A 42,132-nucleotide genomic window follows, 5' to 3' on the forward strand; every position below is an offset into this window, starting at 1 on the left:
GGTCGCCCTGGCGGCGAAGGTCCTCGTGATGGACCTCGACGACGCGGGCGACTCCGCGCGTTTCCCGATCCGCGACCGCGACGGGAGGTTCCCCGCCCCGTTCGACACCATCCTCGCCGACGCGGACGTCCCGCCGGCGGCGACGATCCACCACCCCGGACAAGGCGGCGAACCAGAACCGGTCAGCGGGCTCGTAGCGGACCGGACCCGCCAGCTGCCGTCGACGTACCGCGTTCTCGTGCCGCAGCACGAACAACTCGCCATCCTTGGCCGTCTCGCTGCGCAGCACCGCCGACGGGACGCACTTCCGAGCGGTAGGAGCACGGCCCGCGGGCACCACAGCGGCGACGCTCTAATGCTCGCCTCAGGTTGGTCGGGGACGATGACCGGCAAAAGCATCGACCGGAGGAGGCGGGCAGGCGTGCGGATCATGATCGCGGATGACGAGGCGGCCATCCGCGAGTCGCTGGAGCGGGTGCTCCAGGTCGAGGGTTACGACACCAGCACCGTCGCCAACGGTCTCGCCGTGCTCGACAAGCTCGGTGACGACGCGCCGGATCTGCTGATCCTCGACGTGATGATGCCCCGCCTCGGCGGGTTGGAGACCTGCCGGCGGTTGCGGGCGGCGGGTCGGGACCTGCCGGTGCTGATGCTGACCGCCCGTGATCAGGTCTCCGACCGGGTGGCGGGGCTGGACGCGGGCGCCGACGACTACCTGCCCAAGCCGTTCGCCATCGAAGAGTTGCTGGCCAGGGTCCGGGCCCTGCTGCGCCGCCGCGCACCGGGCGACGACGAGTCGCAGGTCCTGACGTTCGCCGACGTCCGGGTCGATCCCGACAGGTTCGAGGCGTGGCGGGGCGGGCGGCCGCTCCGCCTGACCAGGACCGAGTTCTCCCTGCTGGAGGTCCTCGTGAGCAACGCGACCCGCGTGTTGACCAGGGGCGCGCTGTTCGAGGCGATCTGGGGCTTCGACATGAGCGTCACCGCCAACAACCTCCAGGTGTACGTGAGTTACCTGCGCCGCAAGATGGAGGCCGGGGGTGAGCCGAGGTTGATCTACACGCTGCGCGGCCTGGGGTACACGTTGCGGGAGACTCCTCCGTGAGCAGGCCCGCAGGCCGGGGCCCGCGCGGGCTGACCCGTTGGTGGCGCAGGCGGTCCCTGCGGAGCAGGCTGACGGTGATCGCGGCGACGGCCATCGCGGTCAGCGTGTTCATGGCCTTCCAGGTGGCCAGCGAGCTGCTGGACTGGGAGTTGCGGAACAGCGCGGAGGATCAGCTGCGCGCCGACTCCCGCGTCCTGGCGACGAACGCGGAGCGCGCGGGTCTGGCGCAGGTCCAGCTACCGCCGTATCCCGGATCCGGTCGGCTGGTGCGGGTCATCCTGGCCGACGGCTCGATCCGGACGCCGGACGGCCAACCGGCGCTGCCCCCGGTCAGCGAGCCCGCCGGGCGCGTGGCGCAGGGCGCGTCGGCCGACCTGGTGGAGGCGGACGACAGCGACGACGACGGCTACCTCATCTACACGCTGCGGGCGACCGGCGGCGCGATCCAGGTGGCCCGCGCCGCCGACGACAGCCCGATCAACCAGTTCGGGTTCGGCATGCTGCTGATCGGGCTGCTCTGCGCGGTCAGCGGCGGACTTGTCGGGCGGGCCGTGGCGCGGACCGGGCTGGCACCGATCGACCGGCTGACCGCCGCCGCGGTCCGCGTCGCGCACACCAGGGATCTCGACGCCGACATCCCGGACGAGGGCGGTGGGGAGATCCGGCGGCTGATCCAGTCGATCAACGACATGCTCGCCGCGCTCCGGGACTCCCGGCGGGCTCAGCGGCTGCTCGCCGAGGACGCCGCCCACGAGCTCAAGACCCCGCTCACCAGCCTGCGCCTCAACATCGAACTGCTGATCCGGCTCGATCGGCGCGGCGCCCTGGACAGCGCCCTGCCTGCGGAGAGCCGGACCCGGCTGCTCAACGACCTCGGCGCCCAGGTGGCCGAGTTGAGCACCCTCGCGGCGGAGCTGACCGACTTGGCGCGCGGTGACGTCAGCGACGAGAGCACCGAACTGCTCGACTTCGCCGACGTGGTGGTGGCCGCCGCGACCCAGGTGCGTTCCCGCGTTCCCGACATCGAGATCGCGCTCGACGTGACCCCCGTGCGGGTGAGCGGGCGGCCCGCCGCGCTCCAGCGGGCGGTGCTCAACCTCATCGACAACGCGGGCAAGTGGTCCCCCGCGGACCAGCCGGTGCAGGTCCGGCTCCGCGCCCAGGGCGCGTCGGCGGTGCTCGAGGTCGACGACGCCGGGCCGGGCATCGACGCCGCCGACGTACCGCGGGTGTTCGACCGGTTCTACCGCGCCGACAGCGCCCGTGCGTTGCCGGGATCCGGTCTGGGGCTGTCGATCGTGCAGCGGGTCGTCGACGCCCACGGCGGCCGGGTCACCGTCGCCCGCTCCCCACGCGGTGGCGCACTGCTCCGGGTCGACCTTCCGACCGCCCCGATCGCGCAGCGCGCCGCAGGACCGCAGGGCCTGTGAAAAAGATCCGGGACGGGCCTGGGGCCCGTCCCGGATCTCGTTCGTGCCGCCGCGCTCACCGTTGCAGCGCGGGCTCCTCATCGTCCACGAGCGGCCGTCGACCGTCCGGCAGCTCCACCGGCCGGGACAGCCTGCTCGGCCACCACATCCGCCTGCCGATCAGCAGGGTGAGGGCGGGCACCAGGACCGACCGCACCAGCAGCGCGTCGAGCAGCACGCCGAAGGCGACCAGGAACCCGACCTCGATCAGCATCACCAGCGGGAGCGTGGCGAGGACCGCGAACGTGGCCGCCAGGACCAGGCCCGCCGAGGTGATGACGCCACCGGTGGCGGAGAGGGCTTTGAGCATGCCCTCCCTGGTGCCCAGGCGCACGGCCTCCTCCCTGGCCCGGCTGGCCAGGAAGATGTTGTAGTCGACGCCGAGCGCCACCAGGAACAGGAACGCCAGCAGTGGCACCGAGTAGTCGACGCCCTTGAACCCGAGGATCGTGTCGAAGACGAACACGCTGCCGCCGAAGGCCGCCGCGAACGAGACGACCACGGTGGCCATCAGGACCAGCGGGGCCACGACCGCTCGGAGCAGCAGCCCGAGGACGAGCAGGACGACGGCCAGCACCAACGGGATCACCAGCTTCTCGTCGCGGCTGGTGGTCACCTCGGTGTCGAGGTTCTCCGCGCTCGGCCCGCCGACGATCGCCTCCGCCCCGCTCACCGCGTGCACGGCGGTGCGCACCCGCTTGATCGTGTCGTACTCCGCGTCGGTGTCCGGCGCGTCCGTCGGGAACACGGAGATGTCGGCCCAGCCACCGCTGGTCTGCCCTGGCACGGCCATCGCCACACCGGGAGTGCCCTTGACGACGTCGAGCACCCGGTCCTGGTGCGCCGGTCGCGTGAAGACCGTCATCGGCTGGCCGCCGAGCTCCGGGAAGTGCTGGCGGAGAACGGTGAAGCCGGTGACCGACTCCGGCGCGGACACGAACTGGTCCTGCTCCCGCAGAGCGCTGGTGTTGCCCGTCAGCCCGATGGCGAGCACGCCCAGGACCGCGAGCGAGCTGAGCGTCGCCACCCACCGACGGCGGCTGATGGCGGCGCCGAGCCGCACCCACAGTCCCGGCTTCTCCTGCACGGCCGTGCCGAGCCGCGGGATGGCAGGCCAGAAGATCCGCCTGCCGAGCACCACCAGCAGCGCCGGGAACAGCGTCAGCATGGCCACCAGGGCGCACAGGATTCCAGCAGCACCGACCGGGCCCAACCCACTGGTGCTGTTCAGGTCCGCGACGAGCAGGCAGAGCAGGCCTGCGATCACGGTGGCCGCGGACGCGACGATGGCGGGCGCCGCGCCGCGCAGGGCGTGGACCATCGCGACCCGGACGTTCTCGTGGTGGTGCAGTGCTTCCCGGTACCGGGCGATGAGCAACAGCGCGTAGTCCGTGCCGACGCCGAACACCAGGATCGTCAGCAGCGCCGAGTTCTGGTCGTTGATCACGATGCCGAAACCCTTGACGAGCAGGTAGACGGTCGCCATCGAGGTCAGTGCGGCCGCGCCCACGGCCACGAGCGGGATGAGCCACAACACCGGGCTGCGGTAGGTGAGGATCAGCAGGAGCGTGACGACGAGGACGGTGGTGAGGAGGACCTGGAGGTCGATGCCGTCGAAGACGGCGTCCATGTCACCGTCGATCGCGGCCGGGCCGGTCACGTCGAGTTCCAGGCCGGCGGGGCGGTCCTCCGCGGCGTCGCGCAGCGGGCCGACGATGGCCTCCGGGGCGCCGTAGGCCGTGCTCACGTCGAGGGTGAACATCATGGCCTTGCGGTCGGTGGAGGGTGTCGTCCGTGGACCCTCGTCGTCCTCGCCCGCCGGGGCCGCCACCTTCGGCGGGTACCGCTTGGCCAAGGTGTCGTAGTGGCGCTCGACCGTCGCGCGGTCGGCGTCGGTCATCTCGCCTGCGCGGTGGTACACGAAGACGAACGTGTTGTCCTCCCCGCCGGGGAGACTGTCCTCCAGCACCGCGACCTTGGTGGACTCGGCGTTGGCAGGCAGGGTGTCCACGGCGCTGTCGGTGGTGACCGAACTCAAATTCCCGCTCAGCGGCACCATGATCACCGACAGCGCGACCCACAAGCCGATCACCAACCACGGCACCCACCGGCCTGCCAACCGACCGGCCGGCGCTTTCCCGGGCGGCGCTGCGTTGACTGCCATCACTAGCCTCCTACACAAGGGTTACATCGCTTGTCCGACGCCGACTTCCTACCGAGCGAATCTGAGAGGACCGTTAATGCGGCGCTCAGACCGGTTGCCCGAACCAGGTGTCGCGAGCGCCGGCGTGGTGTCGAGGTTCTGCCCGCGCATCGCCGTAGCGGCAGCCATTTGTCGAATGGCGCTCCGGGAAGACGTACCGTGGTACCACCTTCCTCCCGAAGATGACGACCGCGGTACGACGAAACGGGACGGAATTCGGCCTAGCGTTCAGGCCATGAAGAAACCTGATAGTCCACCGTGGAGGTTCGGGGCGGCCACCACGGTGCTGGCGATGGCGTTCACTGTGGTCGCCGCCTGCGGGACGGACACCGGAAACGAGGCGGCGCCCGCCGCGGCGGGCTCGCACAGCGCGCACGCGGGCGAGCCGTCGGGTCCACCGCAGCCGCTGCGCGCGGGCGAGCGGTTCCTCGACCTGAGGATGACCGAGGCCTACACGCCCGCGCCGCCGGAGGGCGGCACGGACGAGTACCGGTGCCAGGTGATCGATCCGGGCCTGACCAAGACGGCGTTCCTGACCGGGACCCAGGTCGTGCCGGAGAACATCGCCATCGCGCACCACGCCGTCGTGTACGCGGTGCGGCCGGACGTCGCCGCCTTGGTGCGCGAGCAGGACGAGAAGACCCCCGGCCTCGGCTGGCGGTGCTTCGGCGGGACCGGCGTGCCCGGCGCCGACGTGGAAGAAGAGGAGGGGAACGCGGCGTGGGTGGACACCTGGACGCCGAACGCCACGGAGACGCTGTTCGCCGATGACGCCGGCTTCAAGCTGGAGGCGGGCAGCCTGATCATCCTCCAACTCCACTACAACCTGCTCGTGACCGATGGCAAGTCGGCTGGGTCGGATCGCACGGCGGTGCGGCTGCGGCTGACGGACGGCACGCCGCAGACCCGTGAATTCGTCACGTGGCCGCTCGACGCGCCGACCGACCTGCCCTGCACCGCCGACGAGTCGGGTCCGCTCTGCGACCGGGCGGCCTCGATCGCGGACGTGACGAAGCGGTTCGGGGAGGAGGTCGGCAGCACCGCGGACGAGCAGCTGGAGGAGTGCGGCCAGAGCGCGCCGAAGCCCGGCAACACGCAGACCTGCGACCACGCGGTGCCCGCGCCGATGACGCTGTTCGGCGGTTTCGGCCACATGCACCTGCTCGGGCGGGCCATCAAGGTCGAACTCAACCCCGGCACGCCGAACGCCGAGGTCGTGCTGGACGTGCCGCGGTTCGACTTCGACGACCAGCGGCTGATCAAACTGCCGTCGCCGGTGGACATCGGTCCGGGTGACACGCTGCGGGTGACGTGCACGCACGACGCGGGGCTGCGCAAACTGCTGCCGCAGCTGAGCAAGCTGCCGCCGCGCTACGTGGTGTGGGGCGACGGCACCAGCGACGAGATGTGCACGGGCATCATGACGGTCTCCCTTCGCGAGTCCTGACGAAGCGTCGAACGTGTGACCTCACCGAGGTCGACAAGCGAAAACACCACTGTTCGCGCTCAGGAGGCACCGTCTTGCCAGATCCAACACGCCGCACGGTCGTCTGCGGCCTGCTAGCCGGTCTGGTCGCACCGATTTCGCTGACCGCCTGCTCCTCCGGGACACCCGCCGCCAACCCGCCCGCCGGAGGAACCCCCGGCTCCGGTGGCGCGCCGTTGGCCGAGCTGGCCGACGTCCCGGTCGGCAGCGGGGCGATCGTGGACGGACCGTCAGGCAAAGTCCTGATCGTCCGGCCATCGGAGAACGAGGTCAAGGGGCTCAACCCGGTCTGCCCGCACGCGGGCGTCATCGTTTCCAAACCGGTGGGCGGCACCATCACGTGCCCCGGCCACGGCAGCGTCTTCGACGCCGCGACCGGCGACAAGAAGAAGGGGCCGGCGAACACCGGCCTGACCCCGATCCCGGTGAAGATCAGCGGCGACTCGGTCGTGACCGCCTAGAAAGGTGTCGAACGGCCTGCGGGAACTCGGCGGGCCGTTCGACATGGGGGCAGTGGCCGCTGTCTCGCCGGAGAGATCGGCGCTGCCTCGGAACGCGGCAACAGCTTTGTCGACGACCCGCTCCGGGTACTGCGTCGCGCGCCCGGTGCGGGCAGCGGAGCGGATCGGCTGGGAACTTCATCCCGTGCACCCGACGGACGCACGCTGAACCGGCCGGGTGAGCCTCAGGTCGTAGGCGAGGATGACGGCCTGGATCCGGTCCCGTGCGCCGATCTTGGCGAGCACCCGCCCGACGTGGGTCTTCACCGTCGACTCCGCCAGCGTGAACCGCTGCGCGATCTCGCCGTTGGTGAGGCCGTGGCCGATGGCGACGAGGATCTCGCGCTCGCGGCCGGTCAGGGAGGCCAGCCGGGGATCTTCCCGCGCTGGCCCGCAGAGGTCATCGCCGAGCCGGTCGACGAACGCGTCGAGCAGCCGCCGGGTCAGCGCGGGCGCGATCACCGCGTCCCCGGCGGCGACGGCCCGGATGCCGGCGAGCAGCTCCTCGGGGCGGATGTCCTTCAGCAGGAAACCGCTTGCCCCGGCCCGCAGCGCGGCGAGCGCGTACCGGTCCACGTCGAGCGTCGTCAGCACCAGGATCCGCGAACCGGCGGCGACGATGCGCCGGGTGGCCTCGATCCCGTTGACGCCCGGCATGCGGATGTCCATCAGCACCACGTCGGGACGCAGCTCGGTGGTCCACCGAACGGCCTCGGCGCCGTTCTCGGCCTCACCGACGATCTCGGTGTCGGGGGTGCTCTCCAGCAGCATGCGAAACCCGAAGCGCTGAAGCGGCTGGGCGTCCACCACGAGCACAGAGATCATGAATGGCTGCCTTCCAGGGTCGCGTGGACGGTGCGGCCGCCGTCCGACGCGAGGGCTGCGCTGACCGTCCCGCCTTCGAGCGCGGCGCGTTCGGCCACGCAGGCGAGGCCGAGACCCGCGTCGTCCGGCGATGCCCACTTCGTACCGAACGAACCTGAGACGATCGTTAGAACGGCGCTCAGGGCGGTTGGCCACCGGCAATCCGCGCTTCGCGAACGGTTCCGGTGTCCTGCCCGCCACGGGCAGGACACCGGTCCGCAGGACCAGCCGGGGTTCCTGCTCGACTACAACGGCACCGAGCACGCGCGGCCGCACCGGATGCTCACCGGAGCCTTCACCCTCAAGCGGGTGCGGTCGCTCCAGCCCTACGTCGAACAGGTCGTGACCGAACAGGTCGACCAACTGGAGGGGGCGGGCCCCGGCGCGGATCCGCTGCCGGAGGTCGCGCTGCCGGTGCCGTCGAAGGTGATCTGCGAACTGCTCGGGCGTGCCCTACGCGGAGCGGGAGGAGTTCCAGTTCCGCACCGAGGCATCACCAACGCACGACCGCTGCACGCGCTCCCACCACCGATCACCGACCTCTACGCCCGTCGACGGCAACGGTCGAACGGCACGACGACGCCCTCCCCCGCGTTCGTGTCGATCCTCTCCGTGTCGACCGGACTCACGCCGTCAGCCGAACAGCGCCGGACTGCTCGACTACTTGGTTTCCCCCACGGCGTGCTTGCGCAAGGTCTCCAGGACGGCGATCACCGCGAACGCGACGGCTCCCGCGGCTACGGCGGCGACGTAGCACCACGGTGCGGGGAGGTAGTTGGCCGCCACGAGCGCGTTCGGGCCCTTGTCGGTGAAGGCCCGAAAGATGATGGCGATCGGCCCTTCCCAGACTCCCACGATCAGCGTGAGAAGCAGTGCCAGCCGGTACCAGCCGTCGTCCACGAGCCACCTCCATCAGGATACGAACGTATCAACCTCATCACTCACAATTGGCTATATCAAGGCACAATGAGTCAATACGTCACGGTATTGACGTCAAGTATCGTGAGGATGTGCGTGACGAAATGAGCTGCCGCGTCTGCCGTGGCCCGGTGCGGCCGGCTTCGCGCGGCCGTCGCCCTGTCTACTGCTCCCGCGCCTGCCGGGCTCGGGCGTACCGGTCGCGCAAGAACCCGCCGGTCCCGGTGGTCGTCGACGAGCCGACCGCGCGTCAGCGCCGGATCGTCGAGGCGGTCTGGCGCATCGCCGCCGAGCGCGGCCTGGACATGGCCACCGTCCGGGAGATCGCCGTCGAGGCGGGCGTGTCGGCGCGGGTGGTCCAGTACCACTTCAAGGGCAAGCACGACCTGCTGGTCGTGGCGCTGCGGTTGCTGCACCGCGACAACGAGCGTCGGGCTCGAGACCGGATCGCCGCACTGCGCGACGCGTCGAATCCCAGGGTGCTGCTGCGTGCCGCGCTCGAAGAACTGCTCCCGCTCGACGATCAGCGCCGCACCAGCCTGCGGGTGATGACCGCCTACTACACGCGGAGTCTGATCGATCCCGCGCTGGCATCGGTCTTCCTGCACGACGGGAGTCCTTTGGAGAACATGGTCACGGCCCTGATCTCGGCGGCCGGGCCCCGGCACTCGATCGACGCGGCCCGCGAGGCCGACCTGCTCGTCGCCGGGGTGACCGGGCTCGGCCTTGACCTGCTGCACCAGCGCCGCACCCGAGCAGACGTGCGGCGCACCCTGGACTACCACCTGGACCGAATCCTGCAAGCTCAACCATGACCGCGCCCTACCCCGCTTCGCTGTCCAGCGCCGAGACCGCCCCGTCGATCGTGCATCCGGCGGAGACGGTGCAGCCGCCATCGGCACGCGAGCCGATCAGCGGTCCGAGACGTCCGATGGTGTGGAGCACCGTCAGGGCTTGTCGCGGGGACGGCCATCACGACGTGGCGGTCCCCGCTCCCGGCAAGCGGTTGGCCGAACCGGGGTGCCCTCGGCCAGTCCCACCAGCACGACGTTCGTGATCTTCCCGGTGAACGCGTTTCCGCCGCCGTCGTGTGAAGAGCCGTGCCAGGCCGTGGTTCGCAGCCGCCTGCTCCGCTTCCCTCATGCGCTGCCGGACGATGACCGGATCGTGGCTGTGGTGCGAGTGCATCGCGGCACCTCCCGGTGGTGGTCGACGCGGTGGCCCACCCCTCTGAAGGACCACCGCACCACCGACGGTGGGCGCTGTGCGTTGAGCAGCCGTCGACGAAACGTTGAATTCCCTCGTCAACAGCGGTACGAAGGGCGGAGGGGGAATGTGGTGGACGTGGAGTTCCGGGTCCTCGACGGTGTCGAGGCCCGTGTGGGCGGCAGGCGGCTGCCCTTGGGGCACGCGCGCCAGCGGTGCGTGCTGGTCGCCCTGCTGGTGGACGTGAACCGGGCGGTCACGGTCGACCGCCTGCTGGAGCGGGTGTGGGACGAGAAGCCGCCCCTTCGAGCGCGGTCCGTGCTGCGCACCTACGTGTCGCGGCTGCGGAAGGCGCTCGCCGACACCGGGGCGACCATCACCCGGCGGGACGGTGGCTACTCGCTCAACGTCGCGCCCGACACCGTCGACCTGTGCCTGGCGTGGACCGTCCACCGCGCCGAGGGCCCCGAAGCGGCGCTCGACCACTACCAGGAGGCCGTCGACCTCGCTCTGCGCACCGACTACCGCGTCGAGGAGGCCCGCGCCCACGAGGGCATGGCGGAGGCGCTGCGGGAACTCGGCCGCGTCGAGGAGAGCAGGAGCCACGCCGGAAGGGCGCGAGCCATCCGCACCTGGCAGTGCGACAAGACGACGCGCCACCAGCCGGGGTGAAGGAGGAGCCTCACCCCAAGGCCGCGTAGCTGTTGCCGCGCAAGGAAAATGAGGCGTGGTCAGTCTGAGGCGCAGCGGTGTCGTGCTTGCCGGAAATGTCGTCCGCGCTGGTCAGACGGCCTGGTGGCACTCGTTGTAGGACGATGGCCGGCCATGCTGCTGCGGCTGGTCTGCGATTCTCCCGCTGATCAGGCGTTCCTCGCGGCATCGCTGCACCGGCATCACGTCGCCGCGCGACGGCCGTCTCGCCTCGTCCGGAGCCACGGGTCGAGACCCGTGGCTCCGCGGTGTTGGCGCACGGGCCCAGGCGACGCCATGCCATCCGATTGGACGCCGCCGATCGGATGGGTGTTTCGCAACCCGTCACCCCTGGATCCTCTGGCCCCTACGGTGATTGCCGCACCGGGGGGTTCGAGTGTTCGTCTGGAACACGATGCACGGGCGACACCGAACGCCCACGTTCGTCGGGGAACAGGGGGGAGAAACAGCAATGCGATTACGCAACCGGTCGCTGCTGGCGGCCTCGTTCGTCGTGCTGATCGGCGCGGCGACGGCTCAGCCCGCGGTAGCGGGGCGAAAACCGGCCGAAGGGGAGATCGTCGGCGTCGCGCGGTTCCTGACAGGAGCGCGGCACTTCGACGAGGCGGGGGTACCGCTCGCGGAGTTCCGGGCCAAGGAGACCAGCGACACCGTGCGGGTGGAGGACCTGCCGAAGTCGGAGCCGAACCAGCAGGTCCGACCGACCAGTGAGGAGCAGGCGAGGGAGCTGGCGCTGCGGCACGACGCCACCTACGGCACAGCCGGCGAGACGGTCGAGCAGCAGCTGATCGACGACATCACCCCGGAGGAGTGCCGGGCCAACCCCGAGAAGTCCTCGCGCCCGGAGGGCTGGATCAAGAACCACTTCTCGTACTGCCAGTTGGGCCTGCTCTCATTCGACCAGTTCCGCCGTGTGGGACCGTTCCTCGTCCCCGTCGGCGGGTTCTCCGCGCGGGTCACGAACATGGGGTACGCCTACAACGGTCTGCGCGACACGGACTGGGGCATCCGGGTCGACGAGATCGACAGCTGGGGGGTCAGCAACCTCGGCATCCTGCGGGTCGAGGCCGACTGCGCCGCCGACCCCGCGGGAAGTTGCCGCACCGCCAACAACGGGGTGAGCAAGCTGGTGCCGGACTGGGAGAACGACGAGCTCGGGAAGATCTTCTACAACTCCCCCGGTGACCCGCCGGACCCCGCGAGGGGGGAGCAGCGGGCGACGGGGACGTTCCAGATCGAGTACGAGTTCCGGAGTGTGATCACCCAGGACCGCGATGGCCCCGAGACCAGCGTGCGGTTCGACTCGGCGTGGTACCTGCCGAACAAGCAGGGCTCCATCTTCAACCGCGTCGACCCGTACCTGACCCTGTCCACCGGTGATCCCGAGGTGACGCAGAGCGCGTTCCACATCAAGGACGCGCAAGAGCAGCCGGGGTCGACCTATCCGAGGATCGAGGGGAAGACGATCCCCGGTGCGTCGGCGCAGGACCCGCTGCACCGGCTGTACCACGACGCGGAACGGCGGCGGCAGAACCGCGAGGACTTCGCCGTCCCGGTCTGCAAGCAGCAGTGGCCCGGCTACGAGGAACTCGGGCAGCAGTGTGACGAGTACCCGCACGCCTCCACGTACGAGGGAGCGGCACGGCACCTGTACCAACCCGAGCCGTACGGGCGGTTCTCGGTCAGGCCGATCAACGGCTACGACAACGAGAACTCCGGACGTCGACTGGGCACCTGGTACGGCAACGACCGCATCCTCGACGGCGACGCGTTCTTCATCAAGATCGTGTCCTGACCCGTCACCTGACCGGGCCGGATTCCCCCTGCCCGGTCAGACCGGCCAGAACTGCAACAGGTAGCGCTCGGTGTAGTCCGGAACGAGGTCCTGTCGCATGGCCGCTTCGTGCCCTTCGCACGACACGCGCAGGTTGTAGGTGCCAGTGGGTCCGACCTCGAACTCCCGGCCGGGCCCACTGGTCACCGACCACAGTTGCACGGTGCCGGAGGTCAACTCGACGGTCACTTCGTCGTCGATCTCCCGGTCCGTGACGGGCTTCGACGACCACGACTCGAGCCGCACCGCGACGAGGTGGTCCCGCGCCGCGCTCGCGATGTCCACCCGGTTGCGGATGGTCTCCACCGCGGCACCCGGTTCCATCGAACCTTCCGGCCACGGGCGCGGACACCCGTCCACGTCGAGATCCATCAGCCCGAACACGCCGTGCTCCACGAGCACCTCGTCATCGAGGCTGCGCACAAGCCCACCTCCCGCACTCGGTGACCTGCTTCCCGGACGGTGGGCCGGAACAGGTGAACGCCTGTTTGGTCGTGGTCAACCACCGAACGACCGGCTCCACGTCCGCGGAGCCCACGGCGAGACTACGGGCGCGGGCGCACCCACCTCCAGGTAGCGGCAAGGCCGTGGTGCGGCCGTTCACGGAAGGGGACTTCACCCCCGGGTGTTGAACACGGGGTTTTGCGGCGTGCCGCACGCGCAGCCGGTGTTGGCAGCAGGCTGTTCTCGTGGTGCACCTTCGCCACACAGAAGTGTGTCGCCCGAGAGGACCGCAGAACCGCACACACCTCAAGCCAGGTACACGATCGAGTGATTTTTTCGACCTCGGCAGGCCGATGTATCGACAAGGCGGTATCTGCCGAATGGGTGGCGGCAGTCATCCGAGAGTTCGCGCACTCCGCATTTTTGCCCTTTCACGTGGCCGTCCCCGTGTTGTTGACGTGCATGAACACCGGTTCGAGGCGGTCACCCGGCCGTGCACCGGCAGATGCACGATCATCCGCCTCGGGATGTTGATCTTGCATGGTCACAATTGACCAGTTGCAGTGTTTTGGTCGGATGGCCCACTCTTCCGCCATGAGTTCCCCATCGGCACCCCACGGCGAGTGGGTCGAGGCGTCGGACAGCGACGACCTGCCTGAGGCACTGCACGGGATGCGGGCCTACGTGCCGCGCCCGCTGCCGTCCGACCTCATTGTGCCCACCGAGACCCATCGCGTGCTGGCGATGGCCGAGTACACCCTGGGTGAATTGAACGAGAGCACCCGCCGCCTGCCCCACGGCGAGATGTTCGCGTTGTGCACACGGTTGCGAGAAGCGCAGAACACGGCGCAACTGGCGGGGATGAGCCTGGACCTGTCGGAAACGTGGTTGACCGAACTGCTGTTGGCGCGGGCCGCCGGGGATTCCGCGCAGCAGGCGGTGCTGCGGCGCCATCCGGTCGGTCGGGTGATCCTCGCCTTCGAGCACGGCACGGCCAGGGTGGCGGGCGGGGCGGTCGTCGATGCCGATCTGCTCGGCGAGATCAACCAGAGGCTGACCGATACCGTCACCGGGCCGCTGGAGTCGGGACTGCGGACTCGTCAAGGGTGGCTGCGGGGCAGGTCGCCGCAGCAGGTTCCCATCCTCACCACGCCACCGGGGGCGATGCTGCACAGCGCGTTCGCCCAGTGGTCGACCTGGGTGCGCGCGCCGCATCCGCTGCCACGGATCGGCAAGATCGCCATGGGCCACCTGAACCTGGCCCTGCTGGATCCGTTTCCCGACACCGGCGCCTACCTGACGAGCATCTGCAGCTCCTTGGAGATGGTGCGCTCGAAATTGTTGCGCCGCCACGTCCTACCACTGTCGTCGTGGCTGGACGAGCACGCCGGGGAGTACCACGATCGGATCCGCGCGGTGGTCGACGGCGGTCCGATCGAGCAGTGGATCGACTTCTTCGCCCGCGGAGTGCGAACCCAGGCACACGCCCAACTGCGGTTGATCGAGGAGTTGGACGGGTTGCGCGTGGCGCTGCTCGAGCGGGTGAACGGCTCCCCCACCGTGCAGCGCGTGGTGGCAGGGTTGATGACCGCCCCGGTGACGAGCAATCGCGCGCTGGAGGCGATGTACGGCATGGCCGATCGCACCGCCACCCAGGTCTCCCGCAAACTGGTGGACCACGGCGTCCTGGAGAACATCGGCGGCAAGTCCTACAACAAGATCTTCGTCTGCCGGCAGGTGCTGGATGTGTACGCGTTGCAGAGTCCGCAGGCCCCCGAGTCGGACAGGGCCGTCTTCTCCCCTCCCGCGAACTGACCCGTTCCCCGATTCCGAAAGCAGCGACCGATCGTGTCCTCCTGTGACCGTCCCGAACCGCGCCGCCCTGCCCGTCTCGGCCGCCACCACCGGCGGCACCGTCGTCTGCCTCGCCCGGTTCGCCGCCGGGTGGTGACCGCGCTCAAACCGCTGATCACGCTGATCCAGGTGGCCGTCGCGTTGGTGCATCTATGGCGGGACTGACCGACTGGCGTTGCCGGGAAGGGGGTGGTTCTCGGGCGTGGCCAGCAGGGTGCGGATGCGGTGCGCCACCTGCTCGTCCACATCCACCAGCAGTCGCAGCGCGTCGCTGAAATGCCGCCGGGCCGTGCCGGTGGCACCGATGCTCCAGCAGGCGCGGCCCATCGTTTCGAGCAGACCGGCGAGTTCGACGGGTGGCACCCCCGGCAGGTCGTCGGGGTCCTCGACCAGTCGAGCGGCGTCGCGCAGTTGCTCGGCCGCGTCGCGGGCCCGCCCGGTGGCGGCCAGGGTGACACCGCGGGCGGTCTGGGCGCGTGCCAGACCGAATCGGTCCCCGGTGTGCCGGTAGAGCGACAGCAGACGCTGGTAGCAGTCCAACTCGCGATTGCCGCGTCCGGCCTGGCGGTAGATCACCGCCCGCCGCCAGAGGGTGTCGATCATGCCGGTGGTGTCGTCGAGTTCCTTCCACACCACCCATTCCCGCACTCCGTGGGCTTCGGCGGTGACGAAATCGCCCTGCGTGGCGAACCAGCGAGCGCTCAAGCGCAGCAGTCCGGCAAGGGTGTGCGGTTGCCGGTCGTCGATCGCCGCGCGGGTACCCGCTTCGACGAGATCCACGGCCCAGTGTCGCGGCGCGTCCGTCGGTGCGCAGGCCCACAGACGGGCCGTGAGCGCGGTGGCCAGCGACCGCAAGCGCGCAGTGCCGCCGGCGCGCACGGTGGCCAGCGTGAGGGACAGGTGCCGGCGCACCCAGGACGTGGCCTGTGGCGCGTCGGAGAACCGCATCGGCGGCAGGAATGGTGTGTTGACCGGGTAGGCGAACCCGGTGACCGGGCGTCCCAGTCGGTCGCACGCGGCATCGAGGGTGGTGAGCAGGTCTTCACCGAGACGGCGGGTCACCAGCCGGGCGGGCTCGGTCCACGGTCGGTGCAGGGCGGGGACGTCGGGGCGCCAGCCGAACAGGTCCTCGTCGAGGCGGACCACGCCCGCGGGTGCCTGGTCGTGTCGTGTCGAGAGCCGGTCGAGTTCGCCGGGGTCACGCTTCGCACCGGCGGCCAGAGTGCGGGCGGGCAGCGTGGGGCTGTCGAGCACTTGGAAGCAGAGGAGCAGTTCGGCGTCGTTCGACAGTGTGTCCCGCGCCCGACTCACCAGCAACAACTCCTCGATCGACCTCGACTCGCCGCCTCTGTCGGTGTGGCTTCCGCTCTGCCCCGCTCCGGTGGTCCCTCCCCCGATCATGCTGCCTCGACCGCCGGAGCGGGGTCCATGTCGCCCGTTCAACCCAGCGCCGCACGAATCGAATGGATGAATACATACCGACCGGAGCACGTGAAGTTCTTTCATACATGATCAACAATGTCAACCAATTGGGTGAAAGATCACCTTTCCCCAAAACGGCCGTGAGCGCGTTTCTACTCGAAAACACGCCTACTCCATATCAGCGACCGACACTCGATCACCGCGGCCCGCAAGCTTCTTCCTTTCCGGCGCAACTCCGCGCACAGGACCTCCAGAAGTCGTTATCGGCGAAGCAACGTCGAACGTTTCACTCGCACCGCTTCCCGACGGGCGCGGGGATACGGCCGCCTCGTCCACACCCGTGGAGCACCGGGCCCGCAGCACCGGGTGATCAAGTCCATCCACAGTGGATCGCGTACCTCTGCCCGTGGAGACGACAACTTTCGCACTCGTGCACCGGGAGATTTACCTCACGAGGCCAAAAGGGGATAGCGAGCGAAGGCGTGGGCCTAGCGGATGCCAGACGTAGGACCCGTCCGGTCGGCGTCAGTCGTTTTTGCGGTTGAACCGCATCACGTCGACGTGGTCGTCCATCGCCCGGTTCGCGCGGTGGTTGCCGTACCGCGTGCTCGACCGGCCGTACCGGGAAGCCGTGGGGTCGTGCCAGCCGGTCGCACGAGTCGCGGTCCTGAGCGCTCGACCCGCGAAGCCGGAAATCCTCACCCGAATCCGACGAGTGACCTCGGTACCTTCCTCGCGGGGGGTGGTCGCGTGGACTTTCGCGTGCTCGGACCGTTGCAGGTGTGGACCGGGGAGGGAAGGCTCGCACTGCCGGGCAGCAGGCACCAGCGGGTGCTGGCCGCGCTGCTGCTGACACCGAACGCCGTGGTGACGATCGGCAGGCTGGTCGAGGTGACCTGGGACGGCGAACCGCCCGCGACCGCCACGAAGCAGGTCCAGAACTGCGTCTCCGCGCTGCGCGACCGCCTCGGCGACACCGAACAGCGGATCATCGTGACCGATGGTCCCGGCTACCGCGTCGCCGTCGGCGAGAACGACCTCGACCTGTTGCGCTTCACCAGGATGGTGGCGCAGGCGCGGCAGACGGGTGAGCGCGGTGCGCTGCACGAGGCTGTCACCGAGATCCGGGCCGCCTTGCGGCTGTGGCGCGGACCGGTGCTCAGCGGGCTGGGCGCGAGCGCGCTGGACGGCCGGGCGGCTCGGCTGGACGAGCAGCGGCTGCACGCCTTCGAGTGCTGCGTCGACTGGCAGCTCGCGCTGGGACAGCACCGGGACCTCGTCGACGAGCTGGCCGAGGTCGCCACCGAGAATCCGTTGCGGGAGCGGGTGCACGGGCAGTTGATGCTCGCCCTCGACCGCTGCGAACGGCGGGCGGACGCGTTGCAGGTGTTCGAGAGGCTGCGGACGACCCTGGCCGAGGAACTCGGCCTCGATCCCGGTCAGGAGATCCGGGACCTGCACGAGCGCGTGCTGCGCGGCGAGACGAGAACACCCGGCGGGCCCGCGGACATCGACGCGTTCGCCCGGCACGACGAACTCGACCGGGCGGTGCGCGAGCTGGCGGCGGCGATCGGCAGGCAGTGGACGGCCGAGGTCGAACTGCGGTCGCTGGACCGGCTGCGGCCCGTGCCGCTGACGTGGTCCAGCACCGAACGCAACGTGGCGGCCGCGGCCTCGTCGGTGCTGGGCGCGCGGCCCGGCGAGGTGCCCGAACGGCTGGCGTTGAGTGGTGACCTCAGCGACGTCGTCGAGTCGTTGCGCAAGATACCGGCACGTCAGCTCGTGGTGCTCGGCGAACCGGGGGCGGGCAAGTCGGTGCTGGCGATCCTCCTGACGCTCGGTCTGCTCGCGGACCCCCTGCCGGGCGAGCCGGTGCCGGTGCTGCTGTCGCCGGCGTCGTGGAACCCGCACACCGAACACCTGCACTCGTGGCTGGCCCGCCGGTTGGTCGAGGAGTACCCGGGGCTCGGCAACACCGGTACGTACGGCCGGGACGCAGCGCTGCGGCTGGTGCTCGAAGGGCGGGTCATGCCGGTGCTCGACGGCCTCGACGAGACACCGCCGGGCCTGCACACAGCCGCGATCGATGCCATCAACAGGGCCGTCACCGGCGATCGGCCGCTCGTGCTGACCTGCCGGGGCGACGAGTACGAGGCGGCGGTGCGGCAGGAGGGGGCGTTCCTGGTCCGCGCCGCCGTGGTGGAGATCGGGCCGGTGCGGGTGCAGGACGCGATCGACTTCCTCACCGCGCGCCGCCGGACCGGCGAGACGCGGTGGCAGCCGGTGGTGCGCGCGCTGCGGCAGGAACCGGACGGAGCGCTCGCACGGGCGTTGCGCACGCCGTTGATGGTCGACCTGGCCCAGACCGCCTACCGCGACCCCGCGACCGATCCCCGCGAACTCTGCGACACCACGCGGTTCCCCGATCAGGCGGCGGTCGAACGGCACCTGCTCGACGCGTACCTCCCCGCCGTCTACAGCGATCGTCCGGCTCCGCCCGGCAGCGCCACCAGGGCACGCCACTACGAACTGGCCGAGGCACGGCGCTGGCTCGGTTTCCTCGCCCGCCACCTGGGCGGCTCCCACGACTTCGCCTGGTGGCAGCTCGAACGCGCAGTGCCGAGCACGATCGCGGGCCTTCTGCTGGGGCTGCCGCCCGCGGTGCTGTTCACTCTCACCGGCTGGTTCGCCGCAGGTCCCGCGATCGGGATCGTCTACGGTGTCGCGTTCGGCGCCGCCGGGTTCGTCACGCACCGGGCGATGCGCAGGCCGGGTCCGCTGCGGGTGGAGGCGAGGTTCGCGGGCACCGCGGCCGGCTTCGCCCAGCGGTTCACCATCGGTGCGGTGATCGGTGTCTGCCTCGGGTTCGGCTGGTCGCTCCCGGTGTGGGCGACGTGCCTGCTCTCGGTGGTGTTCGGCCTGGCCATCGGAGTGCACGTCTGGCTCGACACCCCGCTGGACGCGAACCGCGTCTCCAGCCCCGGCACCGTGCTGCGCGACGACCGCAGGGCGGCGCTCGCCCTGACCGCCTCGTTCGTGGTGTCGCTGAGCCTGTTCTTCACGCTGGCGCTGCTGCTCACCCCGGACGACCCCACGACCGAGATCCTGAACGGCCGCTTCGACGTGGTCCTGGGTGTGGCGGGCGGGGTGGCCGCGGGTCTGCTGGGCCGGTTGCTCGTCCCCCGTCCCGGCGGTCTCGCCTACGCGGCGGCGGGCGCGGTCATCGGCGGGCAGATCTTCGAACCCACCCGGAGCGTCGCGCAGGCGTGCCTCGCGGGTGGGCTGTTCGGCCTCTCGGTGGGGCTCAGCGTGTGGCTGGCCCGTGCCTCCGGCGCACTGGGTCCCGTGGTCGTCTGGCTGGCCGCCCGAGGCCGCGTCCCCTGGCGTTTCCTGACGTTCCTCGACGACGCCCACCGTCGTGGCGTGTTGCGGCAGGTTGGTGGGGTCTACCAGTTCCGGCACGGTCGTCTGCAGGAACGCCTCGCCCACGCGCAGGTCAGCGGCGGTGAGGACGGAACGAGGACGAACCGGTGACGGCGGCTGCGGTCATGGAAACCGGTCGGCAGGGAGTCGGCCAGTCGAAGGGAACTTCTCTGATGCGCAGCCTGAAACGAGCCGGACTCGCCCTGGGGACCATGGCGTTGCTCGCCACCACGACCGCGGGAACGGCCAACGCCGCCCCGTCCTCGTTCGACGTGGTGGTGCAGCACAGCTCCGGCGTGATCGTCGGTCACATCCAGGGGAACTTGGCCTGGTCGTCCTCCGGGCGGACCGTCACCTTCACGAACCAGACGCTGGCGGTGAAGACGGACGAGTGCGTCAACGTCGGCTACGCCGGATACCAGGGCAACACGCTGGTGGCCGGCCCGGTCGGCCTGGACTGGGTGTGCGAGAGCGTGCCCATCGCGGACTTCTCCCTGTCGACGTCCGTGCCGGGAGGCATCCACCAGGTCAACATCCAGCTGACCGATTCGGTGCACAAGAACAAGGCTTCGAAGGCCTGCCGCAAGACGGACTCCGTCTGCCGACCCTGACAGGTCACGCGCCCGCGGTGCACCGGCACCGCGGGCGCGTCAGCACGGCCGCCGCGCACCCGAGCCACGCGTGCCCGTGCCGCTCGGAACGTCATCGCCGCTACAGATCTCCAACGCGCACCGACCCCACCAGGGCATCGCCGATGCTGTGGCCGTCCCTGGTCAGTCGGCCTGGAGGACGAAGAAGAGGAAGCCCAGGAACCTCGTGCCGGTGAACTGCCGGAAGTCGTCGGGGAACAACTCGGGGGCCTCGGGTGCGGGCGGCGGCTCGCTGATGACGTTGATGCGGAAGCCGGCCGCGGTGAAGGCATCGGTCATCGCGTGCAGCGGGCGGTCCCAGAAGGTCAACCTGGCTGACTGGCCGCCCAGCGTCCACTCCTCGGTTCGGCTGCGGGTCTGGAAGTAGTCGGGCCTTTCCCCGGCCTCGCGCTGCACCAGGGTGATGACGAAGGGGTGCTCGACAGAGACGATGAGCCGTCCGCCGGGGGTCAGGACGCGTCGCAGTTCGGCCAGCGTCGGTCCCCAGTCCCGCAGGTAGTGCAGCACCAGGGACGCGATGACGTCGTCGAACTCACCGTCGGGGAAGGGCAGCGGATCAGCCAGATCGGCGACCCGCAGGTCGGCCCCGGCACCCAGCCGTCGCCGGGCCAGCTCCACCATGCCCGCGCTCGCGTCGACACCGGTCACAACCGCGCCCCGATCGCGTAGCGCGGCGAACAGGGGCCCTGAGCCGCAACCCGCGTCGAGGATCCGCCTGCCGGTCACGTCGCCCGCGAGGGCCAGCACCGCGGGCCGCTCGTAGTAGGCGTTCATCAGGTTGGTCTCGTTCTCGGCCGAATATCCCTCGGCGATACCGTCATAGCCGTTTTCCTGGGCGGGATCAGCAGCAACCACGCTGCTCTCCGAAGTCGACGTCATGCTGACAGGACGCCCCAGCGGTGACGACGTTGCCGGCAGGATCGCTTGACTGGTGGGGTCGCGTACTCGACCAGCTGGTCGAGGCCGTCCTCGTCTTGTCCGACGGGGCGGCTTCCTCCAGGACTTCGACAACGTCGAGATCCACCGCGCCGACGGCGAACCCGAGGAATCCGACCGGTGACGTCGAGCCGGGAAAAGCGAAGATCGCGATGCGCTCGCGCACGATCAGGTCGGACTTCTTCACCATCGACGGCCAGCCCGTCGACGGGCTCCACGCTGGTGAGCCCATGAAGCAGCGGAAGGGCCGCCCGTCCTTTCAGCGACCGTTCGAATCGATCCCCTGGTCGATGGTTCCCGACACGGAACAAAAATCGGGCGATGCGTTGACAGGCTGATGTTGCCCTGGCGCCATCACCGGGAAATCCACGCCGTCGACCGCGTCCCCCGCAGGGGATCGCACTCCGGCAGCATCGACGTCATTGCCGCAGAACGCGTTGGAGAAACTCGTGCTTCGGACGACGTCCTCACCGTTGACGAACACCAGGCCGGCGCGATAGTGATACTCCGGTCCGATATTTTCGGCCCGGTCGGCAGGATCCTCCGCGAGGCAGTAGTCGCCACAGAAGTCCGTCGAGGCCGAGGCCACTCCCCCCATCACCCCCATCCCCGCCGCAGCGGTGACGACAACAGCACCGATCTTCTTGAACAATTTACCCTCACCAATTTGACACAGGAAAACTTGACTACAAAACGCGCAATCTTATGCTGTCATGCAGTCCAGGGCTCGCGAGGAAAACTACAGAAATTTCTCGTCATTTTCAATCTGACACACGATCGTGTACCGACTATCAACCCATGGGTTCGCGGCCGTGCGTCTTCGCGGTGCACGCCGGTCGGCACCAGCACCGGCGTGCACCGAAGACCGGTTTGCCGCGTCGCGCGCTGTGGTCGAGGCTGGCGCAGATCGCCGAGGCGGCGCGCTCCTGCACGGACCAGGGCCCCGCTACCCGTCCACCACGTCACTCAGCAGCAGTTCGATGCCGTCGTTGCGGGCGACGTCCCCGGCTTTGTCCAGCAGCACTGAGCCGATGCCCTTGCCTGCGCGCGATCGTGAGGTGATCAGCAGCCGGACGTAGCGTTCCGGCTCATCCGCCGGCGGCACGTGCGGGTCCGGGCGGTCGCCGACGATCAACGCGCCAGCGGGCACGCCGTCGTGCTCGGCGATCCACAGCTGCCCCGATTCGATCAGGTCACCCACGCGGGACACCCGCTCGGGTCGGTCGACCATGGTTCGATGCCCCACTGGGTGGGCCGGCCTCGCGCGACCGTCCATTCGACGGCCTCGTCGAAGAACGCGAGCAGCAGGTCGAGGTCCTGCCGGTCGCCCCGGCGCGAGGTCGTGCTCGTGGTGTCCACGAGGTCTCCGGTGTTCGGGTTCTTCTTGGTCGACGAACCGATTACCGGAGACCTCGCTCATTTTTGATCACCAACACGCCGAACAGCGCCAACCTGGATCGAAGTCACCTCAGCCGACTTCGGCACAGGCCCTGGCCGCAGGTCAGACCACGTGGCCGGTCATTGGCACCCCACGGGGCACCGCCGACGCACGACCACTGCACCCGCTGCCGCCACCGATCACCGACCGAGCCCAGACCAGCGACTTGGACGTCCGCCGCCGACAACGACTGGGCGGCATCCTCAACGAGTACCACCAAGCCGCCTGACCAGCACGGACGTGGTCTTCGGCCAGCACGGTGCCGGACAACCGGCTTGAGGCCCGCGCCTGGGCCCGGACGACGTCTTCCACCGCGAGGCCCAAGCCCGGCCTTCGTCCGGCCTGCGGCCCGGTTGATGCTGAACCGGTTTCGACGGTGGGGGCAGGTGCCAACGCCTGTCCCCACCGTCGACCGGTCAGAAGCGGAAGTCGGCGGTGTAGTACGGCGAGAGCCGGCACCCCCGACGGCGCTTGGCGTCCAACGTGCCGTAGCCGTAGGCCAGGAGTTCGACACCGCGTGCGGGCGCGAGTTCGATGGGTTGGTAGAACATGCAGGAGAAGTAGCCGTAGGAGGCGTCCGGTTCCCGGTAGTCCGAGCCGATCAGCATGACTGTCCACTCCGGACCGTCCTGGATGAACAGGCTGAAGCTGAGCAGCTTGTCGCCGTCGGACACGGTGAACACCGTGATGTCTTCCGGTGCGACGTGCTCGCGGATACCGTCGAAGATGGCCTCCTGGTCGGCCCGGTTGACCTTCCCGTCGTACTTCTCGATGAGGCGGCACCTCAGGTCGAGCAGTTCGGGCTCGTCGGCGGCCATGGGGCGGTGGGCGCGGACGAGGCCGCGCTCGTTCATCCGGTTGATCTCGCGCTTGGCCTCGTCGCGGTACTTCTTCGGCAACGCGCGCAGGTAGCCGTCGAAGTCCGTCCAGGTGACCGCCATGTCGCAGCGGTCGCCCTTGCGGTGCACGCCGAAACCGGCCTTGGCCAGCTCGTCCATCAGCGGTTGGGCGCGGGGCGTGAGGTACAGCAGGGCGATCGAGACGATGCCCTCGGTCTTGGCCCATGCCACGAGTTTTGCCACGAACCGGCGCAGCACCTCGGGGTCGTCGGCACCGGGCCCGGCCTGGTAGGTGGCGTAGTTCGGGTACATCAGCACCAGGCACGGGTGGACGTCGGCCGGGTCGAGGTCCGCGGGCCAGGGGTGGTCGCCGTCGGCGAACAGGCCCAGGTGGGCCGTGCGGCCGGTGAGGATGTGGTACGCGTCGCGTCGCGGCACCGCCGCCGGTTCGGGCAGGACCGTGCCGCCCATGGCGACCAGGCAGGCGCCGTCGTCATCGCGCAGCGCGAAGGTCCGGTACGGGCCGGGGTACCAGGACTGGCCGAACCGCACCCAGCGGCCGCGGCCCGCCGCCGGGCCGTCACCGGCCACGGCGTCCCAGTCGTCGGGCAGGCCGGGGGTGACCAGGAGTTCCATCACACGTCCACCACGTACGCGCTGAGGTCCTGCGGCACGAGGCCGTGGCGCATCTTGAACTCGCCGTTGCGCCGCCCCGCCTCCAGGGTCGGCAACCCGAGCTCGTAGCCGAGCCGCATGAAGGAACCCCACATCAGGTAGTACGGGCTGAACGTCAGCTTCACCTCGCGGTCGTACCCCAGCGCCCACGCGTGCAGCCGGGTGTCGTCCACGAACAGGATCGCGAAGCCCAGCAGCTTCTCGTCCAAGGCGATCTCGATGATCCAGGCGCTGGGGGTCTCGGCGAGGAACTTCACGAGCTTGTCCGCGTCGTAGTAGCCGGGCGAGCCGACCCGGTCCATCGTCGTGAGCAGCAGGTTCAGCTTCGACACCTGTTCATCGGGGCCCGCGTGGCGGGTGGTGATCCGCACGCCCGCCTCGGTCGCCCGCCGCCAGTGCCGCTGGTACTCGCGGCGGTTGGTGGGCTTGATCGAGGCGATGACGTTCTCCTCGCTGCCGTACTTGGCGAGGTCGAGCCAGTACCGGGTGTCCAGGTGGACACCCTTCACACCCGCGGTTTCCAGCGCGCGGGCGCTGGGTGAGCCGTCGGCGACGTTGATGAACCCGGTCCGCGTCAGGTTCAGCGACGCCGCCACCTCGCGCATCGCGGCCAGCAGCTCGGTGGCGATCTCCGGGGACGCCAGGGCGGCGACCAGCCGGGTGTCCGAGCAGTGCCAGACCTGGCTCAGCAGCGCGTGTTCGCCGGGGCCCAGGCCCAACGCGCCGAGCGGGTCGCCCTGCACGAAGCACGGCGCGAACGCCACCACCTCGCCGTCGCCGTCGAGCAGCTCGACGTAGTAGCAACCGTGCACGGCCTGGATCGGGTAGCGCTCGTAAGCGCGCATGAACTCGGTGCTGTAGTTCATGTTCGCGCCCGCGGCCTTGACCACGGCGGCCGTGCCGGGGCTCAGGTCGTCGACGCTGCGCACCACCCGACGCCGATAAGCGCCGCTAGTAAGTGGCGAAGTACTCACTGTGCTCCCATTCGGTGACCTCGTCGTCCCGTACCGCACCGCCTCCGGTGCGCCACTCGTCGTACCTGGCCTGCTCGCTGACCTTCATCAGCCGCAACGCCTCGTGCAGGGCCCCGCCCAGCGTAACGCGGTAATGATCACTCGCCGTGAAGCCCTCCAGCGCCTCGACGAGCGTCGTGGGCAGTGGCAGCGACGTCGTGCCGTGCGGGTCACCCGCGGGCAGCCCCGGTTTGAGCTGCTGGTCCACGCCGTCCATCCCCGCGCTGAGCTGGCTCGCCAGGTACAGGTACGGGTTGGCCGACGGCTCGCCGGTGCGGTTCTCCACGTGGCTGCCGGGGTCGCCGTTCGCCCCCAGCACCCGGAGGAACGCCCCCCGGTTCTCGGTCGACCAGACGATCCGGTCGGGTGACAGGCTGAACCCGGTCCGCATGCGGCGGTAGCCGTTGATCGTCGGCACGCACAGCAGGCTCGCCGCGGAGGCGTGCTCCAGCAGCCCGCCGAGGTAGGACATCCCGAGCTCCGACAGCACGTCCGCGCCGGGCTCGGCGACGAACAGGTTGCGGCCGGTCTCGCGGTCGGCGAGCGACTGGTGCAGGTGCCAGCCGCTGGGGTCGAACCCCGGCAGGCCGGGCAGCGCCATGAACGACGCGTGGTAGCCGTTGCGGGCCAGCACCTGCTTGGTGATGGTGCGGAACAGCAGCATCGCGTCGGCGGCGTCGAGGCCGTCCATCGGGCTGAAGGTGAACTCCAGCTGCCCCGGTCCCGACTCGTGCTCGACGGTCCGCAGTGGCAGGCCCAGCGCCAGCAGGGCGTCGAGCACGGGGTCGATCACCGGCATGACGGCGTCGAGCAGCGAGTCGGAGTTGAACTGGTAGCCGCCGTTGACGTGCTCCACCGCGGGCGGCGCGCCCTGGACGCCGAACCCTCCGGGCGGCGGGAGTGGCTGCGTGGTCAGTCGGGTGAGGTACCACTCGACCTCCAACCCGACCACGTAGCTCATGCCGCGGGCGGCGAGCAGCTCGCACTGGCGCTTGAGCACGGCCCGGCTCGACAGCGGGTGCGGCGATCCGTCGCGGAGGTGTTCGTCGCCGATCACCCATCCCGTGGGGCGGCCGGTGTGCGGCAGGACGCGGAAGGTGCGCGGGTCCGGCACCACGATGAAGTCGCCCGCCCCGGTCAGCTCCGGGATGCCGATTCCGCCGCCCTCGGCGAAGAAGTCGACGGCGACCGCGTGCCCGGTGTCGAAGACGAACGGGCCGGGGCTGAAGTCCATGCCGTTGCGCAGGATGGTGCGGAACACCTCCGTGCTCACGGTCTTGGAGCGCGCGACGCCGTGCGGGTCGCCGTACACGACCCGCACGAAGTCCACCGAGTCCAGCTGCGCCTCCAGCGCGGCGGCCGCGGCGTGCTTCTCGTCGTCCCACAACCCGTGCCGGGCGACGAAGTCCGTCTGCCCCGCCGCTTGCGCGAGGTAGCTGTCGCTGTTCACCATTGATCCTCTCCAAGGTACTGCTGGTGCCACGGGCGGGCGTTCTCGATCCGTTCGGCGAGGTCCAGCACGAGGTCGTCCTCGTGTCGCCTGCCCGCGAGGTGCAGCCCGACGGGGAGTCCGGCCGCGGTGAAGCCCGCCGGGACGGAGACCGCGGGCTGGCCGGTGAGGTTGAACGGGTACGCGGCGCGGCACCACGCCAGCCAGTCGAGGTCGGCGCCGGTGTCGGGCCGCCACCGGTCGACCGCGAACGGCTCGATCCACGCGGTGGGCGAGGCGAGCACGTCGAAGCGCTCCATCAGCGCGTCGACGTGCTGGACGAGCCGCTGCCGCTCGGTCAGCGCGTGCGCGAGGTCGGCGGCCCCCAGGCGCCGCCCGTGCTCGACCACGCGTAGCCGGAACGGGTCGGACAGCGCGTCGTCCTCGGGCCGCTGGCCCGCGTCGAACGCGGCGAGGATGGTCACCAGGTGCGGGTACGGGTCGGTGAACGGCAGGTCGACCTCGACGACGTCGCCGAGTTCGGCCGCCGCGTCCCTCGCGATCGACTCCACCTCGGCGGACCCGCCGGTTTCGCCGGGCCAGCGCAGCCACGCGACCCGCACGCGGTCCGGCGCGGGACGCCGGGGCGGGCGGACCACCGACAGCGGGTCGTCCGGGTGCGGTCCGGCGATCACCTCGGCGACCAGCCGCGCGGTGGCCACGTCACGGGCCAGCGGGCCGAGGTGCGACAAGCCCTCGGGGCTCAGCGGCACGTAGGGCACGTGGCCGAACGTCGGCTTGTAGCCGACCACCCCGCAGAACGCCGCGGGAATCCGGATCGAGCCCGCGCCGTCGGTGCCCAGTGCCGCGACGCCGATCCCGGCCGCCGTGGCTGCCGCGGCGCCGCCACTGGACCCTCCCGCGCTGCGGGTGCGGTCCCACGGGTTCGCCACGGACCCGGTGACCCGGTTGACGGTTCCCGCGCTCCAGCCGAACTCCGAGGTGGTCGTCTTGCCGAGCAGCGCCGCACCCGCGGCGCGGAGCCGCGCCACGGCGGGCGCGTCCCGGTCCGGCACCCAGTCGGCGCACAGCAGCGACCCGCGGGTCGTGCGCACCCCCGCGGTCGGCGTCAGGTCCTTGACCGACACCGGGACGCCCAGCAGCGGACGGCCGTGCCAGGCCTCCTGGCCGTGCGCGAGGATCAGCCGCTCCGCCTCGGCGGCCTGCGCCAAGGCCAGGTCCGCGGTGACGGTGGTGAACGCGTGCAGCTCCGATTGTGCTCGCTCCAGCAGGTCGAGCGTCGAGCGGACGTGCTCGGTCGGGGACACTTCCCTGTTCGAGTAGTGGGCGCGCAGTTGGGCCGCGCCCGCGTAGCGCAGGTCAGCCATGGAACCTCTCGTACCAACTCTTGCCGAAGTCCACGACCTTCGGGTCGTGCACGGACATCGCCTGGTACAGCTGCTTGAGCAGCAGGGCCGTGGCGATGGCCCCGCGCAGCTCCGCCACCGTGAACGCGGGCAGGGACGTGCGCATGAGCCGCAAGTCGTAGAGACCAGGCATCGCGCGGCCGTCGTACTCGATGCCGAACGGCACGCGGATGGCGTACCGGACGCCGAACGCCACGTGCCCGGTGTGGTGCTGGTCGGACCATGACGCCACGTCCGGCATGGTCGGCGCGAAGAACCAGTCGTCCCGACCGGGCTCGCGTTCCACGATGCCCAGCGTCGAGGGCAGGTAGTGCCAGGTGTTGAACCGCATCCGGGCGCTGTAGGCGGACAGCGCCCGCGTCAGGCCCGGCGTGAATTCGCGGAACCGCTCCACGAACGCCTGCCGGGGCGCGACGCAGCAGTAGAAGTCCCCGGTGCCCAGCCCGAGCGGGTCCACCTCGTGCTCGACGCGCAGCGGGTCGAAGGTCTCCGGTCCCCTGCTCATCGCCACGTCGGCGTCGAACGCCTCGGCGGCGGTGGTCACGAACGCGTGCAGGACCGCTTCGAACGCCGTGGTGAACCCGTCCGGCGCGGCCGCGTCGACGAGTCGCCCGGCCAGGTCGGCGAACAGCGGGGCCAGGTCGGCGATCCGGGTGTCGACGGGCGAGTCGACCCCGAGGAGTTCCGCTAATCGGCCCATGACGGCCTCCGGCGCGTCGCCGAGCACCGCCGGGGTCGGCAGCAGGTGCTCGGACTTGTGCAGGTTCAGCCCGTTGATCACGCGGTAGGGCGTCGACTCGCCACCGCCGACGGTCTGCTTGCGCAGCTCGGCGCACCGGGCGGCGAGTTCCTCCAGCTGCCGCAGGCTCGTTCCCCCCGGCAGCGCCCCTCCTCCGTAGGTGCCGATGCGCTCGACCAGGAAGTTGCGCAGGGTGTCCGGGTCGAGTTGGGTCCCGTTGAACTCCTCCAGGCGCACCGGCGGCCCGGACATCAGCAGGACGTCGGCGCACGCCACGAAGCAGGCGTCCACCGGGTTCCAGTCCGCGACCGGGGTCGCGCGCAGGCGGTTGAGCAGCGACCGGGGATGGCTCGCGGACAGCGACTTCCCCGGCAGCGTGCCGGCCTTGGTCAGGTTGGTGTAGACGTGCTCGTCGACGTAGATCAGCACGGGAGCCATGTGCACCACGGCGTGCTCGATCCGCGCCAACCGGGCGTGGACGTCGGCCTCCGGCTCCGCGACCAGTTCAGCGTGCAGCGCGAGGACGGCCCGCGCGGTCCGGTCGTGCTCGGCCCGCGCCCGCGCCTTCACGTGGGCGGGGTCGACGTCGCCCCACCTCACCCCGCCGAGCGGGAACGCGTCGTCGGGCCCCTCGGCCCCGTCGAGCCGCACGGCGAGCCTGCCGGTGCGGGTGAGGAACAGTCGGTCGTCGGTGTCGGGGGCGGCGGTGTTCAGGTGGATCCCCGGACAGCGCAGCAACTCCACCAGCACCTGGTCCGCGGCGGTGAGCGCCGCGGACCCGATGTCCTCGCCGAGGCGGCCGTCCAGGGTCAGGGCGATCTTCGTGACCACGGCGACGTCTCGTGACGACCGCGCGACTCGCGCGACGTCGGCGACCAGTTCGGTGAATCCTTCGGACTTGAGCGAGACCACAGTTCCCCTTCCCGTGGCTGGCATCCACCGGATTGATCAGGGGAAGCCGGTCCGTTGACGAGCGACAGATGGGACAAGACGAACCCGGTCCGCGTGCTCACGCGCGCATTTCCGCTTCGCGGACCGCCGTGTGACCGCGCACCGCGATCGAGGTGGCAATCGCGGCGAGCACGAAGACGAGGATCATCAACAACAGACCCGGCATGCCCCAGGGCAGCACGACGGAGGTCATCAGCACCGGGCCGACGATGAGCTGGCCGGTGTAGCCGAGGCTGAACAGGCTGAGGTACTGGGCGCGCTGTTCGGGGGCCGACAGCAGGAACGACAGCTCCCACCCGGCGATCGAGTGCAGGTTCTCGCCCACGGTCAGGAGCACGACCGCCCCAGCGAGGAGGCCGATCAGCACCCAGGTGTCCCCGCCGCCGCCCGCCGATCCGAGGAACAGCGAGGCGATGCCCAGCGCCACCACCGACCATCGGAGCAGCCGCAGCGCACCGCCGAAACCCTTGCCGTACGCGGCCAGGCGCACCTGGATGAGCACCGTGATCGCGGTGTTGAGCATCAGCAGCACCGAACTGGCGGTGGGCGAGAGGCCCGCTCGCTGCACCACCCACAGCGGGATGAGGATGAACAACATGCTGTCGTGCAGCATCAGGGCCGCGTTCGCGACCGCGACGACCATGAACCGGCCGTCCCGATAGACCGTCTTGGGCCGCTTCGCCTTGTCCGGCACGGCGGCGTCGCGCCCCTCGATCCCCCGCGTCGCCGCGACGGTGACGAACGAAACGAGGACGAAAGCGATGCCACCGACCACGAACAGCACCTGGTACGCCGTGCGGGAGTGGAAGAGCTGGACACCCGCGGCGAAGAAGAAGCCGGTGGCGAGGCCGATGTTGTTCACCGTCCGCATCGACGCCATCGTGCGGGTCCGGTCACCCTCGCCCTCCATCTGCCCCACGAGCACCTGCAGCAGCGGCAGCGCCGCTCGGCTCGCGGCGGTGAAGAACGCGGTGACCAGCAGGTAGCGCCAGTAGCCGTCGACCAGGACGTAGCCGGCCATGCCGAGGCCGCGCAGCACCAGCAGCGCGACGTAGACCTTGGTCACCCCGATCCGGCGGGTGAGCCGGGCGATCGGCATCGGCACGAGCAAGCCGCACGTGTTGGCCAGCGTGAGCGCGAGGCCGACCGACGCGGCGGGAATGCCCACGTGCTGGACGAAGTACAGCGTCGCCACCGCCTGGTACAGGCCGGTCGCGACGGCGTCGAGCAACGCCCCTGCGGCCAGCACCCGCCCGCGGTGGCTGCGCGGCAGCACGCCGCTCAGCACGGGATCCGCCCGGCGGCCGCCACCACGAAGGCTTTGAACAGCGACTGCGCCCCGCCCACCTCCGGGTGCCACTGCACGCCGATCACGAACTCGTGGTCGACGAGCTGGAGGCTCTCCACCATGCCGTCCGCGCTGCGCCCGGTGGCCACGAGACCGGCCCCGAGCACGTCGACCGCCTGGTGGTGGTAGCACGCGACCGTCGTGGACGGGCCGATCACCGAGCCCGGCAGCAAGTCCTCGACCATGTCCACCGCCACCGTGCCGAACCTGCTGCCCTCGGGCTGGTGGTCGGTCGCGGCGATGTCCTGGCGCAGGGTGCCGCCCCGGACCACGTTGAGCAGCTGCATGCCCCGGCACACGCCCAGCACCGGCAGCCCGGCGTCGATGGCGGCGGCGAGCAGCGCCAACTCCCACTCGTCCCGCTTCGGCTCCACGCCGCTGGTGCGCTCCTCCCGCTCCGCGCCGTAGCGGGCCGGGTCCACGTCGGGACCCCCGACGAGCAGCAGCCCGTCGAGCCACGCGACCAGGTCCGCCGCCTCGGCCGGTCCGCCGTCGGGCGGCACCATCAGCGGCAACGCTCCCGCGTCGGCCAGCGGGGTGAGGAAGTCCCTGGGCACCAGGGAGGCACTGCGGTTCCAGCCACGCCAGGACGCGTTCTCCTGGTACGTGGTGACACCGATCCGGGGCGCTCTGCTCGTGGTCATGGGGTCAGTGGATCCATCACCCAGGCCGAGTTGTGCTGCTTGAACCCGATGTGGGGGTAGTACTCCACGGAGGCGGGCGCGGACAGCAGCACGATCTTGGCGCGGGGAGCGGCTTCCCTGGTCTTCGCGATCAGGTCGCGGCCAATCCCCTTGTGCTGGAACTCCTGGTCCACGGCCAGGTCGGACAGGTACGTCGCGTACGACCAGTCGGTGACGCACCGCGAGATACCGACGAGTCGATCGTCCACACGGGCCACGACGATGAGGTTCGCGTTGCGCACCATGTCCCGGAAGCGCTCGGTGTCCCGCACCGGGCGGCGCTCCCCCAGGGTCGACGCGTGGTAGAGCGCAGCGACCTCGGCCACGTCCAGGTCGGCGCCCTGGACGACTTCACACTTCCACATCTAGCAACTTCTCCATTCTGTCGCGAAGGACGTCCCGCCGTCCGAGGAACCGTTCCGGCTGGAACTGGGCGGCGGTCGTGGGGACGCCCCGGTCCGCCAGCGTGTCGGCGAGGTGCTTCCCGGTCTCGGTCGACTCCAGCGCGGCCGCCTGCACCACGCGGTAGGCCCTGTCCCGGTCCTCGCCCGCGTTGACGAGGTCCAGCAGCACCTCGGAGCTGTAGATCAGGCCGTGAGTGGCCTCGAGGTTGTCCCGCATCCGTCCGCTGTGGACGGTGAGGTTCGCCATGACGTCCGCGGCCTTGCTCACCTGGTAGTGCGCGATGGTGAACGCGTCGGGGAACGCCACCCGCTCCACCGACGAGTGCGCCAGGTCGCGTTCGTGCCACAGGGCCACGTTCTCGTAGGCCGCGTTGGCGTAGGCACGCAGCAGCCTGGCAAGACCGTTGATCCGCTCGCTCGTCGTCGGGTTGCGCTTGTGCGGCATGGCGCTGGAACCCTGGTACTCGCTGGTCCGCGGTTCCTCGACCTCGCGCACCTCGGTGCGCTGCAACAGCCGGAGTTCCAGGCCGATCTGCTCGACGACCGAGCCGAGCAGGGCCAGCGCCGACATCAGCTCGGCGTGCCGGTCGCGGGCGACGACCTGGCTGGGCACCGGTTCCACGCCCAACCCGAGCCGGTCGCACACGTGCCGCTCGACCGCCGGGTCGATGCTGGAGTACGTGCCGACCGCGCCGGAGATCGTGCCGACGGCGACCGCCGCGCGGGCGGCGCGCAGCCGGGTGATGCTCCGGTCGACGGCGAAGGCGTGCAACGCCAACTTCTGGCCGAACGTGGTGGGCTCGGCGTGGATGCCGTGCGTGCGGGCCACGCACACCGTGTCCCAGTGCTCCTTCGACCGCCCGACCAGCACCGCCCGCAGCCGGACGGCCTCGGCCAGCACCAGGTCGCACGAGGCGGCCAGGGTGCGGCCCAGCGCGGTGTCCACGAGGTCGTAGCTGGTCATGCCGTGGTGCACCCACCGGCCGTGGCCGTCGGCGATCGTCTCGGTGTACGCGGCCAGGAACGCGAGGATCTCGTGGTCGCGGGTGCGTTCGAACTCCTCGACGCGAGCGGGCGCCGGCACCTCGCCCGCGCGGATCGCGGGCAACGCCTCGGCGGGCACGACGCCGAGCCGCACCTGCGCCTCACTCGCGAGGACCTCGACCTCGACCCACGAGGCGTACTTCCGCTCGGGGGTCCAGAGCCCCTTCATCTCGGGGAGGGCGTACCGGTCGATCACAGCGGCCGCCGCCCCCACAGCGCGAGGCTCCGCTGGTTCGCCTCGATGGGTCCCTTCGCCAAGTCGGCGCGCAGGGCCACGATGCCCGTCGCGAACGCCTCGTCGTCGATGAGGTGCAAGCAGGAGTGGGACTTGTCCTCGAACTTGGTGGCCTCGTGCAGCGGATAGGTGCTCTCGATCATCCGCTCGTAGAGGTCGATGAACCCGGCGCGCGCGAGGTCTCCCGCGAGAGCCGGAACGGGCTGGTAGCGCGCGAACTCCACCTCGATGGTGGCGGGGAAGTACTTCGCCATCGGGATCCGGTTGCGGATGGCCCAGTCGGAGTCGGTGACCGTGACGAAGTGGCCACCCGGCTTCAGTGCCTGGAACGCGCGTTCGAAGTAGCGAAGCGGCTCCCGCACGTAGTGGATCATGTCGACCGACATGACCAGGTCGAAGCTGTTCGCCGGGAAGTCCAGCTCCTCGGCGAGACCCGCCCGCAGGTCCAGTTCCTCCGGGTGCTCGGCGGCCTGCTTGCGCATCTCGGCCGACGGTTCCACGCCGATGCACCGCGCGCCCGTGGTGCGACGCACCGCGGCGAGGTGGTTCGCGGTACCGCAGCCCACCTCCACGACGGTGGAGTCCGCCGTCACGCCCGCGCGTTCGACGATGTGCTCGACCAGGCCGGGGTAGGGACGCCGGTGCTTGGCGTACTCGGTGGCCAGGTCGTCGTAGTCCAGTGCCGTCACAGCTCTTGTCTCCCGTTGTCGTCCCACGACTTCCTGGCCTGGTCGAGGTACCAGGCGACGTAGCCGAAGGTGGCCAGCCAGGCTTCCGGCGTCCGCAGTGACCGCTCGTACTTGAGCCACCCGAGGAGCGACGTGGCCGCGCCGATGAGCAGCCGGGTGCGCGCGTGCCCGTCGGGACGCGGCAGCCCTTGCAGCATCACGGCTTTCAGCTTCTCCACGGCATCCGGGAACTCGACGGGCAAGCGCAGCGAGGACAGGTCGAGCACGTCCGCCGCAGGCCGCACCGGGTCGCCGAACAGGTCGCCGGTCGTGTCGGTCTCGACCGCCCGCAGGATCGCCGCCATCGGGAACACGCCGTGCAGCAGCGTGGAGAAGTCGAACACCGGGTCGCCGTACCCGACGTCCGGGCGGTCCCGGCCCTCCCACACGGTGCGGGGGTCGATGAGCACCGCGCTGCCGTCGGCGCGCAGGAGCATGTTCGCGGCGTAGATGTCGCCGTGCACCGCGCTGCCGTGGTCGGGCAGCAGGCCGGGCACGATGTCGTCCAGCCCGCGCACCGACTCCCGGTAGGACGGCAGGTCCACACCGCCGGGCAGGAGCACCCGCGCGTCGAGCACGTCGTCCAGTTCCGCGTTCCCGAACAGGGCGCGGAACGTGGAGACGAACGCGGGTTCCACGGGCAGCGCGTGGTAGCGCTCGCGGTAGAGGTAGTCGGCGACGGTAGGCCGCCGGTCCGCGACGGTGAGCCGGTACCAGGCAGAGACCTGGTCGAGGTGCGCTTCCAGGCGACCGAGGGCGTCGTCGGCGAGCGTGGTGCGCCCGTCGTCGGCGAACAGGAGCGCGATGGGCATCGGCTCGCCCGCCTCCATGAGGCTGACGGCCTGGCCACCTTCGACGCGGAGTCCGTGCACCACGGGGAAGAGCGCGCGCCTGCCCTCGCGGGCGAGCAGGTCGTTCACCTCGCGGGCGAACCCGACCTCGCCCGCGATCGCCTCCGCCTCACCGATCTTCGCCACGACCTCGCGGCCGTCGAGGTGGAACTGGACGACCCCGCGCGAGTCGGAACCGGGCTTGTGCAGGGTGGTGAACCGCGGCTGGTCCACCACGTCGGCCGCGAAGTCCCGCAGCCGGGCCCGCTCCAGCACGTCGACGAAGTCGGAGCCGGTCAGGCACGTCCCGTGCAGCGAGCCCCCGAGGACGTAGGCGCCGGGCGCCTGCCCATCCTGCGTGTGGACGCTGAACCCGAAGTGCTGCAACCGTTTGCGCACAAGCGCGTCGGCAGGCGTCCCGACGAGTACGACAGCGGGCAGACCCGCGTCGAACGACGGGTCCTCCCGCGCCAAGGCGGCGTACAGGCCGCTCAGTTCGACCGCGGTCGCCGACCGCACAGCGGAATCCCCCATGACCAACCATTCGTGAACACGGGCCGTCCCCCAGGCGGTCGGGCCTTATCAAGGGCCACCGTATACACGGCGTGGAACCCTGTCGATGATGAATGGACATCTCCCGTTAATACGTCAGCCAGTTGGCGTACAACTGAGGCAGGGCTCGCCAACCACGTGACAGAGGGCGACGGAAGTCGATTTCGGCGACCCCGATCGACGCGGGCACCCGTCCGGCGCTGAGCCAGAACACCCGAGGTCAGTCGCGCGGACCCCACCGCTGCGACAGTGCCGGAAATGGACCGGCAGTCGGCGGGTCGCCGGCTTTTATCATTCGCCGACCGACCTGAAAGCGGCCAATCGAAGTTCATTCATTCACGATGTCTATCGCGCCCATAAGGGCGCCGGCCAACTGGTGGCGAATCGGCCTGCGGACGCGTATGCGGCAGGACGACGTGGACGCGTTCCTCGACGATGCCGATGCCGCCGCCGTGACGGCGTCCCGTACGCCGCCGACCCCCAGGCAGATCGATGGCCGCACCCCCCACGACCGCCGCACGACAGAGAGGGGAGCCAGCGATGGCCACCGCGGTGCAGCGGGCCACCAAAGCCGAACAGCGGGCCGCGTGGTGGGCACGGCTCAACGATCGTCAGCAGTCTTGCCTGCCGGTCATCTACCACGCTGATCAGGAGGCGGAGGGCTTGAGTGCCAGCGCGTGGGTCAATGGCGAGAAGGCCGGGCCGGCGACGCAGTGGCGGTGACCGGAGTACGGGATCACCACAACCCGCATGCCTGATGCCAACGGCCTGTACCGCTCGAAAAGTGGTCGCCGCTGGTGGAGCCAGGCGGTGTCACCGTGCTGGGAGCACGGCCTGATCGTGCCCCCTGCTGTACAAGGTGACCAGGAAGCTGCTGTCCGTCCCGTCGGTGGTGCTGAGCACCGAGACGGCCAAGGATGCCGAGTTTCTCGTGCTGCGGCACGAGAACGCGATACCCCGACGGCGGCTGACGGGTCCGATCCGCTACGAACCCGCGGACCGGTTCTGGTTCGCCGCCTCGTCCGGGTTGGTGGATCGACGCCGTTGGCGGGAGGTCTTCCCAGTCATGCCGAGCACCCTGCTCGCCTGGCACCGCAGGCTCATCGCCCGCAAGCGGGACCACACCGCACATCGACGCACCCGACGTCCACCGACACGAGCACCGGTCAAGACACTCGTGCTGCGGCTTGCCAGAGACAACCGGCCCGACCTGGCGAGAATTCCTCACCGCCCAAGCCGAGAGCATCATCGCCGCGGACTTCCTGCACCTCGACACCGTGCTCGGCACACGCCTCCACGCCCCGGCCCTTCTCGAACACCACACCCGACGCCTGCACATCACCGGCGTCACCACCCACCCGACCCAGGCATGGACAGCCCAGCAAGCCAGACACCTCGCCACCGACCTCGGCACCCACATCGGGTCCCTGCGATTCCTGCTCCGCGACCGCGACGGCAAGGACGGCCACGCGTTCGACCCTGTCTTCCAAGCCGACGACCTGCGCGTGCTCAAAAGCGCGCCATGGGCCCCCGGATGAACGCCCACTGCGAACGAGTCATCCGCACCATCCGACGCGAACTCCTCAACCACATCCTGATCATGGCTGAGGGCCACGCACGGCAAGTCCTGAAAACCTATGGAGAGCAGTCCGCATCCGTAGGCTTCGTCGGGGCCGATGCCGGTGAGCATCGCGGTGCGGAGCAGTTCCGGGTCGGTGATGGTGAGGCGTCCTTCGAAGGAGACCGCGCGCATCGTGACGGGGTGCCGCATGCCTTTCTTTTGAACGCGGTAGCCGGTGGTGTCCGCAACGCGCACCTCGTGCGGGGCGGAATCGCCAGCGGCGCCGGTGATGCCAGGGGCTGCGGTGTCGGTGCGGGAGGCGGGGACGGTGAAGCCCCACTTGGTGGTGCGGCGCAGCAGCCAGTCGATCTGGTGGGCGACGGTGCGGTGTCCGACCCGCAGTCCGCGTGACGGTCGCTCCTGGCCGTAGTGCAGTCGCGGACCAGGGCGTGCTCGCCCTCGGCGTCGGGCCACCCGGCTTGTTCGACGATGTGGGTCCAGCGTGCAGGTGTTCGAAGGTTGTGCCGGCACCTCGAACGCGGGGTTCCGCGCCGAAGTCGAAGCCGAACAAGCCCTGGCTCGCGGCGAAGACCTCGCCATGACGGTCGACCGCCACGAACACGAACGCCTTGCCGGCCCGGCCGCCGCAGAAGTCCGCACCCGACTGCGTGAGTACCCAACAGGGCCCTGTGCCACAACGGCACCCGCCAAGGCCCCTCGCTCGACGACTGCCAGCCACTGGCCTGTCGCAACGTCGCGCTCACCACCGACGACCGCGACGCTGGCAGGAAGATCTGACCACAGTGGACAGCACGCTCACCACCGGGGACGCGCTCGCACCCCACGTGCGTGACCGGTTGCAGCAGCGGCGAACACAGATCAGTCGACTCCTGGAACCCACCGAAGCCCAGCTCCAAGCGATCGCCGACACGCTGATCGCCGAAGCACACGCCGGAACCACTCGACCCAGCGTCAGGGCGCGGGCCGAAACGGCCGGCACCACACGGCCCACGCCCTACCGCAATCACCCAGCCCTCGTCGAACGGTTCCGTGCTGCGATCACCACCCGAACTACCGCACCACCCTCTACACCAACACCAGCGCAGGCCTTGCGCGAGCGGATCACCAAGCTCCGGCAGGAGAACGAACAACTGCGCCTGCACGTGGAGCTCTACGAGGAACACATCCGGCGGCTCACCGTCGAGAACACCCGACCCGTCAACGAACTTGCCGCCCGCGGCGGTGTCACCGACATGACCACGTACCGACCGCGACAGCCCACCGCGCCGTGATCACACACCGAGGCAGAGGTCGGCGGCCGCAGGTGCGCGGAGGTCCTGTTGCCCGCCGGTTGACCCTGACGCAGGGTCAACCCCTCAGCATGGTTGCCATGACCACGAAAGCCAGTCACTTCAAAGTCCACCACAACGGCGTCACGATCCGGGTCTCTCGCGGTGGCCGGGGACAGTTGCTGGTCCTGTGTCCCGGGCTCCTCACGACACAGGCCGACCTGCACGAGCTGATCGAGCTGCTACGCCGCGACTACGACGTGGTGACCTTCGACCTCAGGGGCCATGGCCTCTCCTCGCCCGCCGACCGGTACACCTTCGAGGCGTTCCTCAGCGATTTCGACGCCGTGATGACGGAGTGGGGAAACCGCGGTCTGCCGTCGGCGCCCGTGCTTGTGGGACACTCGCTGGGCGCGGACCTGGCCGTGCACCACGCCGCCGAGCATCCGGACGCCGTGGCCGAGCTCGTCCTCATCGACGGCGCGAACCCGGTGCCCGAACCGTTCATCACCGAGGCCGACCTGCCGGAGTTTCGCGCGATGGCCGAGGGATTGCGGCACGAGTTCGAGCGGGCCGAGGGCACCGCGCGTCAGGTGCTGCTGACCCCTCAGGACTTCCTCGACCTGAACCTCGAGATCGAAGTGGTGCGCTCCGGCATCCTCGACCGGTACCGGAAGATCGACCGTCCGATACGCATGATCATGTCCACCTCGATGGCCGGGAACAGCGGTGAAGGGCGTGCGCAGTGGCGCAACCAGAACTGGCGGGCCGGCATCGAGCGGCTCGTCCGCGAACGGCCGCACGTCTCCACGTCGTGGCTCGACGCCGACCACCGGCTCGTCGTCACCCACGCTCCGGAGATCGCCCGGCTGATTCGCGATACACGGAGGCCAGCCGGCCAGGCGGCATCCTGACCAGCTCCAGGGTTGAGGACACTGGACCGATGCTGACCATCGGTGAGCTGGCGTCGTACGCAGGGGTGACGGTGCGCGCGGTGCGGCACTATCACGCCAAGGGGCTGCTGCCGGAGCCCGAGCGGGACCACTCCGGTTACCGGAGGTACGACGCCGGTGCCGTGGTCGAGCTGATCAGGATCAGGACCCTCGCCGAGGCCGGGGTCCCGCTGTCGAGGGTGCGGGAGCTGCTCCAGGCCGACGGGGAGGAGTTCGCCGCGGCGGTCACCGACATCGACGAGCGGCTGCGGGCGGAGATCCGGCAGCGGCAGCGGCATCGCGAGCGGATCGCCCGCCTTGCCTCCGGGGACAGTCTGGTGCTGCCCCCGGAGGTGGTCGAGGTTCTCGACCGGCTGCGGGCGCTCGGCGTCGACGAGCGGATCGTCCAGGTCGAACGGGACGGCTGGATCCTGCTGGCCGCGCACTCACCCGAGCGAGTCCCGGAGTGGGCGGCGCGCAAGTGGGAGCAGATCGCCGACCCACCGCTCATCGACTTCTACCTCACCCTGGGGCAGGCTCTGGACCAAGTCGACGACGATCCAGATCTGGTCGAGCTGGCAGACAAGCTGGCCACCTACATCACGCGGATGGCCGACGAGCAGGACGAGGACTATGTCGGCGACACCGAGGTCGAGCCACCGTTCGCCAAACTGATGGACACACTGGCCTTCGACACCGCCCCGCCGGCTCGTCGACTGATCGAGCTGCTGAGGACGCGCGGCTGGACCGGCTGGACGAAGCTCGAACGCGTGGACCCGGCACCGGGTGCGGCCGGAACACGGAAGGAAGACACCACCCTTCGACGCCCCCCGCATTAGACCTGGTCTCAAAACTCCAGGGTGTGTCACTGCGCAACCTGCCGGTCCTGGTCGTCGATCGTGGGCGGTCATGGCGAAGACGACGCAGCAGCGGCGGGTCGAAGACCGGCTCCGGGAGCTGATCGAACCCCTGATCCCGTCCCGACCAGCACCGCGCGGTCCGGGTGGGCGGCCCCGGATCGATGACCGTGCCGCGCCAGAGGGGATCTCGTTCGTGCTCGACACCGGCTGCCGCCGGCGAGACCTACCCGAGCAGCTCGGACGCGGTTCCGGGCACACCGCGTGGCGGCGGTTACGTGAGTGGCAGGACGCCGGCGTGTGGGACCGGCCGCACCAGCCCGTGCTCGACGAGCTGTCCAACATCGACGAGCTCGACTGGACCAGGGGCTGCGTCGACGCGGTGTCGGTGCGGTCGACAAGGGGGGAGAGCTGACCGGCCGCAGCCCCGCTGACCGGGGTAAACCGGCTCCAAGCACCACGTTCTGCGCGACGCGAACGGGCTACCGCCGCACAGCGTGTTGTCGGCGGCAAACACCCACGACAGCATGCTGTTCGAGCCGCTGCTGGACACGAACCCGACCGTGCGCGGCCACCACGGCCTGCCGGGCCGGCCACGATGCCGACCGGACAAGCCGCACGCCGACAAGGGCTACGACTACCGCCGCTGCCGCCGCCACCTGACCCGCCGCGGTATCAAGGTCCGTATCGCCCGGCGCGGGATTGAGGGCGAGTCCCGCCTCGACCGGGTCCGCTGGGTCGTCGAACCCACCATCTCCTGGCCGCTGCGGTTCACACGCCTCGGGCTGCGCTACGACAGGACCGAACGCACCACGCCGGCGCTGCTCACACCGGCCTGCACCGTGATCAACGTCCGCAGCCGCGTTGCCGACGGCACCATCGACGGGGATGAACGAGCACTCTCGTCGGGAAGTGATCAGCCATCGGTGGGGCCGCCTCGTCAGAGGCGTTCGATGCGGTCGGCCTGCGGGCCCCGGTCGCTCTGACGCACCGCGTACCGGACCCGGTCACCCTTCTGCAGCGGCTCCGACCCCATGATCACGGACACGTGGGCGAAGAGATCGGCGCCGCCTGCGTCCGGGGTGATGAAGCCGAAGCCGCGGTCGCCGTCGTAGCGCGCGACGACGCCCTCGCCGCCTCGTACGGGCACGCCCCGCGCGGCCGGCCCCGCGGCCGCGGCGGGTGCCGACCGCTGCGGCGCCGTCCGGGGCTCGGCGCCCCGGACCAGGTGCACGTCGCGGGCCTGCGGGCCCTTGTCTCCACTAGCCACCTCGTAGGCGACGCGGTCGCCCTCCGCGAGCCACGTCAGCCCCTCGGCCAGGGCCTTGGCGTGAACGAAGACGTCCCCGGCGCCGGAGTCGGGGTTGATGAAGCCGAAGCCCTTGTCCTCGTCGTACCAGGCCACCGTGCCGTCGGCACCGTCCGAGATACCAGCCGCGGCGGGTGAGCCTGCCCCTGCCCCCAGCGGGATCACGTGCCCGGCCTGCGGGCCGCGCTCGCCGTCGACGATCAGGAAGGCCACCCGCTGCCCCTCGGTGACCACGCCGCCGGTCACGATGGCGGAGCTGTGCACGAAGATGTCGGCGCCGCCGCCGTCCGGCGACGCGAAGCCGTACCCCTTGCCCGGCTCGTACCAGGTGACGGTGCCGAGCAGGCCCACGGCGCTGCCGGTGGCCGCATCGGCGGTGACGCGAACGCGCAGCGCCTGGGGCCCGCGGTCGTTCTCGCCGACCTCGAACACGACGGCCTGACCCTCGCGGAGCATTTTCGCGCCGCCGTCCTCGACGATCTCGGAGGCGTGCACGAACACGTCCGGCGAGCCGTCCTCGGGCGCGAGGAAGCCGAAACCCCGTTCGGCGTCGAACCAACGGACGGTCCCTTGCGGCATCAAAGGCTCCAGGTCGAGAGGGCGGGCACTGGCCCCCAGTCTCCCTGACGGACTTCCGGTCCGTCGGGCCGGGCCCACAAGGCGGGCGGTGCGGAGCCAGGGGCGGGCCGTTGGTTCACCTAGTGCGTTGACCACTTAGGTTCGCCGGGTTGTTCAGGCTGCTCGTGGTCGGCCCCAGCGCTGGTGACGTTCGCTGCGGATGCGGGCTCGTTCACGTCGTTGGGCGGCCAGGACGTCGGGGTGAC

The 42,132-nt window shown here is 70.1% G+C and carries 37 protein-coding genes and 3 pseudogenes; 16 read left to right on the forward strand and 24 right to left on the reverse strand.

The features are described 5' to 3' along the window. A pseudogene (locus AC156L_RS30360) lies at nt 1-289 on the reverse strand (hypothetical protein); the annotation flags it as partial. Nucleotides 290-421: 132 nt separating this feature from the next. On the opposite strand from AC156L_RS30360, the gene AC156L_RS30365 reads away from it, so the two are divergent. Then, nucleotides 422-1,105 (forward strand): response regulator transcription factor, encoded by a 684-nt coding sequence (locus AC156L_RS30365; protein ID WP_330875136.1) that lies wholly within the window; start codon nt 422-424, stop codon nt 1,103-1,105. Then, nucleotides 1,102-2,535: a HAMP domain-containing sensor histidine kinase gene (locus AC156L_RS30370; protein ID WP_330875109.1), complete on the forward strand. Its 1,434-nt coding sequence runs from the start codon at nt 1,102-1,104 to the stop codon at nt 2,533-2,535. Before AC156L_RS30365 ends, AC156L_RS30370 begins: the two co-directional genes overlap by 4 nt. Before the next feature lie 55 nt (nt 2,536-2,590). Here the strand turns inward: AC156L_RS30370 and AC156L_RS30375 are convergent, their stop codons facing one another. Beyond that, on the reverse strand, nt 2,591-4,666 hold the full coding sequence (locus tag AC156L_RS30375) for an MMPL family transporter (RefSeq protein ID WP_330875108.1): 2,076 nt from the start codon (nt 4,664-4,666) through the stop codon (nt 2,591-2,593). Between the two features lie 346 nt (nt 4,667-5,012). On the opposite strand from AC156L_RS30375, the gene AC156L_RS30380 reads away from it, so the two are divergent. Further along, entirely contained in the window at nt 5,013-6,224 is a 1,212-nt protein-coding gene (locus tag AC156L_RS30380) for a hypothetical protein (RefSeq protein WP_330875107.1), read from the forward strand. 74 nt (nt 6,225-6,298) lie between these two features. Next, on the forward strand, nt 6,299-6,724 hold the full coding sequence (locus AC156L_RS30385; protein ID WP_330875106.1) for a Rieske (2Fe-2S) protein: 426 nt from the start codon (nt 6,299-6,301) through the stop codon (nt 6,722-6,724). Between the two features lie 177 nt (nt 6,725-6,901). Here AC156L_RS30385 and AC156L_RS30390 read toward each other — a convergent pair whose 3' ends face one another. Beyond that, nucleotides 6,902-7,588: a response regulator transcription factor gene (locus AC156L_RS30390; protein WP_330875105.1), complete on the reverse strand. Its 687-nt coding sequence runs from the start codon at nt 7,586-7,588 to the stop codon at nt 6,902-6,904. Nucleotides 7,589-8,287: 699 nt separating this feature from the next. Beyond that, the gene (locus tag AC156L_RS30395; RefSeq protein ID WP_330875104.1) at nt 8,288-8,527 is read right to left on the reverse strand and encodes a hypothetical protein; all 240 of its coding nucleotides are present in this window, start codon (nt 8,525-8,527) and stop codon (nt 8,288-8,290) included. Between the two features lie 149 nt (nt 8,528-8,676). On the opposite strand from AC156L_RS30395, the gene AC156L_RS30400 reads away from it, so the two are divergent. From AC156L_RS30400 to AC156L_RS30410, 3 genes are all read left to right on the forward strand, one after another. Continuing rightward, nucleotides 8,677-9,360: a TetR/AcrR family transcriptional regulator gene (locus tag AC156L_RS30400; protein ID WP_330875103.1), complete on the forward strand. Its 684-nt coding sequence runs from the start codon at nt 8,677-8,679 to the stop codon at nt 9,358-9,360. 523 nt (nt 9,361-9,883) lie between these two features. Beyond that, nucleotides 9,884-10,423 (forward strand): AfsR/SARP family transcriptional regulator, encoded by a 540-nt coding sequence (locus AC156L_RS30405; protein WP_330875102.1) that lies wholly within the window; start codon nt 9,884-9,886, stop codon nt 10,421-10,423. A 490-nt stretch (nt 10,424-10,913) separates the two neighbouring features. Then, nucleotides 10,914-12,257, forward strand: coding sequence for a NucA/NucB deoxyribonuclease domain-containing protein (locus tag AC156L_RS30410; RefSeq protein WP_330875101.1), 1,344 nt, complete (start codon nt 10,914-10,916; stop codon nt 12,255-12,257). 36 nt (nt 12,258-12,293) lie between these two features. Here the strand turns inward: AC156L_RS30410 and AC156L_RS30415 are convergent, their stop codons facing one another. Next, nucleotides 12,294-12,692 carry a hypothetical protein gene (locus AC156L_RS30415; protein WP_330875100.1) on the reverse strand — a complete coding sequence of 133 codons (399 nt, stop codon included), beginning with the start codon at nt 12,690-12,692 and terminating at the stop codon, nt 12,294-12,296. A gap of 642 nt (nt 12,693-13,334) precedes the next feature. On the opposite strand from AC156L_RS30415, the gene AC156L_RS30420 reads away from it, so the two are divergent. Beyond that, nucleotides 13,335-14,555: a Fic family protein gene (locus AC156L_RS30420; RefSeq protein ID WP_330875099.1), complete on the forward strand. Its 1,221-nt coding sequence runs from the start codon at nt 13,335-13,337 to the stop codon at nt 14,553-14,555. A 189-nt stretch (nt 14,556-14,744) separates the two neighbouring features. Here AC156L_RS30420 and AC156L_RS30425 read toward each other — a convergent pair whose 3' ends face one another. Next, nucleotides 14,745-15,905: a tetratricopeptide repeat protein gene (locus AC156L_RS30425; protein ID WP_330875098.1), complete on the reverse strand. Its 1,161-nt coding sequence runs from the start codon at nt 15,903-15,905 to the stop codon at nt 14,745-14,747. An 861-nt stretch (nt 15,906-16,766) separates the two neighbouring features. Between AC156L_RS30425 and AC156L_RS30430 the strand changes: the two genes are divergently transcribed. Together AC156L_RS30430 and AC156L_RS30435 are read left to right on the forward strand one after the other, a co-directional pair. Next, a complete protein-coding gene (locus tag AC156L_RS30430; protein ID WP_330875097.1) occupies nt 16,767-19,550 on the forward strand; it encodes an AfsR/SARP family transcriptional regulator in 2,784 nt (927 codons plus the stop codon). A 62-nt stretch (nt 19,551-19,612) separates the two neighbouring features. Then, nucleotides 19,613-20,050, forward strand: coding sequence for a hypothetical protein (locus AC156L_RS30435; protein ID WP_330875096.1), 438 nt, complete (start codon nt 19,613-19,615; stop codon nt 20,048-20,050). A 162-nt stretch (nt 20,051-20,212) separates the two neighbouring features. Here the strand turns inward: AC156L_RS30435 and AC156L_RS30440 are convergent, their stop codons facing one another. The 16 genes from AC156L_RS30440 to AC156L_RS30515 all read right to left on the reverse strand — a co-directional run bounded on the left by AC156L_RS30440 (nt 20,213) and on the right by AC156L_RS30515 (nt 35,342). Next, nucleotides 20,213-20,968 carry a class I SAM-dependent methyltransferase gene (locus tag AC156L_RS30440; protein ID WP_330875095.1) on the reverse strand — a complete coding sequence of 252 codons (756 nt, stop codon included), beginning with the start codon at nt 20,966-20,968 and terminating at the stop codon, nt 20,213-20,215. Continuing rightward, nucleotides 20,931-21,215, reverse strand: a complete 285-nt coding sequence (locus AC156L_RS30445; protein ID WP_330875094.1) for a hypothetical protein — start codon at nt 21,213-21,215, stop codon at nt 20,931-20,933. Before AC156L_RS30445 ends, AC156L_RS30440 begins: the two co-directional genes overlap by 38 nt. Before the next feature lie 69 nt (nt 21,216-21,284). Then, nucleotides 21,285-21,677 carry a hypothetical protein gene (locus AC156L_RS30450; RefSeq protein WP_330875093.1) on the reverse strand — a complete coding sequence of 131 codons (393 nt, stop codon included), beginning with the start codon at nt 21,675-21,677 and terminating at the stop codon, nt 21,285-21,287. Nucleotides 21,678-21,971: 294 nt separating this feature from the next. Next, nucleotides 21,972-22,226, reverse strand: coding sequence for a GNAT family N-acetyltransferase (locus tag AC156L_RS30455; RefSeq protein ID WP_330875092.1), 255 nt, complete (start codon nt 22,224-22,226; stop codon nt 21,972-21,974). Beyond that, nucleotides 22,214-22,384: a hypothetical protein gene (locus AC156L_RS30460; protein WP_330875091.1), complete on the reverse strand. Its 171-nt coding sequence runs from the start codon at nt 22,382-22,384 to the stop codon at nt 22,214-22,216. The genes AC156L_RS30455 and AC156L_RS30460 overlap by 13 nt, the downstream gene beginning before the upstream one ends. Nucleotides 22,385-22,879: 495 nt before the next feature. Beyond that, a complete protein-coding gene (locus AC156L_RS30465; protein WP_330875090.1) occupies nt 22,880-23,938 on the reverse strand; it encodes a GNAT family N-acetyltransferase in 1,059 nt (352 codons plus the stop codon). Beyond that, nucleotides 23,938-24,906, reverse strand: a complete 969-nt coding sequence (locus AC156L_RS30470; protein WP_484407499.1) for a GNAT family N-acetyltransferase — start codon at nt 24,904-24,906, stop codon at nt 23,938-23,940. Before AC156L_RS30470 ends, AC156L_RS30465 begins: the two co-directional genes overlap by 1 nt. A 22-nt stretch (nt 24,907-24,928) precedes the next feature. Beyond that, nucleotides 24,929-26,440 (reverse strand): glutamine synthetase family protein, encoded by a 1,512-nt coding sequence (locus AC156L_RS30475; protein ID WP_330875088.1) that lies wholly within the window; start codon nt 26,438-26,440, stop codon nt 24,929-24,931. After that, nucleotides 26,437-27,807 carry an amidase gene (locus tag AC156L_RS30480; protein WP_330875087.1) on the reverse strand — a complete coding sequence of 457 codons (1,371 nt, stop codon included), beginning with the start codon at nt 27,805-27,807 and terminating at the stop codon, nt 26,437-26,439. Before AC156L_RS30480 ends, AC156L_RS30475 begins: the two co-directional genes overlap by 4 nt. Next, nucleotides 27,800-29,521 (reverse strand): hypothetical protein, encoded by a 1,722-nt coding sequence (locus AC156L_RS30485; RefSeq protein WP_330875086.1) that lies wholly within the window; start codon nt 29,519-29,521, stop codon nt 27,800-27,802. The genes AC156L_RS30480 and AC156L_RS30485 overlap by 8 nt, the downstream gene beginning before the upstream one ends. Nucleotides 29,522-29,594: 73 nt before the next feature. After that, on the reverse strand, nt 29,595-30,824 hold the full coding sequence (locus AC156L_RS30490) for an MFS transporter (protein WP_330875085.1): 1,230 nt from the start codon (nt 30,822-30,824) through the stop codon (nt 29,595-29,597). Further along, nucleotides 30,818-31,528, reverse strand: coding sequence for a gamma-glutamyl-gamma-aminobutyrate hydrolase family protein (locus tag AC156L_RS30495; RefSeq protein ID WP_330875084.1), 711 nt, complete (start codon nt 31,526-31,528; stop codon nt 30,818-30,820). The genes AC156L_RS30490 and AC156L_RS30495 overlap by 7 nt, the downstream gene beginning before the upstream one ends. Then, on the reverse strand, nt 31,525-31,932 hold the full coding sequence (locus AC156L_RS30500; protein ID WP_330875083.1) for a GNAT family N-acetyltransferase: 408 nt from the start codon (nt 31,930-31,932) through the stop codon (nt 31,525-31,527). Before AC156L_RS30500 ends, AC156L_RS30495 begins: the two co-directional genes overlap by 4 nt. Then, a complete protein-coding gene (gene purB, locus AC156L_RS30505) occupies nt 31,919-33,229 on the reverse strand; it encodes an adenylosuccinate lyase (protein ID WP_484407501.1) in 1,311 nt (436 codons plus the stop codon). The genes AC156L_RS30500 and purB overlap by 14 nt, the downstream gene beginning before the upstream one ends. Continuing rightward, nucleotides 33,208-33,939 carry a class I SAM-dependent methyltransferase gene (locus AC156L_RS30510; protein ID WP_330875081.1) on the reverse strand — a complete coding sequence of 244 codons (732 nt, stop codon included), beginning with the start codon at nt 33,937-33,939 and terminating at the stop codon, nt 33,208-33,210. The genes purB and AC156L_RS30510 overlap by 22 nt, the downstream gene beginning before the upstream one ends. Further along, nucleotides 33,936-35,342, reverse strand: coding sequence for an aminoglycoside phosphotransferase family protein (locus AC156L_RS30515; protein WP_330875080.1), 1,407 nt, complete (start codon nt 35,340-35,342; stop codon nt 33,936-33,938). Before AC156L_RS30515 ends, AC156L_RS30510 begins: the two co-directional genes overlap by 4 nt. Nucleotides 35,343-35,900: 558 nt before the next feature. Here AC156L_RS30515 and AC156L_RS30520 point away from each other — a divergent pair. Together AC156L_RS30520 and AC156L_RS30525 are read left to right on the forward strand one after the other, a co-directional pair. After that, nucleotides 35,901-36,083, forward strand: a complete 183-nt coding sequence (locus tag AC156L_RS30520) for a hypothetical protein (RefSeq protein WP_330875079.1) — start codon at nt 35,901-35,903, stop codon at nt 36,081-36,083. Between the two features lie 464 nt (nt 36,084-36,547). Then, a complete protein-coding gene (locus AC156L_RS30525; protein WP_484407505.1) occupies nt 36,548-36,898 on the forward strand; it encodes a hypothetical protein in 351 nt (116 codons plus the stop codon). Nucleotides 36,899-37,056: 158 nt separating this feature from the next. On the opposite strand, the pseudogene AC156L_RS30530 reads toward AC156L_RS30525, so the two are convergent. Continuing rightward, nucleotides 37,057-37,521, reverse strand: a pseudogene (locus tag AC156L_RS30530) (type I-E CRISPR-associated protein Cas6/Cse3/CasE); the annotation flags it as partial. Nucleotides 37,522-37,724: 203 nt separating this feature from the next. Between AC156L_RS30530 and AC156L_RS30535 the strand changes: the two are divergent. The 4 genes and pseudogenes from AC156L_RS30535 to AC156L_RS30550 form a co-directional block, all read left to right on the forward strand. Beyond that, the gene (locus AC156L_RS30535) at nt 37,725-38,213 is read left to right on the forward strand and encodes a hypothetical protein (protein ID WP_330875076.1); all 489 of its coding nucleotides are present in this window, start codon (nt 37,725-37,727) and stop codon (nt 38,211-38,213) included. Nucleotides 38,214-38,311: 98 nt separating this feature from the next. Beyond that, nucleotides 38,312-39,124 carry an alpha/beta fold hydrolase gene (locus AC156L_RS30540; RefSeq protein WP_330875075.1) on the forward strand — a complete coding sequence of 271 codons (813 nt, stop codon included), beginning with the start codon at nt 38,312-38,314 and terminating at the stop codon, nt 39,122-39,124. A 29-nt stretch (nt 39,125-39,153) separates the two neighbouring features. Continuing rightward, entirely contained in the window at nt 39,154-39,981 is an 828-nt protein-coding gene (locus AC156L_RS30545; RefSeq protein ID WP_484407503.1) for a MerR family transcriptional regulator, read from the forward strand. Nucleotides 39,982-40,051: 70 nt separating this feature from the next. Next, nucleotides 40,052-40,847 (forward strand): annotated as a pseudogene (locus AC156L_RS30550) (IS5 family transposase); the annotation flags it as partial. Between the two features lie 92 nt (nt 40,848-40,939). Here AC156L_RS30550 and AC156L_RS30555 read toward each other — a convergent pair. Then, entirely contained in the window at nt 40,940-41,887 is a 948-nt protein-coding gene (locus tag AC156L_RS30555) for a cold-shock protein (RefSeq protein WP_484407504.1), read from the reverse strand. Nucleotides 41,888-42,132 lie beyond the last annotated feature (245 nt).

Source organism: Umezawaea sp. (assembly GCF_057122925.1).

What these genes read in the sequence shown, in the direction of transcription:
- AC156L_RS30465 (WP_330875090.1), bottom strand. Translation starts at nt 23,938, where the DNA reads ATGGAACTCCTGGTCACCCCCGGCCTGCCCGACGACTGGGACGCCGTG.
- AC156L_RS30520 (WP_330875079.1), top strand. Translation starts at nt 35,901, where the DNA reads ATGGCCACCGCGGTGCAGCGGGCCACCAAAGCCGAACAGCGGGCCGCG.
- AC156L_RS30540 (WP_330875075.1), top strand. Translation starts at nt 38,312, where the DNA reads ATGACCACGAAAGCCAGTCACTTCAAAGTCCACCACAACGGCGTCACG.
- AC156L_RS30420 (WP_330875099.1), top strand. Translation starts at nt 13,335, where the DNA reads ATGAGTTCCCCATCGGCACCCCACGGCGAGTGGGTCGAGGCGTCGGAC.
- AC156L_RS30545 (WP_484407503.1), top strand. Translation starts at nt 39,154, where the DNA reads ATGCTGACCATCGGTGAGCTGGCGTCGTACGCAGGGGTGACGGTGCGC.
- AC156L_RS30485 (WP_330875086.1), bottom strand. Translation starts at nt 29,521, where the DNA reads ATGCCAGCCACGGGAAGGGGAACTGTGGTCTCGCTCAAGTCCGAAGGA.
- AC156L_RS30380 (WP_330875107.1), top strand. Translation starts at nt 5,013, where the DNA reads ATGAAGAAACCTGATAGTCCACCGTGGAGGTTCGGGGCGGCCACCACG.
- AC156L_RS30435 (WP_330875096.1), top strand. Translation starts at nt 19,613, where the DNA reads ATGCGCAGCCTGAAACGAGCCGGACTCGCCCTGGGGACCATGGCGTTG.
- AC156L_RS30555 (WP_484407504.1), bottom strand. Translation starts at nt 41,887, where the DNA reads ATGCCGCAAGGGACCGTCCGTTGGTTCGACGCCGAACGGGGTTTCGGC.
- AC156L_RS30480 (WP_330875087.1), bottom strand. Translation starts at nt 27,807, where the DNA reads ATGGCTGACCTGCGCTACGCGGGCGCGGCCCAACTGCGCGCCCACTAC.
- AC156L_RS30515 (WP_330875080.1), bottom strand. Translation starts at nt 35,342, where the DNA reads ATGGGGGATTCCGCTGTGCGGTCGGCGACCGCGGTCGAACTGAGCGGC.
- AC156L_RS30440 (WP_330875095.1), bottom strand. Translation starts at nt 20,968, where the DNA reads ATGACGTCGACTTCGGAGAGCAGCGTGGTTGCTGCTGATCCCGCCCAG.
- AC156L_RS30410 (WP_330875101.1), top strand. Translation starts at nt 10,914, where the DNA reads ATGCGATTACGCAACCGGTCGCTGCTGGCGGCCTCGTTCGTCGTGCTG.
- AC156L_RS30500 (WP_330875083.1), bottom strand. Translation starts at nt 31,932, where the DNA reads ATGTGGAAGTGTGAAGTCGTCCAGGGCGCCGACCTGGACGTGGCCGAG.
- AC156L_RS30495 (WP_330875084.1), bottom strand. Translation starts at nt 31,528, where the DNA reads ATGACCACGAGCAGAGCGCCCCGGATCGGTGTCACCACGTACCAGGAG.
- AC156L_RS30390 (WP_330875105.1), bottom strand. Translation starts at nt 7,588, where the DNA reads ATGATCTCTGTGCTCGTGGTGGACGCCCAGCCGCTTCAGCGCTTCGGG.
- AC156L_RS30445 (WP_330875094.1), bottom strand. Translation starts at nt 21,215, where the DNA reads ATGGTGAAGAAGTCCGACCTGATCGTGCGCGAGCGCATCGCGATCTTC.